The sequence below is a fragment of the Amycolatopsis sp. cmx-11-32 genome (assembly GCF_047608695.1).
Lineage (GTDB): Bacteria > Actinomycetota > Actinomycetes > Mycobacteriales > Pseudonocardiaceae > Amycolatopsis.
Genome location: NZ_JADNQN010000002.1, coordinates 1 through 56,311, shown reverse-complemented (window position 1 = coordinate 56,311; position 56,311 = coordinate 1). Strand labels below are relative to the sequence as shown.

Genomic DNA, 56,311 nt, shown 5'->3' with positions numbered 1-56,311 from the left:
CACAGTCCCGATCAGCGGGCTCGCGGTGCGGTACACCGGCCGGTCGATGTCGCCGTTGGATTCGCCCGCGCGCTCCACCACGCCGTCCGGGCGGAGGCTGTACAGCGTGTTCGTCTTCGTGCCCTGCTTGTTGATCAGCGGCGGCAGGTCCGCGGCCGTGTCGTACTGGCCGACGGGAACACTCACCCAGGTCCGCGTGACACCCGGTTTGATCGCGTTCGCGATGGCGCGCGTCAGCACCAAGGCGCCTTCGTCGGCCCAGTGGGTGTCGTTCGACGGGTAGATCGGCCGCTGCACCCGGCCTTCGGACGCGCGCAGTTCGGGCCGCAGGTCGATCGCGCGGGCGTCCTTGAGCATGCGGTGCCAGGTGGTCGCCTCGGCCGAACGCGAGCAGTCCTTGCCGGGGTAGGTGTCGGGCAGGAACTGCGGGACCATCGTCGACTTGTCCGGCGCGACGACGAGTTCGAACCGCCTCCCGGACTGCTCGACCGCGCGCCGCAACTCGTTGATCTTGGCGATGGTTTCCGGCAGCGGCCGGGACGGATCGCATTTCGCGTCGGCGTCGTAGCCGTAGTACAGCCAGCCGTCGCGGCCCTGGACGACGCGGCGATAACCGGACGCGGCGTTCGGCGTCGGGCCCTGGGTGGGCGCGGTCTTGGGCGGCACGGGCGACGGCGGGGCGGGAATCGGGCCCGCCTGCTGCTGCGGCGGCGGCTGGTCGAGCGGGACATCCTCGCCGAAGACACCGCGGCTGATCGCGTCGGCGGCGGCGATCGCGCCCGGCCGGAACGACAGCTGGTCGATGGCCCAGGTCGGCAGGTCGGTGAAGAAACCCCAGCCCTTGTCGAGACCGGGGAAGCTCGCGAGCTTGTGGTTCTCGATCTCGCCCGGCCGCACGCCGAAGACCCACAGCAGGGCAGGGGTGGTGAAGAACAGCAGCGCGCTGATCAGCGCGGTCAGCTGCCTGCCGCCGTGGCGGGGACGGTGCAGCGCGTGCTCACGCGGAAGCCACGCCTCGTGGACGGCTGGCAGTTGCTGGGATTCGGACGCCACCCCTCCACCGTAATCACCCCTTGTCTCCCGCACGTGAGAACCGCCCCCAAAGCGCGTTTAGCGGGCTAAACGCGGTCCGGCCGCCTGGCCCGGCTCGCGTTTAGCCCGCTGAACGCGCTCAGTGGAGCATGAGCAGGACCTGGAGTTCCCCGACCAGGAAGCCGATGGCCCCGCCGACGGCGATGAGCTTCCACTCGTCCTGCCGGAACGCCGGCCGCAACAGCCCCTCGAACTCCAGCGGCGTCAGCCCGAGCATCCGCCGCTCGACGATCTTCGCGACGTCCATCGCCTCGGTCAGGTAGCCCTCGGCGTGGCGGATCGTCGGCGGCAGGTGTTCGAGCGCCTTCCGCGCGGCCGCTTGCTTGATCTCGCGCAGCCGTTGCCCGCCGACGGCCATCTCGACCATCGGTTTCGCGACGCTCACCTGCTCGTCGATGGCCTGCGCCACCAGCCGTTCGACCAGCGCGTACAGCCGGTCCGAGCGCGGCCCGCGCAGGACGGCGTCGAGCAGGTTCGGCACGGTGAGGATCTCGTTCGCGATCATCTCGCCGTACTGGTGCGCGACCTCGGCCCGCCGCCGCTGGAACTTGCCCTGCAGGACCACCCTGCCGATCCGCACCGGTTCGCGCGGCACGAAGATCAGCTTGATCGCCAGCCAGTCGGTGAACAACCCGATGCACCCGCCGAAGATCGGCAGTACCCAAGGTTCCTTCGTCAGCGCCCACACGAACGCCTGCACGACGCCGAGTCCGAAGCCGAAGTAGATCCCTGTGCGTGCGATGAACGCCATCTCCGGCCGTGACGTCTCGCGGATCAGCCGGACGAGCAGCTTCTTGTCGCTGGTCAGCCGCTGCACGGTCATATGCTGGAAGTCGAGTACCTCGTCGAGGTTCTCGGTCATCTCCGTCATGAACTCGCGCACCAGCCGCGGCGTCGAAGCCTGGACCTGCTTGATCAGCAGTTCCTGCGCCATCGTCGGCATGATCTCCCAGAGCCTGGGATGGTGCCGTTCCAGCACTTCGCGGGTGACCTCGTCCACCGCCCGCAGCAGCGGCTGCTCGATCTCGCGCGTGATGATCGCCGGGTCGATCCGGCGGAAAAGCTCCTTGACGTCCAGCAGGTTCGACGTCAGCAACTCGGTCGCGACGGCGGCCATCCGCCCGCCGTGCCTGGGCACCACTCCCTGCCAGCCGAGGAACGGCTTGATCCCGACGAACTCCAGCGGCTTGAACATCATCTCGATGGCGACGCGTTTGGTGACGTAGCCGATCAGCGCGGCGATGAACGGGATCGCGGCGTACAGCCACCAGTGCCGGGCGAGGTCGTCGAGGACGGCGTCCATGCGACCTCCTCGCTTGCTCTCCGAAGATGGGAAACCGTATCGGCTGGTCGTCAGTGAAGCAGCAGAAGTACCTGAAGTTCACCGACAAGGCCACCGATGACGGCGCCGACGGCGATCAGTTTCCACTCGTCCTGCCGGAACGCCGGGCGTAGCAACTGCTCGAATTCCAGCGGGTTGAGCTGCCGCATTCTGTCCACAATGGTGTTCCGGACGTCGAGCGCGTTGACCGCGTAGCCCTCGGCGTGCCGGATCGTCTCCGGGATCCGTGCCGCCGCCTTCGACGCCGCCGTCTGCTTCATCTCCTGGAACTTCCTGCTCCCGACGGCCATCGCGACGAACGGCTTCACGACGCTGGCCTGCGTGTCGATGGTCCGCTGCACCTCACGGGTGATCATCGTGAACAGTTTGTCCGACTTCGGCCCGCTCAGCACGGCTTCGAGCAGGTTCGGGATGGTGATGATCTCGCGCGCGATCATGTCGCCGTAGTCGGCGGCCACCTGGTCCTTGCGTTTCTGGAACACGCCTTGCCAGGTGTAGAAGCCGAAGAACCGCTTCGGCTCGCGCGGCAGGAAGATCATCTTCAGGGCGATCCAGTCGGTGAACCAGCCGATGGCGATACCGAACAGCGGTAGCACGATCGGCGACTTCGTCAGCGCCCACACGAGCAACTGCACGCAGCCGAGGGAGAAGCCGAACACGATCCCCGACCGCGCGATGAACCGCATCTCCGGCCGCGAGATGTCGCGGATCAGGCGGTTCAGCAACGCCTTGTCACGCACCAGGTTCGTCACGACCATGTGCTTGAGGTCGAGGACGTCCTCGATGTTCTCCGCGATCTCGCCCATGATCTTCGTGATCGCGCGTGGCGCCTCGGCCTGTACGCGTTTCAGGAGCAGCTGCTGGGCGGTGTTCGGCAGTACTTCCCACAGTCGCGGCTGGTACTGCTCCATCACCTCGCGGGTGACTTCCTCGACGACCCGCAGCAGTGGTTGCTCGATCTCCTTCGCCACCTGGGCCGGGTCGAGCCTGGCGAAAATCTCCTTCGGGTCGACGAGATTGTTCGTCAGCATCTCGGTGGCGGTGGCCGCCATCCGCTCGGCGTTCGCCGGCAGCACGCCCTGCCAGCCGAGGAACGGTTCGACACCGACGAATTCCACCGGCTTGAACATCATCTCGATGGCGACGCGTTTGGTGACGTAGCCGATCAGCGCCGCGATGAACGGCATGCTGACGTACACCGGCCAGTGCTCGCCCAGATCGGCGACGACGGCGTCCACTCGAAGCCCCTCCCGCGTCTCGCTAGAGGGAACCTAGCCGCCTGTCCTCAATGGAGGAGGAGCAGGACCTGAAGTTCACCCACGAGCCCGCCGATCACCGCGCCGACCGCGATCAGCTTCCCTTCGTCCTGCTGGAAGGCGGGTCGCAGGATCCCTTCGAACTCGAGCGGGGTCAGTTGCTGCATCTTCACGACGATCGTGTCGCGGACGTCGAGCGCGTCAGTGGCGTAGCTGTCCACGTGTTTCACCGTTTCGGGGAGGTACGCGATCACCTTCTCCGCCGCGGCCACCTTCATCTCCTGGTACTGCTTGCCGCCGACGGTCAGCGCCACCAACGGTTTCGCGATGCTCGCCTGCGCGTCGACGGTCCGCCGGACCTCGCGGCTGATCATCGAGAACAACTTGTCCGACTTCGGCCCGGTGAGCACGGCCTCCAGCACGTTCCGGACGGTGAGCACCTCGTCCGCGATCAGCGCGCCGTAGTCGCGGGCGACCGCCTTGCGGCGTTTCTGGAACATGCCCTGCCAGCTGAAGAACAGGAACCGGCGCGGCTCACGCGGGTAGAAGATCATTCTCAGGGCCAGCCAGTCCGTGACGAACCCCGTGACGAAACCGAAGATCGGCATGATCAACGGCTGCTTCGTCAGCGCCCAAGCGACGAACTGGACCAGGCCGATGACGAAGCCGAACCAGATCCCGGACCGGGCGATGAAGCGGAGTTCCGGGGTCGCGACCTCCTTGATCAGGCGGCAGGTCAGCGATTTGTCCCGGACCATCGCGTTGATCAGCATCTCGTTGACGTCGAGGACCTCGTCGATGTTCGTCGACACCTCGCGCAACAGCCGCGCGACGACCTTCGGCGCCTGCGCCCGGACCTGATCGACCAGCATCCGCTGCGCCCGCGTCGGGAGCAGTTCCCACAATCTGGGCTGGTACTGCTCCATCACCTCGCGGGTGACGTCCTCGACGGCCTTGAGGAGCGGCTCTTCCAGTTCCTTGACGACCTCGTCGGGATCGAGCCGGGAGAAGATCTCCCGCGGATCGACGAGGTTCTTGGTCAGCAGGTCGACGGCGGTGGTCGCCATCCGGCGAGAGTTGGCCGGGATGACTCCCTGCCAGCCGAGGAAGGGTTTGATCCCGACGAATTCCAGCGGCCGGAACATCATCTCGATGGCGACGCGTTTCGTGATGTAGCCGATGAGCGCGGCGATGAAGGGCATCGTGGCGTAGATGTGCCAGTGCTCCCTGATGTCGTCGAGGATCGCCGAGATGTCCAACCGGGCCTCCCCCTGCTTACGACCTGTCGACAATGCAGGATGCCAGGTGATCGGTCGGTCGCCCGCCGAGTGCAGCCGTTTGGCGGTACTACTCGACGGGCCCAAGCTCATTAAGGTGTCCGCCATGGTCGCTCCTGAGAAGACGGCGCCTCAGGCGCCCTCAGCGAAATCGCCCCAGTTCGCGGGCTCCGTCCGCGGATACGACAAGCGTCAGGTCGACGAGCGGCTCGCCGAACTGTCGACCGAACTCAAGCAGACCTCGCGCAACCGCGACGAGGCCGTGGCGACCGCCGGTGAACTCACCAAAGCGCTCGGCCACGCCCAGAAGGAACTGGACGAGACCAAGGCCGCCCTCGTGCGGATGAGCGCGAGCCCGTCCGGCGCCGGCGCGATGGCCGAACGCGTCCGCATGATGATGCAGCTCGCCGAGGAGGAGATCGCCGACCTCAAGGCGGCCGCGGAAGCCGACGCCAAGTCGACCCGCGCCGAGGCGGACAGGTATGCCCACGAGACGCAGCGCGCGAGCGACAAGGCGGCCAAGGACGCTCAGGCCGAGAGCGAGCGGCTGAACTCCGAGGCGGCGCAGAAGCGCAAGGAACTGGACATGGAGAGCGTCCGGACTCGTGCCGCCGCGGACAAGAAGGCCGAGGAGGCTTCGGCGGCTCGTCGCGCGGAGGCGGAGAAGGTCGCCGCGGACAAGATCGCGGAAGCCGACCGGGTCTCGGCGGACAAGCGTGCCGAAGCCGAGCGGCTTTCGGCGGAGAAGATCGCCAAGTCGGAGAAGTCTTCGGCGGAGGACATCGCCGCGAAGCAGGAGCAGGTCGCGGAGGCCCTCACCGACGCGAAGACCAAGCAGGCCGAGGCTCAGCAGGCCCGGAAGCTCGCGCTGGAACTCCGGTCGAAGGTCGCCGAACGGCTCTCCGCCACGGACGTCGCCGTCCAGGAGGCCATCAAGCTGCTGGCTCCCGCCCCCGAGGCACCCGCGGCCGCCGCTGCGCCCAAGGCGGCTGAAGCACCCAAGCCGGTTCCCGCCAAGACCAACGGCCCACGCCCTTCCTGATCTCTCGACGCTGGACGACGGCGAACAGCTCGTCGTCGTCCAGCCCCTGCGATCCGAGGCCTCCCGTGGAGGTTGTGACGGTGATCCTGGCCAAAGAGCGCTTGGCGGTCTGCGAATTCGCCCGCCGGATGACCACCGGCGGACTGGTGGTCGGCACGTCCGGCAACGTCTCCGCGAGGCAGGGCGAGCTGATCGCGGTGACCCCGACCGGGGTCGACTACGCCGGGCTGCGGCCGGAAGACGTGCCCGTGGCCCACCTCGACGGCAAGATCGTCGACGGCTCGCTCGAACCGACCAGCGAACTCCCGATGCATCTCGCCGTCTACCGGCAGGCGGCCGATCCGGACGGCAAGGCGGTCTCCGCCGTGGTGCACACGCATTCCGTGCACGCCACGGCCGTCTCCACCCTCGTCACCGAGGTACCGGCGATCCACTACATGCTCGCCTCGATCGGCCCGACGGTCCGCGTCGCGTCCTACGCGACGTACGGCACCGAAGAGCTCGCCAAAACCATGCTGGAGGCCATGGAAGGCCGCCGAGGCTGCCTGCTGGCCAATCACGGCACGATCACCTTCGGCGACAGCCTCGGCTCCGCGTACAGCCGGGCACAGCAGCTCGAGTGGGCCTGCCAGGTCTGGTTGACGGCGCGGGCGGCAGGAACGCCGAACCTGCTCCCGCCCGCCGAGATCGAGCACGTCGTGGAGAAACTCCGCGGCTACGGGCAGCGTTAGGAGGCGGCGGGCTCCACTTCGAGATCTACCGCGTGCACCGCGTCGAGGAGTTCGACGACGTTGGGGTCGTCGACGGCTTCCTTGATGCATTGCCACAGCTGAAGGTTCGCCAGCGCCCACCGCGAGTAGGTCTCAGCGGCCTTCGGGTTGTAGAAGTAGTAGCCGCCGTCGTGGACATCGCGTTGCTCGCCGACGATCTTGTGCGCCAGCTCGCGGAGGCTCAGCCCGTTCTCTCGCAGATAGCGGTGGGCGAGCACGACGGGCGTCACCGGCAGCGCCTTGAACAGCGTGTCGGCGTCGCTCAACGCCTGGGCCTCCAGCGAGATGTGCCGGCCGCGGGTCGCCATCTCGGCCTCGTCGATGATCTCGTCGATCCACCGGGCCACGGCGTCCTCGACGCCGCACTCCCGCAGGATGCCCAACCGGAGGTCTCGCCCGGCGGCCGCGGGGGAGTTCCGGAGCACGATGTAGTTCACGTCGTGCACCAGTGCCGCCACCTCCACGACGGTGCGATCCGCACCGTTGTGCTCGGCGAACCCCGCGGCCTTGGCCCGGACGAAACTCACGTGATGCCAGCCGTGGAACTGCAGTTTGTCCGCATAGCGCCAGCACAGTCGCCGGACGCGATGCTCGACGGCGTCGATGGTCTGGGAAGGAATCGTGTTCTTTCGCGCGCGCATACACCTCTCCGATCCCGTTTACGGGTGGAGTAATGGTATGCGCTTCGACGGCGGTGTGTAGTTAGATACGGTCGGCCAGGTCCCCCAATCGGACCTCCACCGGAACGTGACGATGCCCGATTCCGGTCTTCGGGTCATAGGAAAGACTGAACTCGCTTACCGGGCGTGATTTCACCAAAAACGTCATAGTCCCTTCGGTGGCTTCGGGAATCCGATGGAACTCGTCCGCGTACATGACGCCTACCGACCCGGCCTGGCACAGTGCGCTACGTCGTAACCGAACCGATGTGATCAATCCGGAGAGCTGGTCGCGCAGGGTCGAATAACGCTCGTGGACGTAGTGGCCACGGAGGATCGTGGTGCAGAAGTGATATCTGTGGTTGTGCACGGAATCGGCGTAGCCCTCACGCCAGTCTTGCGGTGCCTTGTACTCGTGGAGCCAGAGTGAAAAGGGATCCGTCGGGGAATCGAGCAGGCACCAGGCGAAGTGGGTGGTCGTCTCGCGGGATCGGCCGAGTACCGCGCTTGCCTCGTCCGGGCTCAGCGAATCCAGGTGCTGCCGAAGGTCCGTGCGCAGCTCGGGTCTCGACGTCCAGTCCCGGAAGATCTCGTCGACGACTTGCCAATGCTGCGCCAGCGGCAGGTCCGTCGTGCGGAGCAACGCGGACAACCGGGTGAGGGGGGACAAGCGAGTGAGCAACTTCAGCTCCTCAGTTCTAGTAATTCGTGACGCCGAGAGGTCAGGGGTTCAACTCGGCGAGTGTGGTGAACTCCTTCCGGAAGGCGTGGAATTTCGCTTCCAGTTCGAGGAAGTTCTGTTCGGATAGGGGTGAGCCCGTGATCTTTTCGTACAGGGCGAGGAAATCCGCCCTCGTCGTCGTGGTGGAGATGCGGAAGTGCCGTCCGGCGCGGGACTGGGACACCCGCAAAAATTCGGAGCGCTCCTTGTTGTACAGGAAGGAACCTTCGCTGAACCGTAGTGTCCGCGGATACAGCGTGGTCGCGCCGCGGATGTCGCTGTACAGGGTCACCCAGACGCTCTCGTCGAATACCTCGAGCCGGTCCAGCGGCGGGTCGGCTACGACGGTGATGTCCACCAGCGAGCAGCGGCTGCGGGCCAGGAACAGCCCGACCAGGCCGATGCTGATCTCGTCGTTGAGCCGGGATTGGATCGTCTCGTAGTCCATGCCCGCCTCTTCGCTGCGCAGGAGATAGCGCGCTCTGCCGCTGATGGCCCCCTCGTCGCGCGGGTCGGCGATGACCACGCGAAGCTCCCTTTCCGTGCGGGACAACAGCAATCGGGCCGCGGCGTGCCTGCCGGAGAAGCCGCGGAAGAAGTAGTGCCTTGCCACGTCGAGGTCTTCGGTCATGACCCGGTTGAACAACGGATCCGGGTCGGCGGTCGCCTCGAAGACGTGGGTGGGAAAGAATTCCTTGTTGAGCGAACGGTATTCGGCGCTGAGCGCTTCCAGCGCGCGGCGGCTTTCCTCGATCACCGGGGTCACCATCGCGCGCTGTGACGCGGCCGCGGTGATCAGGGTCTGGCCGAAGCCGACCACGGCGGAGATCAGGGTGCCGGTGCCCAGTGAAGTGAGCAGGGTCTTGCCGGCGCCGGGATCCATCATGCTGGAGATCCACAGGCTGAGGCCCGCGATGACGACCAGTACGGTGAGCAACAGGCTCGTCCTGGTCCAGAAGATCTCTTGCAGTGGGGTACGGCGGAGCCGGTCGGCGTCCGCGGGCACGGGGGTCACCTCCTTGATCCGCACCCGAACGGACGAACGCATTGCGTATCTGTTCGAGTGCGGGGAGTTACTCTACGCGCCTGGTGACCATGCCGAAATAAGAAATTCGGGGGAAAGATACCAACAGCGAACGTAACGCACGGCTATACCTTATTCGCGGCCGAGGTTTCGCCGAAACGCGGAAAAACCGCTCACGGAGCGTGCGGAAGGATCCCTTCGTACCAAGCGGGGCCGGGCTTCGCGGACGACAGTGTTTCGACAACGGCCGAAGAGGGCGCGGAGTACACCGTGGGGAAGTCGATCTCACCTCTGGTGGGGTCCAGGGTCCACGCGAGTCGCTCATCTTCCGGCGAACTCTTTCGCAGGAAAGGAAAGTGTGCGTCCGCGCCGTTCTTGTTACCTCTCGGGTCGAGCCGGATCCACCGGTCCAGACCGGCGATGTACACGCCGTTGAGCCCGTGCAGGACGCCGATCCGCTGATAGCAGAACCCGGCCGGGATACCCTGGCTGCGAAGCAAAGCGGCCAGCAGATGGGCCTTCGCGTAGCAGAGGCCGACCCGCTCGCGCAGAACCTCGGAGGCCATAAGAGTGACTCGGGAATCGGCGGCGTCCACCGAATGGGCGATGTCGTCGCGCACGAAGTGAAACATCGAACGAATCACGTCGACTTCGGTGCCGCCGGTCGGTGACAGCACGTCAGCCGTTTCGCGGATCAGCGGATGATCGTGATCGATGACTTCGTCGACGGCGAGATAGTCTTCGAGCCGCTCGGATTCGATCTTCAAGGTGATTTTCACGTTGCGCCGTCCAGTACGGTGTCGATGGCTTCTTCGAGGAATTTCGGACCGGCTTCGCCGCCGCGTAGCAGTAGCCGGAACCAGATCGCTCCCGCGAGCAAATCCATCACCACGACCGGGTCGGCGCCTGCCCGTAGTTCGCCCCTGGTGGCGGCGCGTTCGAAGATCGGCTTTTCTCGAGTCGAACGGTCGGCGAAGAAGCTTCGCGACACATCGCCGAGTTCCGGACGGCGGGGGGCCGCCGTCAGTGTCGCCGTGACGATCGGCGCGGTGTGCTCCGAGGTCAGCAGCCGGTGGATCTGCGTTGCCACGGCGAGAAGATCTCCGCGAAGGCTGCCGGTGTCCGGGACGGCGAGCGCGAAGAGTTCCGAGTCGCGCAGCGCCGCGGCCAGGAGCGCGTCCTTGGACGACCACCACCGGTACAGCGTCGTCTTGTTGACGCCGGACCGGGCGGCGACGGCCTCGATGGCGAGCTTCTCGTAGCCGTACTCGGCCAGCAGCTCGAGGGTTGCGGCGAAGATCGCCTCGGCCTTGCGGGGACCGTTCCGCGTGCTCACCGGACGACAATACAACGCACCGTTGCGTCGTGCGACGATCGCCAGTACTTTGCAACGCAACGGTGCGTTGCATTCAGGAGGTAGATCCATGGTCCCCCTCGTCTTCGTCCACGGCGTCCGGCTCAGCGGTGCCGCCTGGGCCGAGCAACTCGAATACTCGGGCGCTTCCGCACGAGCGATCGATCTGCCGGGGCACGGCACCCGCCGAGGCGAGCGGTTCACCCTGCACGATGCGGTGGACGCCGTCGTCGACGGTATCGAGGAGCCCGCCCTGGTCGTCGGGCACTCTCTCGGCGGCTACGTCGCCATCGCCGCCGCGGCACGTCATCCGGATCGTGTCGCCGGCCTCGTCGTCGCGGATTCGACCTATCTGCCCGGGCGGACGCTGGAGACGCCGTTCCGTGTCGCGCACCGCCTGCTCATGCGCCGCCCGGACCAGGGCGAACGGCTCAGCCGGTGGCTGTTCGAGAGTGTCCTGCCGCCGAAGCTCGCCAAAGCGGTGATCGAGGGTGGCATCGCGACCGAGGTGATCCCGGAGATCGCCAAGGCCTTCGCCGAGTTCGACGTGCTCGCCGAACTCGCGACCTATCCGGGCCCGACCTGGCTGATCAACGGCTCACGCGACCACTTCCGGCGCCACGAACGCCGCTTCCTCGGCGCTTGCGCCGATGGCAGGCTGATCACCGTTCCGAAGGCCGGGCACTACCTGCCGATGGCGCGTGGCAAGGAATTCTCTCAGCTCGTGCTCGACGCGGCCCGCAGCCTGTCGATCTCTCGCGCCAACTCCAAGCGGAGCGAGTCGTGCTGAGGACCCAGGGACTCACCCCAGTTTTCACGCGGGTAAAGCCAGACCGGCCGCCCGACGAGGTCCGTCGGCTCCCAGCCGTAGCGCGGCCAGATGTGCGCGTGCAGGAACGGATCCGTGTTGCCGAGGATCTCCAGGTTGACGCGACGGAAGCCGGGATCCCTTCGCCTGCAGACGTTTTCGACCGCTTCGCCGAGCAGCTCCATGTCCGACAGGAACTCCAGCCGCCGTTCGCGTGGCAGCTCGGTCAAGCGGCAGGCGGCGGGATCGTCGGTCAGGAGAACGCAGTAGCCCGGTAGGAACTGCGTATCGCCGATCACCGCGAATCCGGTGTCCAGCCGTCGCAGCACCGTCGGGTTCTCGCCGCGCAGCGCCGACCCGACCCGATCCCGTTTCCAGTCGTCGGTCATGAGTCAGGCTAGCCGACCGGCATGAGCGAGCCTTCGGCGTTGGTCGTGAACTGGGTCGCCAGCCGGACCGGAGCCGGGTGCGGGGCCAGGACGATCGACGCGAACGGGGTCGAGGTCACCCCGGTCGCGTAGTTGGTCTGCAGATGCACGCTGACATGCACGTTCCGGTCGGCGGGGATCTCGAACGTGACGGAGCCCCACGAGACCACGTACTGCCTGCCGTCGATGCTCGTGAAAGGCGCGTAGTGGCGCACCGCGTTGGCGCTGAAGGGAGATATCTCGACAACGAGCAGCCGGCGCGGACCGTCGTGGTTGTCGACGTAGGGGATCACGCCGGGCTGAGTGGCCAGGTCGGTCATTCTCGGTGCTCCATCAGAACTGCGGCCTCTCTAGAACTGGTAGTACAGGAACGGGCTGAACGTCCCGGTCGCGATCAGGATGGCCGCGTACACCAGCCCCACGGTCATCACGCCGATCCGCAGCGCCGTCGCCGGGCGGCTCCGCGAGGACTCCAGCAGCGGCCCGGTCACCGGATGCGCGGGCAGGAACACGATCGCCAGCGCGCACAGCAAGATGATGAGCCGCTGATTGGTCACCGCGCTCTCGACGACGTCGGTGAGGCCGGTGAAGTCGGGCAGCACCATGTGCCCGATCATGCCGAGCGCGTGCGGCAGGTCCTCGGCGCGGAAGAACACCCAGCCGAAGACCACGAGCACGAGCGTCAGCGCGCGGCGGCCGATGCGGGCGGCCCGGGTCTTCGGGGTGACGTCGTAGCCGAAAGCGCGTTCCACGATCAGCAGCGCGCCGTGGTAGATGCCCCAGATCACGAACGTCCACTGCGCGCCGTGCCAGAACCCGGTCAGCACGAACACGATGCACAGGTTCCGGTACGTGTGCCCGGCGCCGGTGCGGTTGCCGCCCAGCGGGATGTAGACGTAGTCGCGGAACCAGCGCGACAGCGACATGTGCCAGCGCCGCCAGAACTCGGTGATGGTCACCGACGAGTACGGCCGCGCGAAGTTCTCCGGTAGCCGGAAGCCGAGCATGCGGCCGAGCCCGATCGCCATGTCGGAGTATCCGGAGAAGTCGAAGAACAGCTGGAGGGTGTAGCCGATCGCGCCCAGCCAGGCGATCGCGAAGGTCATTTGATCCGGTGAGGTGTTGAAGCACGCGTCCACCATCGGGCTGAGCGAGTCCGCGATGATCGTCTTCTTGCACAGCCCGAGCGCGAAGCGCGGGAAACCGGCGGCGATGTCGTCGAGGCGGTGTGACCGTTGCTGCGGCAGCTGGTCGGCGATCTCGCGGTAGCGCACGATCGGCCCGGCCACCAGCTGCGGGAACATCGCGATGTACGCGGCGAACGACACCGGGTCGCGCAGCGCCCGGCGTTCGCCGCGGTAGATGTCCACCACGTACGAGATGTGGTGGAACGTGTAGAACGAGATGCCGATGGGGATGACCAGGTCGGCCACTGGGAAGCCGCCGCCGAACCAGTGCGTCACGGCCGCGATCTGCTGGGTCGCGAAACCCGCGTACTTCCAGATCAGCAGCATGCCGACGTTGAGGCCGATGACCCCGAGCAGCAGCCGCTTGCGCCGCTTGTTCTGCAGGTCCCAGGCGTTCGGCTCCAGCGCGGGCCCGGCCAGGAAGTTGACCACCATGCAGCCGATCAGCACCAGCGTGTACGGTCCGGCGCCGGTGGCGTAGAAGATCAGGCTGCCCGCGGCGACGATGCCGTTCCGCCAGCTGCGCGGGCACACCAGCACGGCGAGCAGTACCGCCGGCATGAAGTACCACAGGAACAGTGGCGAAATGAACGACATCGGTGCGGGGTCCCCCAGGAACGGTTACGCCTTATCCGCTGGTGACCTTAGCCTGAGGTCCCCGCCCGATGTCGATGAACTGCGTGTCCGCGAAGTGCGGGGTCAGACACGTCCCGCGCTGCGGCGGCGGCGGGCCACCTCGGCCAGCAGCACACCGGCCGCGACCGACGCGTTGAGCGACTCGACACCGGCCGCCATCGGGATCGACACGGTCGCGTCGCAGGTCTCGCGCACCAGCCGGGAGAGGCCGCGGCCCTCCGAGCCGAGCACGATGACCAGCGGGTCCGCCGCGAGGTCGAGCTCGTCGATGTCCACCGAGCCGTCCGCGTCGAGGCCGACGACCATCAGGCCGTCGTCCTTCCACGCCTTCAGCTGGCGGGTCAGGTTGGTCGCGACGGCGATCGGCAGCTTGGCGGCGGTGCCGGCGGAGGTCCGCCACGCGACCGCGGTCATGCCCGCGCTGCGCCGCTCCGGCAGCAGGACGCCGTGCGCGCCGAACGCGGCGGCCGAGCGGATCACGGCACCGAGGTTGCGCGGGTCGGTGACGCCGTCGAGCGCGACGAACAGCGGAGTGCTGCCCGAGTCCTTCGCCGAGGCCATCAGGTCACCGGGGTGCGCGTACTCGAACGGCGGGACCTGCAGGCCCAGGCCCTGGTGCATGGCCCGGTTGGTCTTGCGGTCGAGTTCCTCGCGCGGGATCTCCAGTATCGAGATGCCCTTGTCGCCGGCGAGCCGGACGGCGTCGTTGACGCGGTCGTCGATCTCGATGTTGAGCGCGACGTACAGCGCGGTGGCGGGCACGTCGGCGCGCAGCGCCTCGACCACCGGGTTGCGGCCGGCGATCAGCTCCGGCTTGTCGGCCTTCTTCTGCCGTGCCTGTTCCTTGCGGTCACGCGCGCCTGCCATGCGGTACGCCTTGTGCCCTGGCCGGTCCTCGGCCTTGGGGGTCGGGCCCTTGCCTTCCAGGCCCTTCCGGCGCTGGCCGCCGGAACCGACGACCTGACCCTTCTTCGTGCCGGGCTTGCGAATAGCGCCCTGGCGCCGGGAGTTGCCTGCCATCAGTGAGAATCCTTGAGCTAGAAAAGCGAGTAAGTGTCAGACTTCCTTGACGGTCCACTGTGGACCGTTCGGGGTGTCCTCCACCACGATGCCCGCCTGCTGGAGACGGTCACGCGCGGCGTCCGCACGGGCGAAGTCCTTCTCGGCGCGGGCCTGCTGCCGTTCGGTGAGCAGCCCTTCCACGAGATCGGACAGTGCCTGCCGGGTGGGCGTTTCGTTGCCGCCCGCCTCGGACCAGCGCGCGGAGAGCGGGTCGAGGCCGAGCACGTCGGTCATCGCGCGCACGGAGGCGGCGAATTCGAGTGCCTTGGAATTGTCGGCTGCGTCGAGGGCAGCGTTACCGTCGCGGACCGTGTTGTGCAGCACTGCGAACGCCTGCGGGGTGGCCAGGTCGTCGTCGAGCGCGGCGGCGAAGTCTTTCGCGACCTCGCCGAGGTGGACGTCACCGACGACGCCCGCGGTACGCCGGAGGAACTGCTCGATCCGCCGGTAGCCCTGCGCGGCTTCGGCGACGGCCCCGTCGGAGTAGTCGACCGTCGACCGGTAGTGCGGCTGGACCAGGTAGTACCGCAGTTCGGGTGCCCGGTAGTTCTTGAGCATCTCCGGGATCGACACCGTGTTGCCCAGCGTCTTGGCCATCTTCTCGCCCGCCATGGTCACCCAGGCGTTGTGCAGCCAGAACCGCGCGAACGGGTCACCCGCCGCGTTGGACTGGGCGCGCTCGTTCTCGTGGTGCGGGAACACCAGGTCGATGCCGCCGCCGTGGATGTCGAACTCGGGGCCGAGGTAGGTCGTCGCCATCGCCGAGCACTCGAGGTGCCAGCCGGGACGCCCGGAGCCCCACGGCGTCGGCCACGACGGTTCGCCCGGCTTCGCGGTCTTCCACAGGGTGAAGTCACGCGGGTCGCGTTTGCCCTCGGCGAGGCTCTCGCCCTGCTGGACCTCGTCGAGCTTCTGGCCGGACAGGTCGCCGTAACCGTCGAACGCCTTGACCGAGAAGTACACGTCGCCGCCGGAGGCGTACGCGTGCCCGCCGTCGATCAGCCGCCGCATCAACTCGACCATCTGTGTGACGTGCCCGGTCGCCCGCGGCGAGATCGAAGCGGGCAGGCAGCCCAGCGACTCGTACGCCGACTCGAACGCGCGCTCGTGCGTGGCCGCCCACTCCCACCAGGGACGACCCGCTTCGGCGGCCTTGGTGAGGATCTTGTCGTCGATGTCGGTGACGTTGCGGACCATCAGCACATCGAGTCCACTGTGGACGAGCCAGCGGCGCAGGACGTCGTAGTTCAGCGCGCCGCGGATGTGGCCGATGTGGGGGATGCCCTGCACGGTGGCACCACACACGTACATGGACGCCGTTCCGCTACGGGCGGGGTGGAATTCCCGCACGCTCCGGGTCGCGGTGTCATAGAGGTGTAGTGCCACCCTAAAAGGGTACGGGGTCGGGGTGAGCGATGTCGCAGTGACCGTGTTACAGCACGTTGTGGGTGCGGAGGGCGTGGAGGAGAGCGTCCGGGCGCTCGGTCGTCGGCAGCGGCTCTACCAGCGCGAACGCGCAGCCGACCTCGCGTGCGGCACCGTCGGCCTCCTCGCTGTCGCCGACCATCAGCGTCTCCGCCGGTTCGACGCCGAGCCGTTCGACGGCCGTCCGGAAGATCTCCGGCTCCGGTTTCACGGCCCCGACCTCGAAGGACAGGATGAATTCGTCGACGAAGGCGTCCCAGCCGCGGCGGCTGAAGGCCGGCCGGATGTCGAAGGCGATGTTGCTCAGCACCCCGACCCGGACGCCCTTGCCGGAGACGCCCTTGAGCACGGCCTCGGTGTCCGGGTACGGCGTCCACTGGCTGGGATCGATCAGCCGGGTGTAGAGCGCGACGGCCTGGTCGGCGTGCGGGACCCCGGACCGCTTCAGGACCTCGAGGTACACCTTGCGGTGCAGCACCGGGTCGCGGTCGCGGTGGTGCCAGGCGTACAGGTGCGCCTCGTCGAGGTCCACGACCTGGCCGACCGGCGCGGTCATCCGACGCATCAGTTCGGTCTGGGCCTCGACGTCGAGGCTCTCCCCCTCGTGGTCGGTGAGGTCGGCGAGCCAGGTCTCATCCTGCTCGAGCCGGAAGACCGTGCCGGAGAAGTCGAACAACACAGCGCGATAGGTCACGAGTCCCACACTAGCCACGATCGTGGGACTTGACCTCTCCCCGCGTGTGAGATGAACGGTCCGTTCCTTGCGAAATTCGCAAGGAACGGACCGTTCATGGCGCGGGTCAGGCGGCGTTGCCGGTGATCTTGGTCGGCGTGATCCGGACCAGCACGCGCACGACCTCCGCAGGCTCGTCCGGGTAGTCCTTGTCGAGGTACTTGTGCGAGAGCTCGTTGATCAGCTCGCGCCCGCCCTCGTCGGTCATTTCCACGGTCCCGCGGATCTCGACGTAGTCGTACGGGTTCTCCTGGTCGAACACCGACACGGACACCCGCGGGTCCCTGGCCATGTTCCGCTCCTTGAGACGGCCGCGGACGGTCGCGAAGATCACCGTGTCGCCGTCCCGCTTCGCCCACAGCACGGACGTCTGCGCGGAGCCGTCGGCGTTGATGGTGGCGAGGACGGGGAAGTTGTTGCCGTCCAGGAGTTTCTTGGTCTGGTCGTTGAAGGTCACACCCATGACGAGAGCCTAATCAACGAACGTTCCCGGCGATCCTGTCCACCCGCAGCCGGACGATCACTCGCTCGGCTTCCGGGCCTTCCGGCGGCGGGTCCTGGCCGAGGTACTTGTGGCTCAGCCGCTTCGGCAAGGTCTTCTCGGGATCGGGAATGATCGTGACCGTGCCGCGCAGTTGCGTGTGCCGGTAAGGGTTCTCCGCGTCGGTGATCGACACGCTCGCGCGCGGGTCTCGACGGAGGTTCCGCACCTTCAGCCTGTCTTCGGTGGCGCTGAAGACCAGATTGCCGTCGTCGAGGCCCACCCAGATGACCGAGGTCTGCGGGCCGCCGTCGGCGTCCAGCGTGGCCACGGTCGCGAAGTTCTTGCCGTCCACCAGTTCTCGGACCGGTTCGGGAAGTGTGACTGCCATGACAGGGGAGAACAGGCTCCCGGCGCGCCCTATTCCTGCGAGGTTAAGAGCAACGCCGTCGCGAACGCCGCGATGCCCTCGCCGCGTCCGGTCAGGCCGAGCCCGTCGGTCGTCGTCCCGGAGACGCTCACCGGCCCGCCGACAGCCTCGCTCAGCACTTTCTGCGCCTCTTCACGGCGCTTCCCGACGCGCGGCGCGTTGCCGACGATCTGGACGGTCGCGTTCCCGACGGTCCAGCCGCCCGCTTCGACCAGTCGCCGTGCCTCGGCGAGGAACTCGACGCCGTGCTTGCCTGCCCACCGCGGATCGCCGGTGCCGAACACCGCCCCGAGATCACCGAGCCCCGCCGCGGACAGTAGCGCGTCGCACAACGCGTGCGCCGCGACGTCGCCGTCGGAATGCCCCGCGCAGCCGTCGACGCCGGGCCAGAGGAGACCGGCGATCCAGCATTCGCGGCCCTCCTCGATGGGGTGGACGTCGACGCCGTTGCCGATCCTCACAGGGTTTCCTCTTCTCTTCGCCTGTTCGCGCGGTGTGTTGGCAGCCTCGGCGATTTATGGGTCATCTTTGGAGGGGTGCGCCCGTCCGCCCACACCAGCGGCGCGGCGCGAGTGAATCAGAGGGTTTCCTCTTCTTCTCCGGCCACGGCAATCGCCTCGGCCAGTTTCAGTTCGAACGTATTGGTGACCCGCATCGCATCGGGGTGACCGGCGACGGTGTGCGCGCCGTCGAGAGACGGTTTATCGGCATACGAGAGAAAAGTCTCACGAGTGAAGCCGAGCGGGGTTTGCGCCGTGCGCAGGTACGCGCGGTCTTTGGTGCCCGTGATGACCTTCGCCGCGTCAGTCACTTTGACCGTGTCAGCCATCGGTAGTACGGGAACGACGAACGGTGAGCCCGCACGGACCGCGTCCGTGACGGCACGGATCGTGTCCGCGGGAGTGAAGGCGCGCAAAGCGTCGTGCACGAGGAAGACGGGATCCCCGGCGATCTCTTTTTCGACGGTGTCGAAAGCGTCTTTGAGCGAAGAGCCGGGTATCATCCGGCAACGCTCCGGGAAGTCGAGGAGAGCGGCCGAAAACGACAACGCACACCGCTCGGGGGCCGCCACGACCACCAGATCGAGATCCGGCAGCGCGAGCAGCCCCCGCACAGTGTGCGTGAGTAGAGCTTCACCATTGACCGGCGCGAGAGCGAGCTCCGCGTCGAAGGCGTGGTGTTGAACGGCAGTGACGAACGCGATCGTGCTCATGGGGACGGTGCTCATATGTGCACGATCGTAGAGGTCTCCCGCGCAGCCTCACCCGGCGTGGGACACCCGCCGGTTCAGACTGCCGCGGTTTCCAGAACTTCGTCGAGGAGGACTTCAGCCTTGTCCTCGTCGGTACCCTCCGCGAGCGCCAGCTCGCTGACCAGAATTTGCCGCGCCTTCGCCAGCATGCGCTTCTCACCGGCTGAAAGTCCGCGGTCCTTCTCTCGCCGCCAGAGGTCGCGCACCACTTCGGCCACCTTGTTCACATCGCCAGAGGCGAGCTTCTCGAGGTTGGCCTTGTACCGACGAGACCAGTTAGTGGGCTCTTCGGTGTGCGGAGCACGCAGAACGTCGAAAACCTTGTCCAGTCCTTCTTGCCCGACGACATCACGAACACCGACGATCTCGGCGTTGTCAGCGGGCACGCGAACCGTAAGATCCCCTTGCGCGACTTTGAGGACGAGGTACTTCTTCTCCTCGCCCTTGATCACGCGGGTCTCGATGGCTTCGATGAGTGCGGCACCGTGGTGCGGGTAGACGACGGTCTCTCCGACCTTGAAAACCATGTGTCCTCTGCCCCTTTCGCTGAATTCATCTTAGCACGTGCCGACGAGGCCCACCTAGCGACCCGCGATCGTCGTTGCAGGTCAGCGGCCTGACGGTGGTCCGCCCGGGGGTTGACAAACCCAATTCGCCCATGCTCATGCAGGTGAGAAGCGAACGCTTTCCAATTCCTTTGTAGACGGTTGATCTTGGGCACGTCACCGCATTGGGTCGCGTGTCAACACGCACCGGGTTCTCCGGCCGCGACGCCGCCCGGCTAGTCTTCGCGGTGAAGAGGCCGTGAGATGGAAGGACTCCGACGTGAGGCTGCAGAATCGTCGCGTGTTCGGCGCAGGGGTGCTGGCGCTCGGCGCCGCGCTCGTGCTCGCCGGCTGCAGTGCTGGTCAGATCACCCAGACCGACTCGCAGCAGCCCGCGGTCAACGGGACGTACGCGCAGGCGAAGGATCTTGTGCTGCGGAACGCCGCGCTCCAGTTCCCGGAAGAAGGCCAGGCGTACCCGGCCGGTGCCGCCGTGCCGCTGTCGCTGACCATCGTGAACCAGGGTAAGCAGGACGACGAGCTCGTCTCGGTCTCCTCCGAGGCCGCCACCGGTGACGCCAAGATCTCCGGCGCCAAGGTCGTCGTCTCGACCCACGCGCTCGTGATCGGCCCTTCCGACGCGGTCGAGTCGACCAAAGAGGTCGCCCCGACGAGCGCCGCCTCCTCCGCGCCGTCCTCCTCGGGTGCCCCGTCGTCCTCGGGTGCCCCGTCGAGCAGCGAGTCCGGTGCGCCGTCGTCGAGCGTCGCCGGGACGGTCACGCCGTCCGCTGGCCCGGAGCAGCCCGCCGAGGTGGGCAAGGCCACCGTCGTGCTGCAGGGCTTGAAGCAGCCGCTGTGGGCCGGGCAGACGATCAAGGTCACCTTCGTCTTCAAGAACTCCGGTTCGGTCACGCTGGACCTGCCGGTCGCGGCGCCGTCGCACCCGGGCAGCCGGGCGCCCGCTCCGGAGAAGGAAGCCAAGGGCGGCGGCCACTAACTCCCGTAGCCGAGCTGAAGGGGCCCTTCACCGCATCACACGCGGTGAAGGGCCCCTTCGCTGCATCTGATGCGGGGAAAGTCCCCTTCGGCTACCGGCGAGGTCGGTCGCTGCCGGGGATTGTCGGTGGTGGCCGCTAGCCTCGCGGGGTGGTCAAGAAAGGCAGCACCTACCGCTGCGGTGAATGCGGGTACGAGGCGCCGAAGTGGGTCGGGCGCTGCCCCGAATGCCAGGCATGGGGAACGATCGAGGAACGCGGCGACGCCCGCCCCGCGGTAGCCAGGGTCGCCGCCGGCGCGCCCAGCGCCCCGGCGCGTCCGATCGGCGAGGTCGACGTCGAGACGGCGCGTGCCAAGCCCACCGGCGTCTCCGAACTGGACCGCGTCCTCGGCGGCGGCTTCGTGCCGGGCGCGGTCATCCTGCTCGCCGGTGAGCCCGGCGTCGGCAAGTCGACACTCCTGCTGGAGGTCACCTATCAGTGGGCGGCCACCGCGGGCCGCGCGCTGTACGTCACCGGCGAGGAGTCGGCCGGGCAGGTGCGGTTGCGCGCCGAGCGCACCGGCAACGTCCACGATGAGATGTTCCTCGCGGCCGAAAGCGATCTCGCCGCGATCCTCGGCCACGTCGACGCGGTCAAGCCGGGCGTGCTGATCGTCGACTCGATCCAGACCATGGCCTCGCCACAGGTGGAGGGCTCGCCGGGCGGGGTCACCCAGGTCCGCGCGGTCACCTCCGGGCTGGTCGCGCTGGCCAAGGAGCGCGGGCTGCCGATCGTGCTGGTCGGCCACGTCACGAAAGACGGCTCGGTCGCCGGGCCGCGGGTGCTGGAGCACCTGGTCGACGTCGTCCTGCAGTTCGAGGGCGACAAACATTCGACGCTGCGGATGCTGCGTGGCATCAAGAACCGCTTCGGCGCCGCGGACGAGATCGGCTGCTTCGAACTGGTCGAGGAGGGCATCGTCGGCGTGCCCGACCCGTCGGGCCTGTTCCTGAGCCACACCGCCGAGCCGGTCGCGGGCACCGCGGTCACGGTGACCATGGAAGGTAAGCGCCCGCTGCTGGGCGAGGTACAGGCGCTGGTTTCGGCGACTCAGTCGCCGCAGCCCCGGCGCGCGGTGAGTGGTCTCGACTCGGCGCGCGTCGCGATGGTGCTGGCCGTGGTCGAGAAGCGGGCGGGTATCAAGGTCGGTGACAAGGACGTCTACGTGGCGACGGTCGGCGGCATGAAGATCACCGAGCCCGGCATCGACCTCGCGGTGGTGCTGGCCCTGATGTCGTCGGCGACGGACACCGCGCTCTCGCCCAAGCTCGTGGCGATGGGCGAGGTCGGCCTTTCGGGTGAGGTCCGGCGGGTGCCGGGCATCGGGCGGCGGCTCGCCGAGGCCGCCCGGCTCGGCTTCACCTACGCGCTGGTGCCGCCGGACTCCGGCAAGATCCCGCCGGGCATCCGGGTGCTGGAGGTCGCTGACGTCGCGAGCGCGCTCAACGCCGCCAAACACGCCCGCTAGAAGTCCAGGGTGCGCGAGAGGCCGCCGCGGCGAACCGCGTGAAGCTGCGGGCTTTGCCCGGGTGGCGGTTCCGGAGGTCAAGCGAGTCGCGCTGGACGCGGAACCGTCGCGGCCACGGAGTTTTTAAGGACCGGGTATCTCGCCGCGGCGAGATACCAACGAGGCGATCAAAGTAATCGAAGCTGCGAAACTATCTGATTGAGCAGGCGAAGTCCACGCGAGAGAAGTTCAATTCGGGTGAGTTCGGAGACGTGGTAAACGGGGTTGCCGAGATGAACCTCTTATCAAGATGTTGAAGACTACGTAAGCATGCGAGACCTGAAATTTCTTGCTCAGGTTGTCGCTGTCGGCCATGTATTGAGTGTGAATTTGGCTTCGTCTCCAAATGAATGAGAGACGAAGCTGGGGGAGTCGCTACATCGATGTCCGCCGTAAGCCGCTCATGCGCCGTGACTTCGGCTTGCTTGAAGTCGCTTTCCGACGAAGAGAGGGAAGTTGACTTTGTTATAGTGTGGCTATCCAAGTTCATCGGCTCACCAATGATTTGACCGGACTTGTTCCTGCTTTTGGAAAGGTGCGGTACGGTGATATCTCTGCCCCGGGCGTGGCTGTTGTTTTGAAACGAATAAGGAGATATCGATCCGGTCACTGTCGGCGATGAGGGCGTGGCGAAGGACCGATGACCGGGTTGCCCGCGTCGAAACAAACAGTGCGGTGATTGTCGACGAAGGTAAGAGCGTCTTGTTCAGGTCACGGTCGATCAAGGTGCGGTTTCGAGGTCAGAGTGAACGGGGTGTTCAAGCGACGCCAACTGGACTGGGATGCCGAGAAGAGGTCGCACTTCAGGGTAATGGTGGGGAGCGGTCGCACCGGTCAGAAATGGGCAATCAAATGTACTGGAATCAGGACTGAATTCGAAGTAGTTCTACGTGGTAACATTTGGTAGTGAATATGCACTACGGAACTCATCCGAATTCCCTGCGGCCGCTGTTCGATGCCATAGGCTCAGACAGGCGAGTCTTGGTGAGACAATTGACTCCTTTCGAAGACAATGAATACGGTTCGGTCAGTGTCAACCGGTTTCCGATCGACCTGGCCACAACTGGCGCGAAGGACTGGTCGGTGACTCGGATCGTGGAGCAGCGAGTCGAACATGATTACGACGACGCGGCTCGAGTTCTCGGTGAACTCATAGTCAGGAACACTGATCCTCGCGCCGAAGTCATCGTGTTCTGGGGAAATGTGGTAATCCCATCGATCGGCATTCCCGCACGGCTTGCGGCGGCGAACGCCGGCCTGCTCATGGACATCGGCGATGACGTCTGGATCTATTTGCCGGACAAGGACATCGTCATCGAATACTGGCACTCGGGCCGGATCACGGCCGGTGAAATACCGGACAAATGAAGAGGGGAGCATGAGAAAAGGATCTAGCGTACTTTCGCGAGCTTTGATCACGGTCACCACGGCCGCTTTGATGGCAGGCGTGGCCGGTGGTGCCCCGGTGGCGGCCACGCCAGTGAATTCGCCGCCGACGGCCGGCGCGGCGGTGTCGGAGTCGTCGATGGAGGACGAGGTTCGGGCGGCGGCGGTGCCGGGAATTTGGCGGGGACGACCTGCTCATCCTGGATGACCGCAACTACGTGATCGCCCTGTGGGCAAGGTCGTGCGCGGTCTCCGTGCCGACACGGCGCGCGAGATAGCGCTGCAGCGGGGCCGCGTGGGCGTCGAAGAGCATGCCGAAGACGGGCGCGGGGTCGGGACCGCCGAGATCCGGCCGGTCCGGCCCCTGTGAGCCCGCCTGCCCGTGATCGTTCTTCATCACCTGCACGATCGCTCTTGCCCGATCGTCTCCCGAGCGTTCATCTGACCCTACTTTCGTCGTACGCCGATCGGGGAAAGCCCAGGTGGAGATCAAGACAAAAGCCGCCGAAGAGGCGACTCTGTTCAGTATTCACCAAGGAAAAGTGAAGCTGGGGAAGGATTACCATGCGTCGACTCAGGACAGCGGTCGTCGCCGCGCTCGCGGTGTCCGCACTGATCACCGCGCCGTCGGTGGCCGTCGCTCAAGACGAGTACGTCGTACCCGCTCCCGACTTCGTGAAGTCGATGGCGCCGCCCGCCAAGGTCGAAGGGGTCAGGGCGGCCGCGGAGCTCAACATCCAGTACCAGATCCAGCAGACCGGGTATTGGTGCGGCCCGGCCGCCACCCGCATCGCCATCTCGGCGAAGAACGGCAACCCGCCGAGCCAGCAGCAACTCGCGAACGAGCTCCCGACCAGCACCAACGGCACCGACTGGATCGGCCAGGTCACCCGCGTCCTCAACGCCCACATCGGCGGCGGCTGGTACGAGACCAAGGAGATGCCGAACGACCCGCCGACCCAGGCGCAGCGCGACCTCCTGTGGCGCGACATCGTCCTCGACGTCGACAAGGGCTACGCGATCGTCGCGAACATCGTCGCCCCGGCGAACAACCACCCGCCGGGCTACCCGAACTACACGATCTACCACTACTTCACGATCATCGGCTACAACAGCGGCAACATGACGGTGAAGATCGCCGACCCGGCCAACTTCGGCGGCAACCAGATCTATTGGCTCACCTTCAACCAGCTCGCCACCCTGATCCCGCCGAAGGGCTACTCGGCCTGACCCCTCCTCCCGCGTTTCGTCCTCTAGATGCGGTACTTGCACGCGCAAGTACCGCAACTAGAGGACTACTTGCGATGGTTCGACGCCGAAACGTCGCAACTAGAGGACGAAACGCGGGTTGTACGAATCTTGTACGCGGGTGCTCGAAGATGATCGACATGCGCATCAAGACGCTCGGTCTGCTGGCCGCCTCAATGCTGGCCCTCATCGCCGCGCCGGCCCAGGCCGCCGACGGCAACCCCCTTGAGAAGACCAATGGTTTCTACACCGACCCGAACTCCAACCCCGCGGTCTGGGTGAGGGATCACCCTGGCAGCACCGCCGACAAGATCAAGGCCGCCATCTCCACCAAGGCGGGCGCGCGCTGGTTCGGCAACTGGAGCGGTGACGTCAAGAAGGCCGTCGACGGCTACACCTACGCCGCCGACGTGGCCGACAAGCTGCCGATCCTGGTCGCCTACAACATCCCCGGCCGTGACTGCGGTGGTCACTCCGGTGGCGGCGCGGGCAGCCCGGAGGCGTACCGCACCTGGATCTCGAACTTCGCCGATGGCATCGGCGGCAAGCCCGCGGTCGTCATCATCGAGCCGGACGCGCTCGCGCAGCTCGACTGCCTGCCCGCCGGTGAACGTCAGACCCGCCTCGACCTGCTCAAGTTCGCCGGTCAGCAGTTCGCCACCAAGGCCCCGAACACCTGGGCGTACATGGACGGCGGCAACTCGACCTGGATCCCCGCCGCGACCATGGCCGACCGGCTCAACGCCGTCGGGGTGAAATCGATCCGCGGTCTCGCGATCAACGTGTCGAACTACAAGACCACCACCGACTCGGCGAACTACGGCAAGGCCGTCAGCGCCGCGCTGTCGAGCAAGTACGGCTACACCAAGCCGTTCGTGATCGACACGAGCCGCAACGGCAACGGCCCCAAGGGTGCCGAGTGGTGCAACCCGGCCGGGCGCAAGCTCGGGACTCCCTCGCAGACCGGCGGCGGTGCCGAGATGCTGCTCTGGGTCAAGGTGCCCGGCGACTCCGACGGCAAGTGCGGGATCGCGCCGAACGTAGAAGCCGGTCAGTTCAGCTCCGACCTGGCCCTGCGCCTGATCAGCGGTACCTGACCCACCCGAAACCCGTCGCGCCGGCTGTTCGTCTGTGACTTTCGTTCTGCCGAGAAAGCGAAGGCCACGACCCCTAGGACAGCAGCCGGCGCGACGACTCCAAGTACCTGAAGGCGTCCTTTGTCACGGTGACGTGGCAAAGGACGCCTTTTCGCATTGTGTGGGGTGGGTGGTCCGTGAAGGACTCCTTGAGGGACCCAGAGTCCCTCAAGGAGTCCTTCACGGACGTATTGGTGCAAGTCGTCACCAAGGATCACAGCGGTGGGGGCTGAGGGCCTTCGCTACCGCGAGGTCAGGGTCCCGGCAAAGTCGCAGAGCTGCTGGTCGGCGCTGCTGTTGGAAACGTCGCTGAACCTCTGTTGATCAAGCTTCGTGACCGGTGTGATCCGCGGCGATGGAGGAATGGGGACACTCGACGTCCCCATTCCTCCATCGTCAGCCTTACACAGCGACGAATAACGCCTGACCTGCGAGACCTCGACCTTTCCGACACCCTGACCCCTCAGGGTGTCGGAAAGGAGGCCTTTACCACAGACGACAGTGGACGTCGCGCGCCTAGCGGGAGAGCAGGTTCGCGCAGCGGATCAGCCCGATGTGCGAGTACGCCTGCGGGTGGTTGCCCAGCGAGCGCTCCGCGATCGGGTCGAACTGCTCGGGCAGCAGGCCGGTCGGGCCCGCGGCGTCGACGATCTGCGTGAACAGTTCTTCGGCCTCGGTGCGCCGCCCGGTGAGCAGGTACGCCTCGATGAGCCAAGCCGCGCAGATGTGGAAACCGCCTTCGCCGCCGGGAAGACCGTCGTCGCGGCGGTAACGGTACACAGTGGACCCACTGCGCAGTTCCGCCTCGATCGCGGTCACCGTCGACTGGAACCGCGGGTCGGCCGGATCGATCAGCCCGGTCAGCCCGACGAACAGCGACGCGGCGTCGAGGTCGGTGCCGTCGTAGGCGGTGGTGAAGGCCTGGACCTCTTCGTTCCAGCCCTTGTCCAGTACGTCCGCAGCGATCTCGTCACGCAGTGAGGGCCACGCGCCCGGCACTTGGCGGCCGTAGATCTCGCCCAGCTTGACGGCCCTGTCGATGGTCACCCAGCACATCACCCGCGAGTACACCCGGTGGCGCGGCACGTGCCGCTCCTCCCAGATGCCGTGGTCCGGCTCGTTCCAGCGCCGCGTGACGGCCTCGGCCATCGCGCGCACCATCTGCCAGTCCTCGTCGCGCAGTTCGCCGCGCGCCTCCGCCAGTGTCTGCACGAGTTCGACGACCGGGCCGAAGACGTCCAGCTGCACCTGGTGGTTCGCCAGGTTGCCGACGCGGACCGGCCGCGAACCGGCGTACCCCGGCAGCGACTCGATGACCGCCTCGGCGCCGATCACGCTGCCCGCCAAGGTGTACAGCGGGTGCAGCCGTTCCGGACCGGCCAAAGTGGACAGTACGCCGTGCAGCCAGCGGAGATAGCCTTCGGCCTCCTCGGTCGAGCCGAGGTGGACCAGTTCGCGCACGGTCATGGCCGCGTCGCGGATCCAGCAGTAGCGGTAGTCCCAGTTACGGACGCCGCCGATCTCCTCCGGCAGCGACGACGTCGCCGCCGCGAGCACGCCGCCGGTGTCGGTGTTGACCAGCCCGCGCAACGTCAGCGCCGAGCGGCCGACGAGGTCGGTCTGGACGCTGGGCAGCTTGAGCGTCCGCGCCCAAATGCTCCAGTAGTCGCCCGCGCGGGACCGCCGCTCCACTTCGGACAGTTCGTGTGCGACGAGATCCGAGGTGCCACAACGGAGTTCGAGCACCACCGGGCTCTCGGGCGTGGGCGTCACCAAGGCCGTCGCGGTGTCGTTCATGCCGTCGGAGGTGATCTCCCACTCCACGCCCGGCGAACGCAGCGCGAACGGTTCCGAGGTGCCCTGCACCACCAGCCCGTCGCCCTGTGCGACCAGCTTCACCGGCACACCGCCGAACTCGGGACGCGGCGCGAACACGATCTCCGCCGCCGTCTCGCCCGAGATCACCCGGACGAGGTCCGTGCGGTGCGCGGGGCTCTCCGGCTCGATGTAGTCGGTGACGAGCAGCCGGGACCAGCGGGTCTCGACCGTCATCGTGTTCGGCAGGTAGCGCTGCCCGAGGGGCAGGCCGTTGCGGTACGGCTTGATCGAGAAGTGCCCGGCACCGGGGCCGCCGAGCAGATCCGCGAAAATCGCGGGCGCGTCGGGGCCAGGGTGACACAGCCAGGTCAGCCGGGCGTCCGGCGTGACGAGCGCGACCGAACGTTCGTTGGCCAGCATGGAAAGCCGCTCGATCGGCGGCGCCTGCTCGCCGTAGAGCCAGTTGCGGCGCTCTTCGAGCAGGAAGGCGAGCGCCATCGCGACGTCGACGGTGTCCGGAACCCGGTACTGCGCGAGGCTTTCGCCCTCGCCGACCTTCACACCGATGTCCGGGCCGGAGATCCGCGCGAACGCCTTCTCGTCGGTGACGTCGTCGCCGAGGAAGATCGCCGCCGTCGCGCCGACCTGGTGGCGCAGGGTGTCCAGCGCGCGGCCCTTGTCCGTCTGGACGACCGCGAGCTCGACGACCTCCTTGCCGTCGGTGGTGGACACGCCCTCCCACTGCGAAGGTCCATTGTGGACATCGCGAAGGACGCGGCGGCCCGCCTCGTGCTCGGCGCGGCGGACGTGCACCGCGATGCTCGCGGGCTTGACCTCGAGTGAGACGCCCGGCACGTCGAGCACCAGGTTCTCCAACTCGGCTTCGAGCCGTCTGTGCAGTTCGCGGGCCTTGTCGTCGAGCGCGTGGATGAAGCCGATATCGAACTCGGATCCGTGGCTGCCGACCAGGTTCACCTCGGCAGGGAGACGGGACAGCGTGGCGAGGTCACGCAACGCACGGCCGGAGATGACCGCGGTGGTCGTCTCGTGCAGGCCGGCCAGCGACCTGAGCGCGCCCACCGATTCGGGCAACGGCCGGGCTTCGTCCGGGTTGGCCGTGATCGGCGCCAGCGTGCCGTCGTAGTCGCAGGCGACCAGCAGCCGCGGGGTGCGCGCGACCTGGACAATCGCGCGCCGCAGCTCGGCGGGCAGTGCCTCGGCGGTCAACGATTTCTCCTCGGGGACTAAGCGGGGCGGGGTGGTGTTATGGGGACACGGTCAGTCGGTCGGTTCTCCACCGAGCGCTTGAAGGAACGAGCGCGCCCAGCGGTCGACGTCATGCGTGAGGACCTGCCGGCGCATGGCGCGCATACGACGGCGTCCCTCTGCGGGGTCGAGCGTAATGGCAGTCTCCAACGCGTTCTTCACCCCGTCCAGGTCATGGGGGTTGACCAGGAGAGCACTGGTCAGCTCCGCCGCGGCGCCGGCGAACTCGGACAGGACGAGCGCGCCGCCGAGGTCGTGGCGGCAGGCGACGTACTCCTTGCAGACGAGGTTCATCCCGTCACGCAGGGGGGTGACCACCATGACATCGGCCGCCGAGAAGAACGCGGCCAGTTCGGTCCGGTTCACGGACTGATGCAGATAATGCACGACCGGGCGACCCACGCGGGCGAATTCACCGTTGATTCGCCCGACCATCTGCTCGATGTCGCCGCGCATCCGCTGGTAGTGCTCGACGCGCTCCCGGCTCGGCGTGGCCAGCTGGACGAACGTGACGTCCTCCGGGCGGACGCGGCCTTCGTGCAGCAACTCGTGCAGCGCCTGCAGCCGCAGGTCGATGCCCTTGGTGTAGTCGAGCCTGTCGACGCCGAGCAGGACCTTCTTCGGGTTGCCGAGGTCACGCCGCAGCTGGGCGGCGCGTTCGGCGACGCCCTTGGTCTTGGAGAGCTTGTCGAGGCCGACGGCGTCGATGGAGATCGGGAACGCGCCGACCCGCACCGTGCGGTCGCCGACCTGCATCAGGCCGGGGCGGGTGCGGATGCCGACCGCGCCGCGGCTGGATTCGAGCCCGGCCAGCTGCCGCGCCAGCCAGAGGAAGTTCTGCGCGCCACCCGGCCGGTGGAAACCGACGAGATCGGCCCCGACCAGGCCGCGGACGATCTCGGTCCGCCACGGCATCTGCATGAACAACTCGACCGGGGGGAACGGGATGTGCAGGAAGAACCCGATCCGCAGGTCAGGGCGCAGTTCGCGGAGCATCGCCGGTACCAGTTGCAGCTGGTAGTCCTGGATCCACACGGTCGCGCCCTCGGCGGCGACCTTCGCGCTCGCCTCGGCGAAGCGCCGGTTCACCCGGACGTAGGACTCCCACCAGCTCCGGTCGAACACCGGCCTGGCCACCACGTCGTGGTACAGCGGCCAGAGCGTCGCGTTCGAGAAGCCCTCGTAGTAGTCGCGGACCTCGTCCGACGTCAGGGAGACCGGGTGCAGGACCAGGCCGTCGTCGTCGAACTCCTCGACCTCGACGTCGGGCACACCCGGCCAGCCGACCCAGGCGCCCTTGCGGGACCGCAGGAACGGTTCGAGCGCCGACACCAGCCCGCCGGGGCTCGCCGTCCAGCGCCTGCTCCCGTCGGTGGTCCGTTCGAGGTCCACCGGAAGGCGGTTCGCCACCACGACGAAGTCCGCGGAAGCCGTTCTGCCCGTCTCAGCCATCACTTCGTCCACCAGCCGCTCCCTGAAATCGCGGGTCGCTGCCCTAAGGGGAAACCTTATCGCGCGCCCACGCGACGGCCGGTCGTCGCGCGTTCACTCCAAGCGTCGTTCGGCGGGTTCCATCGGGCCCGCCATCCTCGGCCCGGCGAACTTGCGTTCGAGCCTGCCGAGCCCCGTGCGCACCGGCTGCGCCAGGTACTCGCCGAGTACCACACCCGCTGCCAGGGCAAGCCCGATCGCGACCGCGGTCATCAGTGTGGAGATGTTCCCACCCTGTTCGACGCCCAATTGGTATAGACCACGATAGGTGGAGAGACCGGGAAGGAGGGGCGTGATGCCGGACACAGCCACTACGAGCGGCGTCACCTTGAGCCGCCTGGCGAGCACGCCGCCGCAGAAGCCCACCAGCGTCGCGGCCATCGCGGACGAGCTGACGGCTTCGAAATCGGTCAGCATCAGCGCGCCGTACACCGCGCCGCCGATCGCGCCCGCCGCTCCCGCGACGAGCATCGCGCGCATCGTCGAATACGAGGCGAGCGCGAAGCAGGCGGAGGCGCCGATGCTGCCGATGATGATGATCGGGAGTTGCTGGGGCGTCGAGGAGACGACCTCGGGCAGCGGCGTGAGCGACAGGCCGAGCAGCAGAGCGATCTTCAGGGCGAGCACCACACCCGCGATCAGCCCGGCACTCATCAGCGCGGTTTCCATCGTGCGCCCGGCCGCCGTGACGTAATAGCCGGTGATGGCGTCCTGCACGGCGGAAACCGTGGAAAGACCGGACAGCAGCACGGTGACCGCCGCCGCGACGACCAGCGTGGGTTTGTTCGTGGTGAGCAGGTCGCTGCTGACTATCGCCATCGCGGACAGGGTCGCGACCAGGCCGCCGATCACCTGCTGGAAGAAGAACGGCAGCGCGAAGCGGTTCAGGAAGCGGCCGAGCCGGTCGATGACCGCGCTGATCACGAGCGCGACCAGGGCGATGTCGATGCTGCCGCCGAGGATCAGGGTGATGAACGCGGCAAGGCCACCCCAGGCGGCCGTGGCCACCCAACGGGGGTACGGGTGCGGCGCGGTCGTGATCCGCTGGAGTTCCTGCTGCGCCTCCTCGGCGCCGATGTTCCCGCGGACGATCCGGCGGACCAGGGTCTCCGTCTGGGTGAGCCGCGTGTAGTCGAGGCTGCGCGAGCGGACCACGCGCAACGCCGTCACGGGCGCCATGTCGGTGCCGCGGTGGCAGGTGACCGTGATCGACGTGAAGATCACGTCGACCTCGCAGTGCGGGAGGCCGAGCGCGGAGGTCAGCGCGATGATCGTCGCCGTGACGTCGGAGGCGCCGGCGCCGCTCGACATCTGGACCTCGCCGATGCGCAGGACGAGGTCCAGGACGAAGTTGACCGTCGTGTCGTCGGGCGGCTTCGGGCCCATCGTTTCGTCGCCGTCGACGGCGGGCTGCTCGGCCGTCGGGGCTTCGAGGATCTGCCAGGCGCGGCGGCGCAGCAGGTTCGGCCGGTGCGAACGAGCCTGGTGGATCGATCGCTCACCGTCACGTTGCCGCGGCGCTTCCAGCAGCCATTCGCCACGTTCGGGTGTTTCGTCCTGGTTCTTTTCGACACCGCGTTCGCCGCCCTGGGCCCTCTTGGTGTGCTCGTTGATCTTCATGATCGATCCACCTCCTCGGTCTCGTTCGAGGGACTCTCCCGAGGACCATCGGGGCCGATGCCCTGCCCGTTGCAGGTAATCCGAAGTGGCGTACACCACGCCTGAGGAAGATCATCGCGGTCTCGCCGGTTTGCGGCACACTGCATGTCATGACGTCCTCTGTAAGCAGGCGTTCCCTCCTTCGCGCGGCCGGTGTCACCGCGGCCGGAACTGCGGCGACATTCACCCTTTCGGGGGCATCTAGCGGGGCGGAGGCCCCGGTTTTCGCGCACGGAGTCGCTTCGGGTGACCCCAAGCCCGATTCGGTGCTTCTCTGGACCCGGGTCACGCCTTCGGCCGAGGCTGTTCCGGGATCCGGAAAAGGGGCGCCGGTGAACGTCCGATGGGAGGTGGCCGCCGACGCCGATTTCGTGGACGTCGTCGCTCGTGGTCACACCCGGACCGGGCCCGAACGCGACCACACGGTGAAGGTGACGGCGGGTGGGCTGCGCGCGTCGACCGCGTACTACTACCGGTTCACGTCGCGCGGCAAGGTCTCGCAGACCGGGCGCACCCGCACCGCGCCCGCGCACGAGGAGGAAGTCGCACGGCTGCGGTTCGGCGTGGTGTCGTGTGCGAACTGGGCTGTCGGTCACTTCGCCCCCTACGGCTATCTGGCCGGTCGCGACGATCTCGACGCCTTCATTCACCTGGGTGACTACCTCTACGAAGGTAACCCGAACCCCGCGGGTGATCTCCGGCCTTCGGTTCCGTCTCACGAGTTGGTCACCCTGTCGGACTATCGGCGGCGCCACGCGATGTACAAGACCGACGACCACCTCCAGCGGTTGCACGCCCGCCATCCGGTCATCGCGACCTGGGACGACCACGAGGCAGCCGACAACGCTTGGTCCGGTGGATCGCCATCACACGATCCGGCGACCGAGGGCGGCTGGCCCGACCGGATGCGGGCGGCGCACCAGGCGTACTTCGAATGGATGCCGGTGCGGCATCGCGGCGACCGGCTGTACCGGCGGCTGAAGTTCGGGAGGCTGGCCGACCTCACCATGCTGGACCTGCGGACATACCGGACGCGGCAGCCCGGGCCCGAGGAGGATCCGGAGGGCACGATCCTCGGCGCCGACCAGCGGCGGTGGTTCCTCGAGGGTCTCGCGCGGGGCACGGCGTCGTGGAACGTCGTCGGGAACTCGGTGATGGTCACGCCGATCAAGGTGCCCACCCTGCCTTCGCGTGAAAAGCTCGCGCTGGCCGGCCTGCTCGACGGCCAGCCGACCACCGTGAACACCGACCAGTGGGACGGCTACACCGCGGACCGTCGCCGGGTGCTGGACACCATCGCCGCGCAGGGGCGGGGCAACACGGTGTTCCTGACCGGCGACGTCCACTCGTCGTGGGCGAACGACGTACCCCGCGACGGGACGAGCGTCGCGGTGGAGTTCGTCTGCCCGTCGGTCACCTCCGACAACCTCGACGAGCAACTCGGTGTCCCGCCGCGGACCGGCTCGCTCAAGGTCGAGGCCGCCATCCGCGCGCTGAACCCGCACGTGCGCTTCGTGGAACTCGACTCGCACGGCCCCGGCGTCCTCGAAGTGACCCCGGACGCCGTCCGGATGAACTGGTACTACGTCGCCGACCGCCGCGACCCGGCGACCGCCGTGACGTTCGCGCACGCTTTCCGGACCGTGGCGGGGGAACCGTGGGTGCACCCTGCGAACCGCTGAACGGGCGCCGATATACTGGGCTCGCCTGGGGGTGACTCCGGGCGAGGCCGCTATAGCTCAGCTGGTAGAGCATCTGTCTTGTAAACAGAAGGTCAGGGGTTCGAGCCCCCTTGGCGGCTCAAGATCAACATGATCGCTGACCTGCGGGTATGGTGCTTAATGTGACTAGTGTTCATGTTTGACTCGGCCCGATTGGGCTCCGTTTCGTCTCCGTTTGCTCTGCTGTGCTGAAAACTGCGGATTCGGGTGCGCTTCCTTCAGCAGGAATTTCACGGCGTGGTCGGGATGGGTGCTGGCCGCGACTGGATCGTAGCTGCGTGACTTGGGCTTCCGAGTGGTCCTATCTGCGCGAACTTGGCAGAGGAGTGGCGGCTGGACCTGAAGTCCGTCACGTCGGTCCGGGCGGCGGCCAGCCGCCTCAGGTTGCAAAAGGCGTGTCGGCCGGTCGCGCCCAGGCGCACGGGTGTCTCTCGGGTTGCTTGATCGTCGACACGCCGACCTCCAGTGCTGAAAAATTCTTGTCGTCAGCTAAAGTGCTTGAGAGTACTTTCGCTGGATGCTGAAGTGTGCTCGGCGACGCGGCAGGAGTGACAATGGATCTTCGAGTTGCCCGGGACTGGGCGGATGGCGCTTTCGGCGAGAACGCCCACGCTCTGCGCCGGCGGATTCCCCAAGCGCTCGCGACCGCTCACGGTCGCGCGAGGGACGGGCACGACGCCACTCGTTCGACAACCAGGCGGATTTACGGGAACGGGCTGTGGGAATTCCAGCATGAGGAGCTGGTTCGCGAGCTGCTGTCCATCGACGGCGCGAAGGTTGCCAAGTTCGGCGGCTATCAGCTTGTCGTCATCGCGGACCAGGCTTTCTTCCCTTTGCGCTACGCCGACCGAGCTGGTGTGCCTGTTGAGCGAGCTCGGCTCGGGCGACCGGTGTCGCCGCAGCGGCAGCGGCTGTTCGGTGCGCACGCGCCGGAAGTCGAACGTACCGAGCCATTTCTCGATGAGGCATGGGAAGAACTCGACGCACACGACGAATATGAGTCCTTCCCGCAGCTCGGTGAAGGCGTCCAGCTGGTCGTGATCGCCTATGCCTGCAGCCTCGAAGCTGGCGTGCTGCATGTCGAGTGGGGACAAGCCGAACACATCGGGGAAGGCGAGCTGCGGTGGGGCGATCACTCCGCACTCCCCCTGGCTGCGACTGGAGTCGCTGGCGGTCTGAGCCTCGCCGGGCGCGGCACCGGCACCTCATGGTTCGATTCCGGTAAAGAGCCCGAGATCGCGTTGGGCTTGCGGCAACCTGGTGCTGACGAGCTAGGTGTGCCGCCGCAGACTGAACCCCACCCCGACGAACCTCACGCCCAGGACGATGACCAAGACTGACGATCCGCAGCTTCTTCTTTTGCAACCTCGCCTTACAGCGTCGCCCAGCCCGGGTGTTGTGGCCAGTGCGTTCGATCCGGCGCGGCTCACCCAGGCCCGGCACTTGGCGGGGATGACGAAGAAGGAGCTGGCGGACAACCTTCACGTGAGCCCGGCAGCGGTCGGTCAGTACGAGGCCGGGGTCAGCCGCCCGCGTCCCGACATCCTGATCCGCCTGGCTGATCTGCTCGACGTCCCGGTCCACTTCTTCGCGGCGGGTCGTCCACATGCTGCCCTCGACACGTCCGGGACCCATTTCCGAAGCCTGCGCTCAACCCGTCTATTTCAGCGAGACCGCGCCGTCGCATTCGCTGCCCAGGTATGGGAACTGACCCACGCCCTCGAGAGGCGAGTGCAGCTCCCGCTGGTGGACCTGCCTGGCTTCGCCGGCGGCGAGGTCACCACGAACGAGGACGTTCCACTGGATCCTGTCGGCGCCGCCCGCGCACTTCGCCGGCACTGGGGACTTGGGCAAGGGCCGATCGCGCACCTGGTCCGGCTCATGGAATCCCGAGGCATAATCGTCGCGATGCTGCCCTTCGAACGCAGCGAAGCCAAACGCATTGATGCCTTCTCCACCTCGCGCTTGCCCCGGCCGCTGATCGTGCTGACGCCCGACCGTGCCGACGACGTCTACTGGTATCGCTTCAGCGCAGCGCACGAACTCGGCCACCTCGTCCTGCACGGAGACACCCCCGCGGGCGATACTCAAACCGAACGAGAAGCTGACGCATTCGCGGCCGAGTTCCTCACGCCGCGCGCGAGCATCGCACCGGACCTGCCCGTCCGCGTCGACTTCGGCGTCCTCGCCAAACTGCAGATCGAGTGGGGAGTCTCCATCCGGTCTCTGCTCTACCGCTGCCGCGAGCTGGGCCTATTCTCAGCGCCCACAGCAAGCAGGGCATACCAACGGCTCAACACTCTAAGAAACCAAGGCATGTTCGCCGACGAGCCCATCGCCGGCTACCCCGGAGAAAACCCCGTCCTGCTCGCACAAGCCTTCGAGCTAGCCGCAAACCACGGCACCACCGTCACCAAACTGGCGGCTGAACTCGCCTGGTCCACCGGGCGCGTTCACGAACTGCTCGGAACTCGCCAAGATCGCCCGCATCTCCGCCTGGTTCTATAGGGAGCGCAACCGCCCCGGGTGCGCAAGAAACGATGCTGCCGCTGCAGCGGCGGGAACCCGCACTTACGTGGTGAGGTCCGGGAGTACCTGACGCTGTAGGTGGGTGTCCCCGCGGCGCAGGGAAGGTACGGCCCGCCTGATAGGGAGATCGAGATGAGCGCGGGTCGGTACCGCAGGCAAGACCGGGTCGTCCTGGTGGGTGCTGACGGTGGGGTCCGGCTTCACCAGGTCTCGCGGTTAGGTAGTATTCGAGGCTTGCCTCGGGGAACACGGCCGTGCCGATGTCTTGCCCTTCGATGATGCACTGCTCGTGTTCGGCGGCCCATTGTCTGACGAGTTCGGTGATGTGCAGACGTACTCCCGGCATCCTGGCAACCACGTGCTGACGGACGTTCCTCCGTCGCTTCGATAACGCGAGCACACGTTTCGCCTGTTTGGGCAGACTCTCGGCTGGACTCGGCCCCGGCTACGGCAGCCTGAGGCCGCCGACAGGTGGACGTAGTTTGGTGCTGGCCGCGCACGCCCAACTCAGAGTGACTCGACCGCTGCTCGCCAACCTGCGCCACCCAAGGGAACGCCCCGCCGAGCTGGCCAAGACCAACCCCGGCCAGGGTCCTGCGCGGGTTTCGCAACATCTCTACGGAAACTCCTTTTCCAGCGGACGCACTGAAACCCGCCCCCGGTCGGGTCCGGGACGACCACGGCAGGTGTAGTCAAGCTGCCACAAGATGTCAATGGCCAGTTGGGATTCCCCAGTGGCGGCCAGTTAGTGGGGAGGTATCTGGCCGCGCATGGTCACCGAGCGTCGCCTACCTACCGCGTCGTAGTCTGTCTGCGTTTGATCTGGTCGCCGCGTTGGCCGCTGTCGCCCGGCTGCTCAACCGTCGTGCCGTCGGCACTGGGCTCGTTCGCCGCTGACACCTGCGATCAGCGCTCGGGAAATCGATTGGCCGGTAGGGCCCGGCCCTGTCAAGATCGTGATCTTGTGAGCAGTCGCCCCGTCATTTCCGAGGTTCTGGCCGGGCCGGTGCCCGTCCCCGACATCGTCACAGCGCTCGCCGGTGACGCCGCCATCACCCCCGTGTGGCGCAACGAGCTCGGCGGCCTGACCTTCCGCCTGGACGGGGGCGACAGCGCCAGATACGTCAAGTGGGTCGCTGCCGGGACCCCCGAGATCGACCTGCCCGGCGAAGCCGAGCGCCTGGCCTGGGCGCAGCGCTGGGCGCGCGTCCCACCGGTCCTCGACCACGGCATCGATGCCGAGGGCGCGTGGCTGATCACCGCAGCCGTCCCCGGCCGGTCGGCGGTGGAGCCCCGATGGAAGGCCGAGCCTGCTGCTGCGGCGGCCGCGATCGGCCGCGGACTGCGCCTGCTCCACGACACCCTGCCGGCGGACCGGTGCCCGTTCGACTGGAGCGTCGAGCGGCGGCTCGTACGCGCCGACGAGCGCATCGCCGACGGCGAGGGCCCGGCCGACTGGTCCCCCGAGCACCAGCACCTCGGGCTGGCCGAGGCCAGGGCTCGGCTCGGTGAACCGCCCGCGATCGACCGTCTCGTGGTCTGCCATGGAGACGCCTGCACCCCGAATACCCTGCTGCACGACGACGGCACCTTCGCCGCGCACGTCGACCTGGGTTCGCTCGGGGTGGCCGACCGGTGGGCCGATCTGGCGGTCGCGACGTGGAGCCTCGACTGGGACTACGGTCTCGGCTTCGACGGCATCCTGTACGACACGTACGGGATCGCCCCCGACCCGGAACGCATCGCCTACTACCGCTTGCTCTACGACTTGGCGTGACCCGCTCGCACCCAGGGCGGACAGTTCGGCCGAGGTAGTCAGCCAGGTGGTCCAGAGCTGTGACGTCGTGGGCGTACGGGCCGGGGCAAGGCGGCCGAGCCGCCCGCGGTGCTGGGCAGGCCGCTGCAGAGCTGGACACCGGGCGGCTGGGACACAGGCCGGTGGCAGATGGGTCTTGTTCACGGCGGGCGCGGAGGTGGTCCCGGTATGGGTCGACCATGCAGGCCCGATACTTGGGAACCCGCTGAATTCGGTCCGGGGTGGCGGCGCGGGCGTATCGCTTGACCGTGTTCGGTGCCGTCCTCGGCGTCGTGTATCAGGGCGCTGTGGCGGCGCTGGTGGAGTGTCCAGCCGTCCAGGTCCTCGATGTCGTCGGGTGAGGCGAGAGGGTTGGCCAGCAGCCGGGTGTTTTCCTCGAAGATCTCTTCGGCGCGGCGGCAGGAAAGCCGGGCCCGGCCGGTCTCCGGGCACACGTCCAACGTCGGTGTTCCGGCCGGGGCCTTGCGGTCGGTGAGGAACAGCGGGCCGCGGGTGCGGCGGGCGATGAGTCGGGGCAGGAGCTGGGCGGTGCCGGACTGCCAGTGAATCCACGGCGACGGCGGAAGCGAATCTGTGAACGACTAAATCAGGATCACTGGGCGTGCACAGGACTTCGGACATCCGTGCAGTCCACTTCGGACACCGACAGACGCAGGTCGCGGTGATCACGGTAGCGGGTCCGCCGCAGTAAATCCGGCATCTACTGCGGATGATGCACTGCGCCGCCGGGGGCTTTGCGGCGGGGGCCCAGCGAATCTGCTCACGTTTCGGAAGGTTGGCGCTGGTGCGGGTCGGCAGCCTCGGCTCGATCGAGTTGCTCCAGGGCCCAATGGGCCCACCGCTGCTGCGCCTGATACTGGTGGACCCCGTACTCGATGGCCAGCCGGCCGAACCGCAAACGACCACGAGGATGGGACTCGGTATCGGCGGCATCGGCGAGAACGCGTAGTTCGGCCGCCACCTGGTCGGCTTCTTCGAGGTGGCGGAGCACCAATTCGCGCGCCTGCGGGATGTCCAGTACGGACAGCAGGGACATGCGCAGCACGTGTTCGTCACGGACGGCCCGGGGCCTGGGTGAAGACAGCAGCCAGACGTGCAGCTCCGCGCGGCCCGCGTCGGTGATCGCGTAGGTACGGCGTCCGCGCGCGCCTTCCTCGGTGACGGCGATCAAACCGCTGTGGGCGAGGCGCTTCAGCTCTGGATAAATGTGGCTCTGCCGGGCGGTCCATGCGTATTTCTGCAGCGAGCGTTCGAAGCGCGCGGTCAGGTCGTAGCCGCTGGCAGGCCCATCTTCCAGCAGGCCGAGAAGGGCGTGACGCAGGGACATCGTGTCCATCCTCCGAAGACAGGTACCAATTGACAGGTCCAATTGTAGGTGTCAGAGTGAGTGAGGGCCAGAGGTCGACTAGACATGACCTGCGCTGCCGGGAGAGGGATGGGGCAATGAACGACGTTGATGTACTGATTGCGGGGGCCGGGCCGACCGGATTGACTCTGGCCTGTGACCTGGCCCGCAGGGGAATCGGATGCCGAGTGATCGAACAGGCCCCCGGTCCCACGGAGGGTTCGCGGGGATTCACCCTCAAGCCGCGCAGCCTGGAGGTCTTTGACGACCTCGGCATCACCGGCCGCATCGTCGCGGCTGCTGACATCCAGTCAAGGACCCGCTTTCACCTCGGTACTCCGTTGCTGTTCGACATGCGGGTACCACCCGCGCCGCCCACTCCCTCTCGCCCCTACCCGAACTCTGTGGCGCTGCCCCAGTGGCGAACCGAGTCGATCCTGCGCGATCGACTGGCCGAGCTGGGCGGAAAGGTGGAGTTCGACCGCTGTCTGACCGGCTTCACGGCCGATGGCGAAGGCGTGACCGCCACCGTCAAGAACACGGACGGAGCCGGGACGGAGCCCGTCCGGGCCAGCTACCTGATTGGGGCCGACGGCGGACGCAGTCAGGTGCGCCGCACACTTGCTCTGTCGTTCTCCGGGTCCACCGACGAGGACACCAGAGCACTCATCGCCGACGTGCGCATCGACGGGCTGCCCGACCGCGACGCAGTACATCTGTGGATGGCGACCAGCGGCCACATCCTTGTCGCCCGCCCCACCCCGCACGCCGAAACCTGGCAAGTCGTGGCCTCGCTCCAGCAGGACCCCAGCGGCCAGTGGCCGCAGCCGTCGCTCGAGACGCTCCAGCGCGCGGTTATCGAGCGGACCGGGCGCCGCGACATCCGTCTGGCGGACCCGACCTGGTTGTCGGTGTGGCGCTACAACCTGCGCATGGTCGACACCTACCGGGCCGGACGCGTGCTGCTGGCCGGTGATGCCGCCCACGTGCACAGCCCATTCGGTGCGCACGGCATGAACACCGGCATCCAGGATGCCTACAACCTCGCGTGGAAACTCGCTCTGGTCCTTCAAGGCGTCTGCGCTGAAAGCTTGCTGGACACCTATGAGGACGAACGGTTGCCGGTTGCCCGCGCAGTGCTGGCCGACAGCGACCGGCGATTCTCAGCGGTTACCCCACCCCGGGCCGTCCGTCCGGTGGTGCGGTTCGCCATCAAGTCGTTCCTCGCCCGGCAGCAACGCCGCGACCGCAACGACCACCCCACCTACCGAACCGGCCCGCTGACCACCCACCTCGCCGGTCGGCGCAGCTCTCTGCGCGCTGGTGATGTCGCCCCCGACGGCCCTGTGCAGACCGTCGACGCTGCGGCACGGCTATTCGACATCCTCCGCGGCCCCCAGTTCACCCTCCTCGCCTTCGGCGCCAGGCCCGCCCCAGAGATCTACCAGGCGATCAGCGGACTCGAAGACCACTTGCACGCCTACACCGTTGTCCCGGCGCTGGACTACGGCACGGCTGCCGGTCCGACAGTGCTGGTCGACCGGACGCGCCGTCTCTTCCGTGTCTATGGTGCACGCGAAGGCACGCTTGTGGTCATCCGTCCCGACGGCTATATCGGGCTGATCGCCCATCGCCCGACCGCCTCCACTCTTCGCGCCTACCTTCATCGGATGGGCATCCAGCTCCCGCATGCGGAAGGTGATGCCGCTCTGTGAAACGGCGCAAGACCAGGACCTCACCGGCGTCACCACCAAGACCGTCCTCGGCGGCTCCTACCTTGTCGGCCTCGCCCTGGCCTTCCGCCTCATGGTCGCGGCCCGGCGCTACTCGCCCCCACCCGCGCCTGACACCGCAGCACGAGACAAGCGGCGCCCAAGCCATAAGAGGTGGCTTCGGGCGCCGCTTCGGCTGCTCGGGCACTACCCACACGACGAAAGATTCTGGGCCGGACGGTCAAGCAGCCTGGCCGAGGCCGGCGGCGGTCAGATCCTGCTCGCGCAGCGGGGTGAAGCCGACGCCGAGCTCGCGCGTGGAGTACTCGCCGAACCGGTTGATGTGCTCGGTCAGGTACGGCGAGATGTGCGCCAGGTCCTCCGGGGTCGATCTCCCATCCCTCCTCCAGTAGCTGCCGCACGATCTCCGCGATGTCCAGGGCGTTATGGAAGATCACCGCGTTCGTCAGCAGCGCGTTGAACTTCATCGCCTTCTCCGGCATTGGTAGCAGCAGTACAGCGATTAGCGTTGACGCGCCTTTAGGCCGACTCGTCTGCGTCGTGGCGTGATGGGGACTTGTCTGCGTCCTGCGTCTTCTCGATCTTCCGGGCCGCGGCCTGTTCCTTCAGCCACTCGCGGTAAGAGGCCTGGTTCTCCTCGTACATCTCATTCTGGATTTCCTCAGCCCTGGCCTGTGCACGCTCGAGCGAATCCAGATCCTTCGACGCTTCCCAGGCCTCGTCACGCAGGTACCGCCCCAAGGCGTCCAGGCCGGACCTGCAGGCGCGAGAGACGATCCGCGGCGCGGACCCGGCGTTGCTGTAGCGCTCCATGATCCAGGCGTCACCGATGATCGAGTGCACGAGCTCTACGTCTTTCCTGGTGCGGGCTTCGGCGATGTAGGGGATCGCCTCTGCGAGCAAGTCGTAGCGCTTCCCGATCTCGTTGCCTTCAGCATCAGGTGCCAGGAGATCGCCGTCGGCCGCCTCCTGGTTGTGGCGATGCAGGAATCGGAGAGCAGAGATGGCTCCGCCAATCTTGTCCCTGCCGTGCTCGGTGAGCGCCTTCGTTCGCTCGAATTGGTGCTGAGCCTTCAGCTCCTTCTGGGATCGGCGCCCACCGAGCCAGCCGCCGAAGCCAGCGGTGATCATCGCGCCAATGATCGTTGCGGTTGGGGGGAACCACTCCGGGGCCACGTTTGTGCTCCCGCTCTGTTACGCGTGAAATGAAGGTGTCGAGTTGTCCGATTCTGCTGGATACAAGACGGCATAGCGAGCCCAATCGGATCCAGCGTGTTCGGCGCGCACATCGCGGTCGACGGGCTGATGCCGAGTGCGTTGGCAAGAACTTGGGGTGGCGCCTCGCGGACGAGCTGTTGCCAGCTGGTGTTCCGGATGATCCGATGCGGGAAGTCCAGGCCCCTCTGTCGTGCGCGGGCTTGTGGAGGAGGACCGGTGACCTCACGCCCGCCTGCAGTGAACGCCGCCATTGAGCATGTCCCGTGTCGGTCACACCCTCAGCCAGAACGGCGCCCCGGCGCCGTCAAAGTGTCACACGGGTTCGTCCGAATCGGGGCGAACGAGTCCGCTTCACAGCTCGGTGTCGCCGAGTGGGAATTGTGCTGTGTCCCATTGTCGGCGTAGTGAGAGCAGGGCGCTCCGGTTGATCACGGTGACTTCGGTGTTGCCGCCTTCCGAATTCCGGTCGATCATTCCTTGTGATTCGAGGAAGGTGAGCGATCTGCGGAGTCGATAGGTGGCGTAGGAGCCCTTCTGCTTACTTGTTGCGGCCTTCGCGGCGTCTGATTCCAGCAGGTCCGGGGTTCGTTGGTTCCACAGTTCGACAAGCTGGCTGCGGTCGCAGGTCCGTTGGGCGTTGTCGGTGATTTCGAGGAGCAGGTCGGCGACGTCGACATTTTCGCCGGTCACGTGTGAGCCTTGATACTGGATGGAGCTGTTCTTGAGGTGCCGGGCGGTTGTTCGGCGGCCTCGTTCGGCGGCCACCGCGTCTACGAGTCGATGGCCGGCGTCGTCGGCGGTGGGCCAGGGGAGCAGCCGCAGGCGAGCCCAGAGGGCGGTGTCGACGAGGGACTCTTCTCCGGCGTGTGCCTGGCGGTGGTCGTCGACGGCGATCGCGAGGGCCAGCAGCGCGGACGGCAACGATTCCGCGACGCTGTCGTGGTGGACTGGGCGGACGCGATCGGCGGCCAGGTCAAGGTATTGGTGCAAGACGGTGTTGAACCGGCTCGCGCGGTTACGCCAGGTCGTGAACTGGCGATAGTGATCGGCGTACTCGGCAGCGGTGATGAGCCCGGCGTGGCGCTGGTGTCTGGTCAAATCAGGTTGGTCGAACTACGACTGGGTCTTCTGACACCTCTGCGAGGTCGGACCGTGGGCGGGCACGGCAAGGCGTACGTGCCCGCCCATTGTTATGTCCGTCAGCTATGGAGCGGAGAGGCGGCTGCACGCCGTCTCCGATTGGGCTCCGTTGCCGACGTAGAGCCCGACACGGCCCGATACAGCCTGGCACTCGGATGGACCGCAAGACCCACGCTGACCTGCACAGATGGTCGAAGTTTGACCCTTTGCGGCACTGGCCGACCTTGCGGCGGAGGGGACTTGTAAACAGAAGGTCAGGGGTTCGAGCCCCCTTGGCGGCTCAAGATCAACATAACTGCTGGCCGCCGATATGGCGCGTTACGCGCGTTTGGTTTGGCGTCATTGGACCCCATTTCGTCTCCGTTTTCACAGTCGTGCTGATTTGGGTTGAGCCGGTTCCTTTGGTAGGGCCATCTGATGCGAGGACCTCCTCGGCCTCATGGCGCCCTCAGCAATGGCTTCACCCCCGCCGGAGGTTTCGTCGACAGTGGCCTCGGCGCCTTGAAGTCTGGCGAGATTCGGTCGTCACACTCCAGGCACGAGGAACCCGGTTTCGGATATGTGCCGACGCCACACTTTTCTGATCCTGGAGGTGTGCCATGTGCCCTGTCAACGATCTGGACCAGCTGCAACGCGCCGAAACAGGCCGTCCGGTCATGGGCTGGTGTGTCGGGTGAACGACATAGCTCTGCGCCATACCCGGGCGATGGGAAGAATGGTGATATTCACCAGAGACAAACGGTTTATACGTTTCTAGTCTCTCCACACATCCCTGATTCCTGATCGCCTCAATGTGGAGGTTGCGTCATGTCGGATCGTTCTTCTTTGTCCATAATTCGTGGGCCTGTCGCGGTGATCATGGCTTTGTTCGCCGTGCTGGCGGCCGTCGCGATCGTCCTTGTCGCCACGCCGCGCCAGGCGGCCGCGGCCAGTCTGCGCGAGGTCACGGGCTTCGGTTCCAACCCGGGGAATCTGCAGATGTTCCGCTACGTGCCGGACAACCTGCCGTCCGGCCGCCCGGTCGTGCTCGCGATGCACGGCTGCACGCAAAACGCCTCGGGCTACGCCTCGGGCACCGGCTGGATGCAACTGGCCGACCGGCACCGGTTCACCGTCGTGTTCCCGCAGCAGCGATCGGTGAACAACGCCAACTCCTGCTTCACCTGGTTCGAGCCGGGCGACACCCGCCGCGGCTCCGGCGAGGCCCTGTCGATCAAGCAGATGGTGGACAAGGCCAAACAGGACAACGGCGCCACGTCCGCCTATGTCAGCGGGCTGTCCGCGGGCGGCGCGATGACCGCGGTCATGCTCGCCACCTACCCCGATGTCTTCGCCGGCGGCGGCGTGATCGCGGGCTTGCCCTTTGGCTGCGCCACCTCGGTGGCCACCGCCTACAGCTGCATGAGCCCCGGCGTGAACCGGTCTCCCGCCGAATGGGGCAACGCGGTCCGCGGGGCGTTCACCTACTCCGAACCCCGTCCGAAGGTCTCGATCTGGCATGGCACCTCTGACGCCACGGTGCGCCCGATGAACGCCAACGAACTGGTCGAGCAGTTCACCAACGCCAACGGCACCGACCAGACGCCGGAGGTGCGTGACACGGTCGCCGGCTACCCGCACCGCGTCTACGGCGACACCGTCGAGCAGTACGAGATCACCGGCATGGGACACGGCCACCCGGTCGACCCCGGCAGCGGCGCCGCGCAGTGCGGCACCGCCGAGGCCTACATCCTCGACGTCAACATCTGCTCGGCCAACTACCTGGTCAAGTTCTGGGATATCGACGGCACCGAGCCCACACCAACCGCAACGACGACCCCGACCGGGCCGACCAGCAGCCCGACCACCACCCGCCCGCCCTACACCGACACCGCGACCGGCACACCGACCGACCACTACACCGCCAGGCGGGTTGACGTCACCGAGTACAACATCTTGGGCGCGCGACACGGCTACACCACCACGATCACCCTCTACCAGTGCGGGAACGACTGGACCGACAAACCCGACTGTTCCCCCATCTGATCCCGTTATCCCGGTAGGCGGCCCGGGGCAGGTCGCGTAACCCACCCGAGCCAGCCGGCGTCGGGAGACCCAGCTGTCCCCTTCACCGCGCTCTGGTGAAGGGGACGGCGCGGTACGGCAATGGCGTGCACGCGTGCGCGACTCCCGGCTGGTCGTCGCGGTCCGGAACGGAGACATCGCTGCTTATGGCGAGTTCTATGAGCGGCATGTGGGGCCTGCTCGGAATCTGGCCCGTCAGCTTGTTCGTTCGAGCATTGAGGCTGACGATGTGGTGGCCGAGGTGTTCAGCAGGGTTCTCGAGTAATTCGTTCTGGCCGAGGTCCGCTTTTCGTCCGTACCTGCTCACCGCGCTGTGAACCACGCCTATACGAAGTCGCGTAGAGATCGGAGCCGTTGAGGGCTGCTCGACGGCTCAGGTAAAGGGGCCTTCGGTGACGAACCGGCGCAGACCGCGGGCGAACGTCTGGGCTTCGCCTGGCGGCCAGGTGGTGAGGCTTGCGGTGATGTGAGCGGCCAGACGGCGGCGTAGCTCGTCCACCACGCGTGCACCGGGCTCGGTGAGGACCAGCAGGGTCGCTCGCCGGTCGAAGGGGTCGGGTTCGCGGCAGAGCAGCCCGGCCTGTTCCAGTCTGGAGGCGTGGCGGGTGACGCCGGAGCGATCGAGACCCACCTCTGAGGCCAGGTCGGCTGCGCTTCGGGGGCCTATCCTGGCCACCGCGCTCAAGACTGGGTAGGTCAGTTCGTCCAGCGCTTCATCCACGTCGGCGGTCAGCGTCTTGTACAGCTGGATCCGCGTAGCGCGCCTGAGCAACACACCCAGCGAGTCGGCGATCTCGCCTCCTGCCTCGTTCTGCATCTCTGCAGAATACCGTGCGCCGCGCACGCATCGTGTGTTAGTTTCCCTGTAGTGCGTGCGTGGCGCACGCATATCGACTGTAGCTGTGAAAGGATCTCGATGAACCGGACCGGTATCCGTGCCGCCCTCACCGACCTGTTGTTCACCCGCGATCTCGACCTGTGCGAGGCCACCAACCGGCACTTCACCCCCGGCTACCGCCAACGCACCGACGGTGAGTGGGCTGACCGCGAGGGGTTTGTCGAGCACATCGCCCACCTGCGCACGATCGTGACCGCGGGGTCTATCGAGGTCCATGACGAGCTGTACGACGGCGCCCACTACGCCGATCGCCACACCGTCGAGGTCACCAAGACGGACGGATCGACCGTACGCACGGAGGTCTACGTTTTCGGCGAGTTCGCGCCCGACGGGCGCTTCAGCCGTATCGAGGAAACTACGCTCATGCTCCATGGCTCCGATGCGGACCGGAACATCGGTCGCGCCCGCTGAGGTTCGGTGCACGCCGGTCATCTACTCGGCGGCCTCGACGTGTGCCGGGTGCTACGGCGGGAGTCGGACGTCCCGGTGCTGATGGTGACCGCGAGGTCCACCGGCGAGGACAAGCTGATCGGCTTCGACCTCGGCGCCGACGACTACCTTACCAAGCCGTACGACCCGCGGGAGTTGATGGCGAGGGTGCGGTCGCTGCTTCGCCGTGCGCAGCCGGCCACGGAGCCTGCCGTGCTGCCGATCCGCGTCGGCGATCTCGTGCTCGACCCCGTTCGGCACGAGGTGCGGGCGGGTGGACTGCACGCCGGTGGAGTTCCGGATCTTGGCTACGTTGGCGTCCAGCCCCGAGCGGGTGTTCAGCCGTGCGCAGCTGCTCGAACAGACGTACGGAGTGGACGGTTTCATCACCGCGCGGACCGTGGACGTGCACGTGATGAACCTGCGCAAAAAGATCGAGGCCAATCCGCGCAAGCCGACCTAACCTGCTGACCGTGTACGGCGTCGGATACAAGATGACCGATGGCCGCTGGTTCCCCGTGGCGGCACAGCCTGAAGATCCGGCTGCTCGGCGGCACGATCCTGGTGGCGATCTGCTCGATCACCGCGACCGCCTGGCTGTCCGTGCAGGGCACGGCCGGGTCCATCCAGCAGGAGCGCGGCCAAGAGCTGGCCACCGACGCCCACATCTACGACACGCTGCTCGGCTATGCCGCAACCCAGCCGAACCGGGACGCGGCGGGGCCCGTGCTCGCCGCCCGGACCGACCCGCTACCCGTCATCGGCGCGAAGATCGGTTCCGGCACTTTCCTCGACCAGGCCACCGGTTCCTTCCCCGCCGCCGTGCTCGGCGACAAGGCCGCCACCAGGCTGGGAATCACCGAACTCCGGCCGGGCGAGCCGAAACCCCAGGTGTGGCTAGGCGACCAGTGGTTCGTCGTAGTCGGCATCCTGGACGCGATCCCGCTCGCACCGGACGTGGAACGCGCCGTGCTCGTCGGATGGGACGCGGCACGCACCCGGTTGGGCTTCGACGGTCATCCCACGGTGGTGTGAATCGCCCCGGGTTTGATGGCGGCTCCTCGTGTGAGTAATCATGGCCCGGAGGACGAAGTTCTCGCCTGGCTGTCATGGCACAAGAGGAAAGACGTCGAGATCGCCGACGCGGCATGGACTGAGTGGTACAACGACCGGCGTCTACACGAGGCTTGTGGCTACCGGCCACCGACCGGGTTCGAGACCCTGTACGAGCCAGGCGGCCTGGTCAGTCTGGTCGCCTGATTCCAACAACGAGTTCAACCGAACCTGGGGCGGTTCAGTTCGGTGTGGATTCGGTGGAGGTTATCCAGGTGGCGATCCGGGTGCGGTTGCTCACGCCGAACTTGGTCATGATGTTCTGCACGTGTGTTTCCACCGTGCGAACGGAGATGACCAGTTTCGCGGCGATGTCCCGGTTGGACAGTCCTGCGCCGACGAGAAAGGCGATCTCACGTTCGCGGATGGTGAGCGATTCGCCCGGTAAGCCCAAGTCTGCGGGTGCCACGCTCTTTCCGAACGCGTAGGCCATCGCCGTGTCTTCGGGCAGGACCGCGCCGGCGGCACGGGCCCGGTCGAAGCGGGCTTCGCCAAGGGCGTCGCGGGCCTTGTTCAGATGGTCGAAATGCGGCACGGCAAGGGATCCTGCCGCCTCGGCGGAGGACCCGACGAGGTGCCAGAGCCTGGCGGCGACACCGAAGAGGATCGCCGACCGCAGGTGTTCGCTCTGCCGTGCGGCCAGCCACGCCAGAATCTCGATGTGGTGGGCGGCGCCGAAACGGTTGCCGATTCGCAGAGAGGCCCGCAGACCCGAGTGCGAGGCTTCCATGGAGACTGTGGCGTCGCCATAGAGCGCCTCGACGCACGAGCAGGCGTACTCAGCCATACTGAGGTAGTACGCTTCGCCCGCCGCCTTGGTCAGCGTGAGCATTCGTCCCGCAACCTCGCGCGCCCGGTCCAGGTCTCCGAGTACGGAGATGCTTACGGCGAGGATGAACAAGGGATGGAATTCGCGGCGAAGATCTCCTTGGGCTCGGAAGGCCGCTGCGGTGCCGGCCGACAACGTGACCGCCGACTCGAAGTCGCGCTGCAACATCGCACCCAGCGCGCGTACATGCTTGACGAAGGTCTGTGCTGGTTCAGCTGAGGTCGCTATCAGCAGTGTGTCCGCCTCGGCCAGCAGTGTCTCGGCGTTCTCGACGTCGAACTGCCATAACGCGTGCAGCGCGCAGACTCCCAGACCCATCGGGCGATCAGGATGGCCGGCAGGTGTCTTGGCGAGCGCTCGCTCGAGCCACGTGCGGGCTTCGGCGAGCGATCCGCGTAGCGTCCAGTACTCGTCGAGCCGGGTGGCGATCCGCAACGCGGACAAGGCCTCACCTGGTTGCCGCAGCGCCCAGTCCAATGCGGCCCGCAGATTCGCGTGCTCTCGATTCAGTCTGCTCACCCAGCCGTCCTGTGCGGCGCTGACCCATTCCGCTTCGGCCGTCGCGGTCAGCCGGTCGTACCACTGACAGTGGCGCCGCATCGTCTCGGTCAGTTCACCGGACCCGGCGAGCAACTCGTGACCGTACTCGCGCAGCGTCTCCAGCAGCCGGTACCGCACGACGTCACCGTGTTCCTCGCGCAGGAGCACGGATTTGCCCAGCAAGCCGTCGATCAGATCAAGCACGTTCAGAGCGTCAGTCCCCGCGCAGACGAACTCGGCCGCAGCGAGCTCGAAACTGCCGGCGAAGACCGAGACCTGCCGCCAGACCGCCTGCTCCGACGGCGAGCACAGCCGATAGCTCCAGTCGATGGTGGCGCGCAGGGTGTGTTGTCGCTCCGGTGCGGTGCGCGGGCCAGTGGTGAGCACCGGCAGGCCTCGGTCCAGCCGATCGGCGATCTGCCGCGGTGACAGTGCGCGTACCCGCGCCGCGGCCAGTTCGATGGCGAGCGGTAGACCGTCCAGCCGCCGGCACAGAAGCGCCACGTCGGCGAGTGTGTCGTCGTCGACCAGGAGAGTGGGCACCACCGCCCGCGCCCTGTCCAAGAACAACTGGACCGAGGGGAAGTCCGCAAGCGCGTCGGATCCGGCCTCAGGAGGGACGGAAAGCGGCGGTATCGGCAGTACCCGCTCACCCGGGACGTCGAGGGACTGCCTGCCGGTGGCCAGCACGACGACGCCCGGACAGGTGTGCAGGACGGCCTCGACTACGTCGGCGCACGCGCTGACCACGTGCTCGCAGTTGTCCAGCACGAGCAGAAGCGCCTGATTCCGCAGGTGGGCGAGCACAGTGTCGAGGGTGGTCTCGCCGGGCCGGTCGTGCAGGCCGAGGCGGTCGGCGATGAGATTGGTGATCAAAGCGGGGTCGCGCAGTTCGGCCAGACCGACGAACACCGCGCCGCCCGTGTAGTCCGGTGCGGTCTGCCGCATCACCGTGATCGCCAACCGGGTTTTGCCGACTCCTCCCGGTCCGGTCAGGGTGGTCAGCCGTCCGGTCTCGATGAGCCCGCGTACCTCGGCACCTTCGGCTTCACGCCCGAAGTAGCTGGTTGAACGGCCTTGACCGGTGTCGTCGGCGCGGCGAGCGAGCCAGTACATGCGGCCGAATCGTACGGTACCGTGAAGCAGACGACAGGTCCGTGACCGGATAGTCGACGCCACACGCGACCTGGCGTTTTCTGCTGGAGAGGACAAACCCGCTCGTGGCGCCGCGCTGTGTCAACGCTGGGGTTGCCGACGCGGGGCCGTGCCCCGATCGGGGACGGGGGCATGGATGGCTTCTCTGATCAGCCGTGTGCCGTCGGCGGGGGTGATGTACCGGGCTGTGACCAGCCTGGCGGTGCTGGCAGCGACCTGGCGGACGTAGTGGTCATGGGTGGGGTAGAGCTGGGCGAGGGTAGCGGCGGGCAGCGGGGTGACATGTCCGGCGATGGCGCAGAAGGAGGGGCCGGTGGATGTTCCCGACCACGTGGCGGTGGGCACGTCGAGGTAAGGGGAGCGCAGGCCGCCCATGACGTTGCCGAATCGGTCGGTGGCCGGTGTTCCGTTGTGGACGGTGATGGGGGCGGCGCGAGGCGGGATGGCTTTCCCCGTGACCCAGTGGTCGAGGTTGCGTAGCGCGGCGTCGAAGAAGATCTGGCTGGGGAAGGGACTGCGGGGCCCCTGGTCACAGCCGGGGGCCGGCACTTGCCGTCCGGCTTTGACGATGTCGGCGGGTTTGGCGGATGCGTGCAGTTCGTCGGGGGTGGCGTGGCCGGCGCCTGCCATCTCGTAACCGCGGTAGTGGTCGCCGGGCATGTCGCTGTCGGGGCGACGGGAGTCGATTCCCATCAGGTAGTCCGATTGGGACATCAGATGCAGGATCGGTGTTCCAGCGTGGTCGAACTGCCTGCGGGGGTCACCGATGGGTGGTGCGGGGTCGCATTGGTTCATCGGCGCGGCACCCACGAAGGAGCCTCCTGCGACCGCGACGAGGTAGCCGTCGTAGAGCGGGCGTCCGGTCGCGCGGACCACGAGGGGCTGGATGCCGTTGACGTAGTTGTAGAGGTAGCCGCCGGTTTGCGAGTAGCCGAACCCGTATAGCCGTTGGACCGGCGGGTTGTGACGTTCTCCGTACCGCAGAGGATTGTCGGTCCGGTTGCCGCGTAGGAGAGCGCCGACTTGGCTGTAGATGTCCCACGCCAGGCCGTTCTCGGTCACTCGGGAGCTGTCACCGGGAATGAGTGTGAGCGGGTTGGCGCAATTGGCCGGATCGGTGACCGGTAGCGGGTTGGCCAGGGAGAGCGGCGCGTAACGCACAGGATCGAAGTTCTGGAGCGCGGCGACGGACACGGGTTTGATGGTGATCCCGACCCAGGCGTCGCCGTCGGCAATGAGCTGACGGCGCAGCATCGCCCAGCCGATGTTGAGGTCGAAGAGGTTGGAAGGATTGAGCATCTCGACGACGACCTTGCCGCTGAATCGCTTGCCTGTCGCGGGTTTCCGCACCAGCAGCCGCGTGGTGTAGGGAGCGTTCGAGGTGCGGACGGCGGCCGGAGCACCCGCTGGCCAGGTGTAGACGTTCGCCCGGCCGCTGAGGAAGTACTCGGCCTCGGTGTATCCGCTGGCGGCGAGGTTTTCCGGCACGGCCTGGTGGGCTGCGGCGCCGAAGGCGTGGGACCGGCTGTTCTGGGCGATCGGGCCGGTCACCCTGGGCAGGACACCGCCCGGGGTGGCTGCGGCGGGAACGGCGATCAGGCCGGCCAGGACTGGTGCCAGGAGGCCGGCTGCGATGCCGCGGCGGAGTGCGGATTCAGTGCGCATTGAATTCCTTGGGCTGTTGTGGACGGTGTCGTCGGGGGGCGGCTCCGATGGCGACTTGCCGGGTGCGACCTGTGGCGGCAGAGAGGTCAGTCGTCTTCGTCGACCCAGTCAAGGCTGCGGCGGACGGCTTTGCGCCATTTGCGGTAGCGGCGTTCTCGGAGCTGCTCGTCGAGGTGGGGGTGCCATTCGGCGGCTTTGTGCCAGTTGCTTCTGAGGACCGCGAGGTCGGCCCAGTAGCCGACCGCGAGGCCGGCGGCGTAGGCGGCACCGAGGCAGGTGTTCTCAGCGACGGTCGGCCTGCTGACCGGTATGCCGAGGGTGTCGGCCAGGAGTTGCATGAGCAGGTTGTCGGCGGTCATGCCGCCGTCGACGCGTAATTCGGTGAGGGTGGTGCCTGTATCGGCGCGCATGGCGTCGACGACCTCGCGGGTTTGCCAGGCGGTCGCCTCCAGGGCGGCACGGGCCAGATGGCCGGGTTTGACGTAGCTGGTGAGGCCGGTGATCACGCCGCGGGCGGTGGTGTTCCAGTGCGGGGCGAACAGGCCGGAGAAGGCGGGGACGATGTAGCAGCCGCCGTTGTCGGCGACGGTTGCGGCGAGGGTTTCGATTTCGGCGGCGGTGTGGATGAGGCCGAGGGTGTCGCGGAACCATTGGACCAGTCCGCCCGTGACCGCGATCGACCCTTCCAACGCGTAGGACGCGGGGTGGCCATCGAGCTGGAACGCCACTGTGGTCAGGAGTCCATGCGCCGATCGCACCGGTTCGTTGCCGGTATTGAGCAGGAGGAAGCTGCCGGTGCCGTACGTGCTTTTGACATCTCCGCGGGAGAACGCGGTCTGGCCGAACAGGGCGGCGTGCTGGTCGCCGAGTGCGGCCGCGACGGGCACGCCCTCGAGGACACCGGTGGCGACGCCGTAGGGATGTGACGACGGCCGGATGGCGGGAAGCATGGCTCGGGGGATCCCGAATTCACGCAGAATGCTCTCATCCCAGTCAAGCGTGGTGAGATTCATCAGCATGGTGCGGCTGGCGTTGGTGACGTCGGTGACGTGTAGTCCGCCGGTGAGGTTCCAGATCAGCCAGCTGTCCATGGTGCCGAACAGCACGTCACCCTGTTCGGCACGCGCGGCGAGACCCGGGATGTTGGCCAGTAGCCACGCCAGTTTCGGTCCGGAGAAATACGTTGTCAGCGGGAGACCTGATCTTTCGCGGAAACGGTCCATATCGGACTCCGCCGCGAGGGCCTCGATCGTGGTCGAGGTTCTGGTGTCTTGCCAGGACACGGCGTTGTGCACCGGGAGCCCGGTGGCTCGGTCCCACACCACGGTTGTTTCGCGCTGGTTGGTGACACCGACAGCGGCGAGCGAGGGAGCCGTTATCCCCGCATAGGCCAATGCCTCTTTGACGCTCTGTTCCACACAGGTCCAGATCTCCCGCGGGTCGAACTCCACCCAACCCGGCTGGGGGAAGATCTGGCGGTGCTCCCGGCGCGCGAGGGAGACGATACCGCCGCGGCGATCGAAGATCATGCAGCGGCTTGAGGTCGTGCCCTGGTCGATGGCCGCGACATACCGACCGCGTCGGTCGGCTCGGACGGGGATCATGGCTCCTCGCAGAGGTTTTGCCCGGACAGAGAGAGCCATCAGTCTTCAGGCCCCGCGGGGGTATCGGATATCCGGAAGGCTACGGAGATCGCCACGTACGTAGTGGACGTTGGTGGCTACCCGCCCCCTGATCGGCGGGCAGCCACCCATGAGGAGTCTGTGGGTCAGGACATCGGGCAGGTCGCCCGGAATTCGCTGACACCATTGCCGGTGGTGGCGGGGCACAGGAACTGGGTGTAGCGGGTGTCGTTGTCGATGAACCGCTTCATCCAGGCCTCGGTGAACTTGCCGATCACCGGGTGCTCCCTGGTGAAGGTGCCGTGATCGGCGCCGGTGACGTTGATCAGACCGCGCTCACGAGCGCTGGTCATGCTGTTGTACATGGGGCGGGCATGCTGCGTGATGCCGGCGACGTTGTCGGCGGTGCCGGCGAGAAGCAGGGTGGGTGTGGTGATCGACTCCCACGTCTTGTCCTGGTTGTAGGGGGCCAGTGGGACGCCGGCCTTGATGGTCTTGCGGACCGATTCCGCGTAAAGGGTGCCGCCACCGCCCATGGAATGCCCCATGACGCCGAGCCGGGTGCTGTCGAGGCGCTGCCGGACCTGGGTCGGGGAATTCCGGGTGAGGTAGTCCAGCGCGGCGAGCAACTGATTGCCGCGGGAGGTGGGCTGGTCCTGGGTGTTGATCGTCGCCATGGTCATGACCACGAAGCCGCGCGACGCCAGGTGCGGTCCCAGCCACGCGATCGCGCTCTCGGGCGAGGTGTACCCCGGGACGACGGCGATGCCACCGTACGTGCCTTGACTGGTGTCGGTCGGGTAGTAAATCGTCCCGCCTCCGAACCCGGTCACCTGTGAACGCGCGATCGTCACCGAGGCCACGGCGAACGTGCCTCGCGGGGCACGAACCGATTCCTCGGTCGGTGCGGGGCCGCGTTCATAGGCGTTCGCGGCCACCGAGGCGGCGAGTTGCGGCGCTGATGTCGCACCGTGGGCGGTACCGCCGATCACGGCACAGGCCAGAACCGCCGACAGGACGGCAGCGCTCCTCCGGGTCATGAGCTGAATTCGCATGAAGTTTCTCCTCGTTGAGTCACCTGACTGCGCAAACCCGGGCTTCCGACTCGCATCCTCATACCCGGCGGGTGGCAAGAATCTGCCACAGCGGACCTTTGCCGCCAAGAAACCTCGTTCGACAATGTCGAACGTTCTCGGATCGGTTGCGGTTCGCTCTCGATCGTAGGCCGAGTCAATCGGTTTCGGAGGAAACCCTTGTTCGGCATTGTCGAACTGCGTATGTTTACGGCGGCTCGCGTCCCAGTGCGAGCGGACATCGGGAAATGAGGACATCACATGGTTCAGCGACGAACTGTGCTAGGCGCTGCGACGGCCGCGACGGCCGCGACCCTCTTCGGCAACGCGAGTGCCGATGCCACCGGCGGAGCGAAGGGGGAGACCGTCGCCCTCCGGATGCGGAGCCGGATCCTGGGTGCGGACGTGCCGTATTCGCTCTATACGCCGCCTGGCTACCGTCGCGGCGGGGCCCGGAGCTACCCAGTCCTGTACCTGTTGCATGGTCTCACCGGGGATCACGCCGAATGGGTGCGGCTCGGCCGGGTACGCGCGATCGTCGACGCGGCGATCGCGGCCAGACGACTACCACCGACCCTGGTCGTGATGCCCGACGCGCGCCGCGACACGACCAGACCCTCCACCGATCAGTTCGTGACCTACTACATGGACGACGCCGACGGCGCGTTCCGCTACGCCGCCATGTTCCTCGACGAGTTCATTCCTTACGTGGAGAGCGCCCACGGCGCAGGGGGCAGTGCGGCGCGTCGTGGGATTTGCGGCCAGTCCATGGGCGGCTTCGGCGCCCTGTCGTTCGCGCTGCGGAGACCGGGCCTGTTCGCCGCGGCGTTCGGCTTCAGCGTCGGGCACCGCACCGCCGAAGAGATGAAGGCCTTGCCCGTCGCCGAGTACAACTGGCGCTTCGCGCGTGCCTGGGGCGCGGATCTGCAGGGCCGTGCCCGGCTCACCAACCCGCTCTACCGGCAGTGGAACCTGCTCGACACCATCACCCGGTCGGCGACCGCGGACCTGTCCCGCACCGCCTGGTTCCTCGATTGCGGCTCGTACGACCAGTTCTTCCTCGGCAACGTCGAGCTGCACACTGCCCTGACCCGCAAATCCGTGCCCCATCACTTCATCGCACGCGAAGGCGCCCACGAGTGGGCCTACTGGACCAGCGGACTGCCCGCGGCACTGGACTTCATGGCCGCGTCGTGGAACGGACGCGCACAATGACACGCTCGGAGGCAAAGGTGCCTACACCGCCCGATGCGGCGCCGCGTCGCCGAGACAAGATGCATTACCTGTACCTGGCTGTGATCGCGGCGGTGGTCCTCGGCGTCATCGTCGGGTTCGCCGCGCCGGGTCTC

General features: G+C 66.8%; 53 protein-coding genes, 1 tRNA gene and 1 pseudogene (1 of these 55 cut by a window edge). 22 read left to right on the top strand and 33 right to left on the bottom strand.

Annotated features, from left to right (window positions below; all coding sequences use genetic code 11):
- The 4 genes from ACM6LR_RS04795 to ACM6LR_RS04780 form a co-directional block, all read right to left on the bottom strand.
- Window positions 1-1,053 carry the 5' portion of an alginate O-acetyltransferase AlgX-related protein gene (locus ACM6LR_RS04795; RefSeq protein ID WP_414941981.1) on the bottom strand. It extends 261 nt beyond the left edge of the window, so the window shows 1,053 of its 1,314 coding nt (coding positions 1-1,053); it begins with the start codon at window positions 1,051-1,053; the stop codon falls past the left edge of the window.
- Window positions 1,054-1,171: 118 nt separating this feature from the next.
- Window positions 1,172-2,395 carry a DUF445 domain-containing protein gene (locus ACM6LR_RS04790; RefSeq protein ID WP_414941982.1) on the bottom strand — a complete coding sequence of 408 codons (1,224 nt, stop codon included), beginning with the start codon at window positions 2,393-2,395 and terminating at the stop codon, window positions 1,172-1,174.
- A 50-nt stretch (window positions 2,396-2,445) separates the two neighbouring features.
- Window positions 2,446-3,672, bottom strand: coding sequence for a DUF445 domain-containing protein (locus tag ACM6LR_RS04785; RefSeq protein ID WP_414941983.1), 1,227 nt, complete (start codon window positions 3,670-3,672; stop codon window positions 2,446-2,448).
- A gap of 47 nt (window positions 3,673-3,719) precedes the next feature.
- Window positions 3,720-4,949, bottom strand: a complete 1,230-nt coding sequence (locus tag ACM6LR_RS04780; protein ID WP_414942034.1) for a DUF445 domain-containing protein — start codon at window positions 4,947-4,949, stop codon at window positions 3,720-3,722.
- A gap of 124 nt (window positions 4,950-5,073) precedes the next feature.
- Here ACM6LR_RS04780 and ACM6LR_RS04775 point away from each other — a divergent pair, with 124 nt between their 5' ends.
- Window positions 5,074-6,009 (top strand): hypothetical protein, encoded by a 936-nt coding sequence (locus ACM6LR_RS04775; protein WP_414941984.1) that lies wholly within the window; start codon window positions 5,074-5,076, stop codon window positions 6,007-6,009.
- 80 nt (window positions 6,010-6,089) lie between these two features.
- Window positions 6,090-6,740, top strand: a complete 651-nt coding sequence (locus ACM6LR_RS04770) for a class II aldolase/adducin family protein (RefSeq protein ID WP_414943522.1) — start codon at window positions 6,090-6,092, stop codon at window positions 6,738-6,740.
- Here ACM6LR_RS04770 and ACM6LR_RS04765 read toward each other — a convergent pair.
- From ACM6LR_RS04765 to ACM6LR_RS04745, 5 genes are all read right to left on the bottom strand, one after another.
- A complete protein-coding gene (locus ACM6LR_RS04765) occupies window positions 6,737-7,420 on the bottom strand; it encodes an HD domain-containing protein (RefSeq protein ID WP_414943251.1) in 684 nt (227 codons plus the stop codon). The two genes, ACM6LR_RS04770 and ACM6LR_RS04765, sit on opposite strands and share 4 nt — an antisense overlap.
- 61 nt (window positions 7,421-7,481) lie before the next feature.
- The gene (locus tag ACM6LR_RS04760) at window positions 7,482-8,120 is read right to left on the bottom strand and encodes a hypothetical protein (RefSeq protein WP_414941986.1); all 639 of its coding nucleotides are present in this window, start codon (window positions 8,118-8,120) and stop codon (window positions 7,482-7,484) included.
- A gap of 40 nt (window positions 8,121-8,160) precedes the next feature.
- Window positions 8,161-9,207: a hypothetical protein gene (locus ACM6LR_RS04755; RefSeq protein WP_414941987.1), complete on the bottom strand. Its 1,047-nt coding sequence runs from the start codon at window positions 9,205-9,207 to the stop codon at window positions 8,161-8,163.
- Window positions 9,208-9,356: 149 nt separating this feature from the next.
- Complete coding sequence (locus ACM6LR_RS04750) at window positions 9,357-9,962, bottom strand: transglutaminase-like domain-containing protein (protein WP_414941988.1); 606 nt, start codon at window positions 9,960-9,962, stop codon at window positions 9,357-9,359.
- Window positions 9,959-10,519: a TetR/AcrR family transcriptional regulator gene (locus ACM6LR_RS04745; protein ID WP_414941989.1), complete on the bottom strand. Its 561-nt coding sequence runs from the start codon at window positions 10,517-10,519 to the stop codon at window positions 9,959-9,961. Before ACM6LR_RS04745 ends, ACM6LR_RS04750 begins: the two co-directional genes overlap by 4 nt.
- An 88-nt stretch (window positions 10,520-10,607) precedes the next feature.
- Here ACM6LR_RS04745 and ACM6LR_RS04740 point away from each other — a divergent pair, with 88 nt between their 5' ends.
- Entirely contained in the window at window positions 10,608-11,327 is a 720-nt protein-coding gene (locus tag ACM6LR_RS04740) for an alpha/beta fold hydrolase (RefSeq protein WP_414941990.1), read from the top strand.
- Here the strand turns inward: ACM6LR_RS04740 and ACM6LR_RS04735 are convergent.
- The 11 genes from ACM6LR_RS04735 to ACM6LR_RS04685 form a co-directional block, all read right to left on the bottom strand.
- Window positions 11,255-11,734, bottom strand: a complete 480-nt coding sequence (locus ACM6LR_RS04735) for an HIT family protein (RefSeq protein WP_414941991.1) — start codon at window positions 11,732-11,734, stop codon at window positions 11,255-11,257. The two genes, ACM6LR_RS04740 and ACM6LR_RS04735, sit on opposite strands and share 73 nt — an antisense overlap.
- 8 nt (window positions 11,735-11,742) lie before the next feature.
- A complete protein-coding gene (locus ACM6LR_RS04730) occupies window positions 11,743-12,093 on the bottom strand; it encodes a hypothetical protein (protein ID WP_414941992.1) in 351 nt (116 codons plus the stop codon).
- 30 nt (window positions 12,094-12,123) lie between these two features.
- The gene (locus tag ACM6LR_RS04725) at window positions 12,124-13,557 is read right to left on the bottom strand and encodes an MBOAT family O-acyltransferase (protein WP_414941993.1); all 1,434 of its coding nucleotides are present in this window, start codon (window positions 13,555-13,557) and stop codon (window positions 12,124-12,126) included.
- 102 nt (window positions 13,558-13,659) lie between these two features.
- Window positions 13,660-14,616 (bottom strand): 23S rRNA (guanosine(2251)-2'-O)-methyltransferase RlmB, encoded by a 957-nt coding sequence (gene rlmB / locus ACM6LR_RS04720; RefSeq protein WP_414941994.1) that lies wholly within the window; start codon window positions 14,614-14,616, stop codon window positions 13,660-13,662.
- Window positions 14,617-14,652: 36 nt separating this feature from the next.
- Window positions 14,653-16,044 (bottom strand): cysteine--tRNA ligase, encoded by a 1,392-nt coding sequence (cysS, locus tag ACM6LR_RS04715; protein ID WP_414941995.1) that lies wholly within the window; start codon window positions 16,042-16,044, stop codon window positions 14,653-14,655.
- 46 nt (window positions 16,045-16,090) lie between these two features.
- Window positions 16,091-16,777 carry an HAD family hydrolase gene (locus tag ACM6LR_RS04710; protein ID WP_414941996.1) on the bottom strand — a complete coding sequence of 229 codons (687 nt, stop codon included), beginning with the start codon at window positions 16,775-16,777 and terminating at the stop codon, window positions 16,091-16,093.
- Window positions 16,778-16,883: 106 nt separating this feature from the next.
- Window positions 16,884-17,279, bottom strand: a complete 396-nt coding sequence (locus tag ACM6LR_RS04705; protein WP_414941997.1) for a PPOX class F420-dependent oxidoreductase — start codon at window positions 17,277-17,279, stop codon at window positions 16,884-16,886.
- Window positions 17,280-17,292: 13 nt separating this feature from the next.
- Complete coding sequence (locus ACM6LR_RS04700; RefSeq protein ID WP_414943250.1) at window positions 17,293-17,688, bottom strand: PPOX class F420-dependent oxidoreductase; 396 nt, start codon at window positions 17,686-17,688, stop codon at window positions 17,293-17,295.
- A gap of 29 nt (window positions 17,689-17,717) precedes the next feature.
- On the bottom strand, window positions 17,718-18,188 hold the full coding sequence (ispF, locus tag ACM6LR_RS04695; RefSeq protein ID WP_414941999.1) for a 2-C-methyl-D-erythritol 2,4-cyclodiphosphate synthase: 471 nt from the start codon (window positions 18,186-18,188) through the stop codon (window positions 17,718-17,720).
- A 116-nt stretch (window positions 18,189-18,304) separates the two neighbouring features.
- Window positions 18,305-18,940 (bottom strand): IspD/TarI family cytidylyltransferase, encoded by a 636-nt coding sequence (locus ACM6LR_RS04690; protein ID WP_414943521.1) that lies wholly within the window; start codon window positions 18,938-18,940, stop codon window positions 18,305-18,307.
- Between the two features lie 74 nt (window positions 18,941-19,014).
- Window positions 19,015-19,506 carry a CarD family transcriptional regulator gene (locus tag ACM6LR_RS04685; RefSeq protein ID WP_005165253.1) on the bottom strand — a complete coding sequence of 164 codons (492 nt, stop codon included), beginning with the start codon at window positions 19,504-19,506 and terminating at the stop codon, window positions 19,015-19,017.
- Window positions 19,507-19,804: 298 nt separating this feature from the next.
- Between ACM6LR_RS04685 and ACM6LR_RS04680 the strand changes: the two genes are divergently transcribed.
- The 3 genes from ACM6LR_RS04680 (at window position 19,805) to ACM6LR_RS04670 (ending at window position 23,436) form a co-directional block, all read left to right on the top strand.
- Window positions 19,805-20,521, top strand: coding sequence for a hypothetical protein (locus ACM6LR_RS04680; protein ID WP_414943249.1), 717 nt, complete (start codon window positions 19,805-19,807; stop codon window positions 20,519-20,521).
- Window positions 20,522-20,670: 149 nt separating this feature from the next.
- Window positions 20,671-22,029 carry a DNA repair protein RadA gene (gene radA, locus ACM6LR_RS04675; protein WP_414942001.1) on the top strand — a complete coding sequence of 453 codons (1,359 nt, stop codon included), beginning with the start codon at window positions 20,671-20,673 and terminating at the stop codon, window positions 22,027-22,029.
- Window positions 22,030-22,974: 945 nt separating this feature from the next.
- Window positions 22,975-23,436 (top strand): hypothetical protein, encoded by a 462-nt coding sequence (locus ACM6LR_RS04670; protein ID WP_414943248.1) that lies wholly within the window; start codon window positions 22,975-22,977, stop codon window positions 23,434-23,436.
- A 232-nt stretch (window positions 23,437-23,668) separates the two neighbouring features.
- On the opposite strand, the gene ACM6LR_RS04665 is transcribed toward ACM6LR_RS04670, so the two are convergent.
- On the bottom strand, window positions 23,669-23,851 hold the full coding sequence (locus ACM6LR_RS04665; protein WP_414942003.1) for a hypothetical protein: 183 nt from the start codon (window positions 23,849-23,851) through the stop codon (window positions 23,669-23,671).
- 167 nt (window positions 23,852-24,018) lie between these two features.
- On the opposite strand from ACM6LR_RS04665, the gene ACM6LR_RS04660 reads away from it, so the two are divergent.
- Together ACM6LR_RS04660 and ACM6LR_RS04655 are read left to right on the top strand one after the other, a co-directional pair.
- Complete coding sequence (locus tag ACM6LR_RS04660; protein WP_414942004.1) at window positions 24,019-24,684, top strand: C39 family peptidase; 666 nt, start codon at window positions 24,019-24,021, stop codon at window positions 24,682-24,684.
- A gap of 158 nt (window positions 24,685-24,842) precedes the next feature.
- A complete protein-coding gene (locus ACM6LR_RS04655) occupies window positions 24,843-25,799 on the top strand; it encodes a glycoside hydrolase family 6 protein (protein WP_414942038.1) in 957 nt (318 codons plus the stop codon).
- A 555-nt stretch (window positions 25,800-26,354) separates the two neighbouring features.
- Here the strand turns inward: ACM6LR_RS04655 and otsB are convergent.
- The 3 genes from otsB to ACM6LR_RS04640 all read right to left on the bottom strand — a co-directional run bounded on the left by otsB (window position 26,355) and on the right by ACM6LR_RS04640 (window position 32,033).
- The gene (otsB, locus tag ACM6LR_RS04650; protein ID WP_414942005.1) at window positions 26,355-28,883 is read right to left on the bottom strand and encodes a trehalose-phosphatase; all 2,529 of its coding nucleotides are present in this window, start codon (window positions 28,881-28,883) and stop codon (window positions 26,355-26,357) included.
- A 51-nt stretch (window positions 28,884-28,934) separates the two neighbouring features.
- Window positions 28,935-30,374, bottom strand: coding sequence for an alpha,alpha-trehalose-phosphate synthase (UDP-forming) (locus tag ACM6LR_RS04645; RefSeq protein WP_414942039.1), 1,440 nt, complete (start codon window positions 30,372-30,374; stop codon window positions 28,935-28,937).
- Window positions 30,375-30,467: 93 nt separating this feature from the next.
- Window positions 30,468-32,033, bottom strand: coding sequence for a threonine/serine ThrE exporter family protein (locus tag ACM6LR_RS04640; protein ID WP_414942006.1), 1,566 nt, complete (start codon window positions 32,031-32,033; stop codon window positions 30,468-30,470).
- A 149-nt stretch (window positions 32,034-32,182) separates the two neighbouring features.
- On the opposite strand from ACM6LR_RS04640, the gene ACM6LR_RS04635 reads away from it, so the two are divergent.
- The 4 genes from ACM6LR_RS04635 (at window position 32,183) to ACM6LR_RS04620 (ending at window position 36,301) form a co-directional block, all read left to right on the top strand.
- Window positions 32,183-33,754: an alkaline phosphatase D family protein gene (locus tag ACM6LR_RS04635; protein WP_414943247.1), complete on the top strand. Its 1,572-nt coding sequence runs from the start codon at window positions 32,183-32,185 to the stop codon at window positions 33,752-33,754.
- A 46-nt stretch (window positions 33,755-33,800) separates the two neighbouring features.
- Window positions 33,801-33,873: transfer RNA gene (locus ACM6LR_RS04630), tRNA-Thr, on the top strand.
- A 474-nt stretch (window positions 33,874-34,347) separates the two neighbouring features.
- Window positions 34,348-35,133, top strand: coding sequence for a hypothetical protein (locus ACM6LR_RS04625; protein WP_414942008.1), 786 nt, complete (start codon window positions 34,348-34,350; stop codon window positions 35,131-35,133).
- Window positions 35,120-36,301: an XRE family transcriptional regulator gene (locus tag ACM6LR_RS04620; protein ID WP_414942009.1), complete on the top strand. Its 1,182-nt coding sequence runs from the start codon at window positions 35,120-35,122 to the stop codon at window positions 36,299-36,301. The genes ACM6LR_RS04625 and ACM6LR_RS04620 overlap by 14 nt, the downstream gene beginning before the upstream one ends.
- Here ACM6LR_RS04620 and ACM6LR_RS04615 read toward each other — a convergent pair.
- Window positions 36,204-36,668 (bottom strand): (d)CMP kinase, encoded by a 465-nt coding sequence (locus tag ACM6LR_RS04615; RefSeq protein ID WP_414942011.1) that lies wholly within the window; start codon window positions 36,666-36,668, stop codon window positions 36,204-36,206. The two genes, ACM6LR_RS04620 and ACM6LR_RS04615, sit on opposite strands and share 98 nt — an antisense overlap.
- Before the next feature lie 618 nt (window positions 36,669-37,286).
- Here ACM6LR_RS04615 and ACM6LR_RS04610 point away from each other — a divergent pair.
- Complete coding sequence (locus ACM6LR_RS04610; protein WP_414942012.1) at window positions 37,287-38,099, top strand: aminoglycoside 3'-phosphotransferase; 813 nt, start codon at window positions 37,287-37,289, stop codon at window positions 38,097-38,099.
- 799 nt (window positions 38,100-38,898) lie between these two features.
- Here the strand turns inward: ACM6LR_RS04610 and ACM6LR_RS04605 are convergent.
- Entirely contained in the window at window positions 38,899-39,465 is a 567-nt protein-coding gene (locus ACM6LR_RS04605; protein ID WP_414943246.1) for a PadR family transcriptional regulator, read from the bottom strand.
- Between the two features lie 116 nt (window positions 39,466-39,581).
- Between ACM6LR_RS04605 and ACM6LR_RS04600 the strand changes: the two genes are divergently transcribed.
- Entirely contained in the window at window positions 39,582-41,198 is a 1,617-nt protein-coding gene (locus ACM6LR_RS04600) for an FAD-dependent monooxygenase (RefSeq protein ID WP_414943245.1), read from the top strand.
- A 537-nt stretch (window positions 41,199-41,735) separates the two neighbouring features.
- Here the strand turns inward: ACM6LR_RS04600 and ACM6LR_RS04595 are convergent.
- Window positions 41,736-42,347: a hypothetical protein gene (locus tag ACM6LR_RS04595; protein ID WP_414943244.1), complete on the bottom strand. Its 612-nt coding sequence runs from the start codon at window positions 42,345-42,347 to the stop codon at window positions 41,736-41,738.
- Between the two features lie 438 nt (window positions 42,348-42,785).
- Entirely contained in the window at window positions 42,786-43,532 is a 747-nt protein-coding gene (locus tag ACM6LR_RS04590) for a hypothetical protein (protein ID WP_414943243.1), read from the bottom strand.
- Window positions 43,533-44,381: 849 nt separating this feature from the next.
- Between ACM6LR_RS04590 and ACM6LR_RS04585 the strand changes: the two genes are divergently transcribed.
- Window positions 44,382-45,599, top strand: a complete 1,218-nt coding sequence (locus tag ACM6LR_RS04585; RefSeq protein WP_414943242.1) for an alpha/beta hydrolase family esterase — start codon at window positions 44,382-44,384, stop codon at window positions 45,597-45,599.
- 133 nt (window positions 45,600-45,732) lie between these two features.
- Window positions 45,733-45,903 (top strand): RNA polymerase sigma factor, encoded by a 171-nt coding sequence (locus ACM6LR_RS04580; RefSeq protein ID WP_414943241.1) that lies wholly within the window; start codon window positions 45,733-45,735, stop codon window positions 45,901-45,903.
- Between the two features lie 108 nt (window positions 45,904-46,011).
- Here ACM6LR_RS04580 and ACM6LR_RS04575 read toward each other — a convergent pair whose 3' ends face one another.
- Window positions 46,012-46,455, bottom strand: a complete 444-nt coding sequence (locus ACM6LR_RS04575) for a MarR family winged helix-turn-helix transcriptional regulator (protein ID WP_414943240.1) — start codon at window positions 46,453-46,455, stop codon at window positions 46,012-46,014.
- A gap of 99 nt (window positions 46,456-46,554) precedes the next feature.
- Between ACM6LR_RS04575 and ACM6LR_RS04570 the strand changes: the two genes are divergently transcribed.
- From ACM6LR_RS04570 to ACM6LR_RS04550, 5 genes and pseudogenes are all read left to right on the top strand, one after another.
- Window positions 46,555-46,947 carry a nuclear transport factor 2 family protein gene (locus ACM6LR_RS04570; protein ID WP_414942020.1) on the top strand — a complete coding sequence of 131 codons (393 nt, stop codon included), beginning with the start codon at window positions 46,555-46,557 and terminating at the stop codon, window positions 46,945-46,947.
- An 81-nt stretch (window positions 46,948-47,028) separates the two neighbouring features.
- Window positions 47,029-47,079 (top strand): annotated as a pseudogene (locus ACM6LR_RS04565) (hypothetical protein); the annotation flags it as partial.
- A 160-nt stretch (window positions 47,080-47,239) separates the two neighbouring features.
- The gene (locus ACM6LR_RS04560; protein WP_414942021.1) at window positions 47,240-47,428 is read left to right on the top strand and encodes a winged helix-turn-helix domain-containing protein; all 189 of its coding nucleotides are present in this window, start codon (window positions 47,240-47,242) and stop codon (window positions 47,426-47,428) included.
- A 38-nt stretch (window positions 47,429-47,466) separates the two neighbouring features.
- Window positions 47,467-48,000: an ABC transporter permease gene (locus ACM6LR_RS04555; protein ID WP_414943239.1), complete on the top strand. Its 534-nt coding sequence runs from the start codon at window positions 47,467-47,469 to the stop codon at window positions 47,998-48,000.
- Window positions 48,001-48,030: 30 nt separating this feature from the next.
- A complete protein-coding gene (locus ACM6LR_RS04550) occupies window positions 48,031-48,225 on the top strand; it encodes an integrase core domain-containing protein (RefSeq protein WP_414942024.1) in 195 nt (64 codons plus the stop codon).
- A 34-nt stretch (window positions 48,226-48,259) separates the two neighbouring features.
- On the opposite strand, the gene ACM6LR_RS04545 is transcribed toward ACM6LR_RS04550, so the two are convergent.
- The 4 genes from ACM6LR_RS04545 to ACM6LR_RS04530 all read right to left on the bottom strand — a co-directional run bounded on the left by ACM6LR_RS04545 (window position 48,260) and on the right by ACM6LR_RS04530 (window position 54,944).
- On the bottom strand, window positions 48,260-50,563 hold the full coding sequence (locus tag ACM6LR_RS04545) for a helix-turn-helix transcriptional regulator (RefSeq protein WP_414943238.1): 2,304 nt from the start codon (window positions 50,561-50,563) through the stop codon (window positions 48,260-48,262).
- A 120-nt stretch (window positions 50,564-50,683) separates the two neighbouring features.
- Window positions 50,684-52,267, bottom strand: a complete 1,584-nt coding sequence (locus ACM6LR_RS04540; RefSeq protein ID WP_414943237.1) for an alpha/beta hydrolase domain-containing protein — start codon at window positions 52,265-52,267, stop codon at window positions 50,684-50,686.
- An 86-nt stretch (window positions 52,268-52,353) separates the two neighbouring features.
- Window positions 52,354-53,871: a glycerol kinase GlpK gene (gene glpK / locus ACM6LR_RS04535; RefSeq protein ID WP_414943236.1), complete on the bottom strand. Its 1,518-nt coding sequence runs from the start codon at window positions 53,869-53,871 to the stop codon at window positions 52,354-52,356.
- 164 nt (window positions 53,872-54,035) lie between these two features.
- Window positions 54,036-54,944, bottom strand: a complete 909-nt coding sequence (locus tag ACM6LR_RS04530; RefSeq protein ID WP_414942028.1) for an alpha/beta hydrolase family protein — start codon at window positions 54,942-54,944, stop codon at window positions 54,036-54,038.
- A gap of 279 nt (window positions 54,945-55,223) precedes the next feature.
- On the opposite strand from ACM6LR_RS04530, the gene ACM6LR_RS04525 reads away from it, so the two are divergent.
- Window positions 55,224-56,177, top strand: coding sequence for an alpha/beta hydrolase (locus tag ACM6LR_RS04525; protein WP_414942030.1), 954 nt, complete (start codon window positions 55,224-55,226; stop codon window positions 56,175-56,177).
- Window positions 56,178-56,311: the final 134 nt, after the last annotated feature.

What these genes read in the sequence shown, in the direction of transcription:
- ACM6LR_RS04660 (WP_414942004.1), top strand. Translation starts at nt 24,019, where the DNA reads ATGCGTCGACTCAGGACAGCGGTCGTCGCCGCGCTCGCGGTGTCCGCA.
- ACM6LR_RS04545 (WP_414943238.1), bottom strand. Translation starts at nt 50,563, where the DNA reads ATGTACTGGCTCGCTCGCCGCGCCGACGACACCGGTCAAGGCCGTTCA.
- ACM6LR_RS04775 (WP_414941984.1), top strand. Translation starts at nt 5,074, where the DNA reads ATGGTCGCTCCTGAGAAGACGGCGCCTCAGGCGCCCTCAGCGAAATCG.
- ACM6LR_RS04655 (WP_414942038.1), top strand. Translation starts at nt 24,843, where the DNA reads ATGCGCATCAAGACGCTCGGTCTGCTGGCCGCCTCAATGCTGGCCCTC.
- ACM6LR_RS04540 (WP_414943237.1), bottom strand. Translation starts at nt 52,267, where the DNA reads ATGCGCACTGAATCCGCACTCCGCCGCGGCATCGCAGCCGGCCTCCTG.
- ACM6LR_RS04735 (WP_414941991.1), bottom strand. Translation starts at nt 11,734, where the DNA reads ATGACCGACGACTGGAAACGGGATCGGGTCGGGTCGGCGCTGCGCGGC.
- ACM6LR_RS04575 (WP_414943240.1), bottom strand. Translation starts at nt 46,455, where the DNA reads ATGCAGAACGAGGCAGGAGGCGAGATCGCCGACTCGCTGGGTGTGTTG.
- ACM6LR_RS04740 (WP_414941990.1), top strand. Translation starts at nt 10,608, where the DNA reads ATGGTCCCCCTCGTCTTCGTCCACGGCGTCCGGCTCAGCGGTGCCGCC.
- ACM6LR_RS04640 (WP_414942006.1), bottom strand. Translation starts at nt 32,033, where the DNA reads ATGAAGATCAACGAGCACACCAAGAGGGCCCAGGGCGGCGAACGCGGT.
- ACM6LR_RS04600 (WP_414943245.1), top strand. Translation starts at nt 39,582, where the DNA reads ATGAACGACGTTGATGTACTGATTGCGGGGGCCGGGCCGACCGGATTG.
- ACM6LR_RS04605 (WP_414943246.1), bottom strand. Translation starts at nt 39,465, where the DNA reads ATGTCCCTGCGTCACGCCCTTCTCGGCCTGCTGGAAGATGGGCCTGCC.
- ACM6LR_RS04790 (WP_414941982.1), bottom strand. Translation starts at nt 2,395, where the DNA reads ATGGACGCCGTCCTCGACGACCTCGCCCGGCACTGGTGGCTGTACGCC.
- ACM6LR_RS04725 (WP_414941993.1), bottom strand. Translation starts at nt 13,557, where the DNA reads ATGTCGTTCATTTCGCCACTGTTCCTGTGGTACTTCATGCCGGCGGTA.
- ACM6LR_RS04530 (WP_414942028.1), bottom strand. Translation starts at nt 54,944, where the DNA reads ATGCGAATTCAGCTCATGACCCGGAGGAGCGCTGCCGTCCTGTCGGCG.
- ACM6LR_RS04585 (WP_414943242.1), top strand. Translation starts at nt 44,382, where the DNA reads ATGTCGGATCGTTCTTCTTTGTCCATAATTCGTGGGCCTGTCGCGGTG.
- ACM6LR_RS04665 (WP_414942003.1), bottom strand. Translation starts at nt 23,851, where the DNA reads ATGAAGAACGATCACGGGCAGGCGGGCTCACAGGGGCCGGACCGGCCG.
- ACM6LR_RS04705 (WP_414941997.1), bottom strand. Translation starts at nt 17,279, where the DNA reads ATGGGTGTGACCTTCAACGACCAGACCAAGAAACTCCTGGACGGCAAC.
- ACM6LR_RS04755 (WP_414941987.1), bottom strand. Translation starts at nt 9,207, where the DNA reads ATGCGTTCGTCCGTTCGGGTGCGGATCAAGGAGGTGACCCCCGTGCCC.
- ACM6LR_RS04765 (WP_414943251.1), bottom strand. Translation starts at nt 7,420, where the DNA reads ATGCGCGCGCGAAAGAACACGATTCCTTCCCAGACCATCGACGCCGTC.
- glpK (WP_414943236.1), bottom strand. Translation starts at nt 53,871, where the DNA reads ATGATCCCCGTCCGAGCCGACCGACGCGGTCGGTATGTCGCGGCCATC.
- rlmB (WP_414941994.1), bottom strand. Translation starts at nt 14,616, where the DNA reads ATGGCAGGCAACTCCCGGCGCCAGGGCGCTATTCGCAAGCCCGGCACG.
- ACM6LR_RS04635 (WP_414943247.1), top strand. Translation starts at nt 32,183, where the DNA reads ATGACGTCCTCTGTAAGCAGGCGTTCCCTCCTTCGCGCGGCCGGTGTC.
- ACM6LR_RS04645 (WP_414942039.1), bottom strand. Translation starts at nt 30,374, where the DNA reads ATGGCTGAGACGGGCAGAACGGCTTCCGCGGACTTCGTCGTGGTGGCG.
- ACM6LR_RS04685 (WP_005165253.1), bottom strand. Translation starts at nt 19,506, where the DNA reads ATGGTTTTCAAGGTCGGAGAGACCGTCGTCTACCCGCACCACGGTGCC.
- ACM6LR_RS04625 (WP_414942008.1), top strand. Translation starts at nt 34,348, where the DNA reads ATGGATCTTCGAGTTGCCCGGGACTGGGCGGATGGCGCTTTCGGCGAG.
- ACM6LR_RS04570 (WP_414942020.1), top strand. Translation starts at nt 46,555, where the DNA reads ATGAACCGGACCGGTATCCGTGCCGCCCTCACCGACCTGTTGTTCACC.
- ACM6LR_RS04555 (WP_414943239.1), top strand. Translation starts at nt 47,467, where the DNA reads ATGGCCGCTGGTTCCCCGTGGCGGCACAGCCTGAAGATCCGGCTGCTC.
- ACM6LR_RS04595 (WP_414943244.1), bottom strand. Translation starts at nt 42,347, where the DNA reads ATGATCACCGCTGGCTTCGGCGGCTGGCTCGGTGGGCGCCGATCCCAG.
- ACM6LR_RS04525 (WP_414942030.1), top strand. Translation starts at nt 55,224, where the DNA reads ATGGTTCAGCGACGAACTGTGCTAGGCGCTGCGACGGCCGCGACGGCC.
- ACM6LR_RS04700 (WP_414943250.1), bottom strand. Translation starts at nt 17,688, where the DNA reads ATGGCAGTCACACTTCCCGAACCGGTCCGAGAACTGGTGGACGGCAAG.
- ACM6LR_RS04730 (WP_414941992.1), bottom strand. Translation starts at nt 12,093, where the DNA reads ATGACCGACCTGGCCACTCAGCCCGGCGTGATCCCCTACGTCGACAAC.
- ACM6LR_RS04690 (WP_414943521.1), bottom strand. Translation starts at nt 18,940, where the DNA reads ATGAGCACGATCGCGTTCGTCACTGCCGTTCAACACCACGCCTTCGAC.
- ACM6LR_RS04615 (WP_414942011.1), bottom strand. Translation starts at nt 36,668, where the DNA reads ATGCCGGGAGTACGTCTGCACATCACCGAACTCGTCAGACAATGGGCC.
- ACM6LR_RS04620 (WP_414942009.1), top strand. Translation starts at nt 35,120, where the DNA reads ATGACCAAGACTGACGATCCGCAGCTTCTTCTTTTGCAACCTCGCCTT.